Origin of the sequence: Rhizobium sp. LjRoot98 (genome assembly GCF_964252935.1) — a bacterium.
Lineage (GTDB): Bacteria > Pseudomonadota > Alphaproteobacteria > Rhizobiales > Rhizobiaceae > Pararhizobium.
In genome coordinates, this window is the sequence record NZ_CAXUPW020000002.1 from 229,671 (window position 1) to 285,691 (window position 56,021).

Annotated in this window: 54 protein-coding genes and 1 other RNA gene (2 of these 55 cut by a window edge); 34 read left to right on the forward strand and 21 right to left on the reverse strand. The window is 59.6% G+C overall.

The genetic code is table 11. From position 1 onward, the window contains the following. The 3 genes from ACSQ3J_RS09675 to ACSQ3J_RS09685 all read left to right on the forward strand — a co-directional run. On the forward strand, positions 1-128 hold the final stretch of the coding sequence (locus ACSQ3J_RS09675) for a diguanylate cyclase (protein ID WP_060506804.1). 1,675 nt of this gene lie to the left of the window's left edge; 128 of the gene's 1,803 nt are visible here — the last part of the coding sequence; the start codon falls outside the window, past its left edge; the stop codon is at positions 126-128. Between the two features lie 200 nt (positions 129-328). Next, on the forward strand, positions 329-1,825 hold the full coding sequence (locus ACSQ3J_RS09680) for a nucleobase:cation symporter-2 family protein (protein WP_244482382.1): 1,497 nt from the start codon (positions 329-331) through the stop codon (positions 1,823-1,825). Between the two features lie 114 nt (positions 1,826-1,939). After that, entirely contained in the window at positions 1,940-2,224 is a 285-nt protein-coding gene (locus ACSQ3J_RS09685) for a GIY-YIG nuclease family protein (RefSeq protein WP_060506806.1), read from the forward strand. Between the two features lie 203 nt (positions 2,225-2,427). On the opposite strand, the gene ACSQ3J_RS09690 is transcribed toward ACSQ3J_RS09685, so the two are convergent. Together ACSQ3J_RS09690 and ACSQ3J_RS09695 are read right to left on the reverse strand one after the other, a co-directional pair. Further along, positions 2,428-4,899, reverse strand: a complete 2,472-nt coding sequence (locus ACSQ3J_RS09690) for an ATP-dependent helicase (protein ID WP_060506807.1) — start codon at positions 4,897-4,899, stop codon at positions 2,428-2,430. Between the two features lie 103 nt (positions 4,900-5,002). Beyond that, the gene (locus tag ACSQ3J_RS09695) at positions 5,003-5,413 is read right to left on the reverse strand and encodes a carboxymuconolactone decarboxylase family protein (protein ID WP_060506774.1); all 411 of its coding nucleotides are present in this window, start codon (positions 5,411-5,413) and stop codon (positions 5,003-5,005) included. A gap of 209 nt (positions 5,414-5,622) precedes the next feature. Here ACSQ3J_RS09695 and ACSQ3J_RS09700 point away from each other — a divergent pair, with 209 nt between their 5' ends. The 4 genes from ACSQ3J_RS09700 to ACSQ3J_RS09715 all read left to right on the forward strand — a co-directional run bounded on the left by ACSQ3J_RS09700 (position 5,623) and on the right by ACSQ3J_RS09715 (position 15,454). Continuing rightward, a complete protein-coding gene (locus ACSQ3J_RS09700) occupies positions 5,623-6,840 on the forward strand; it encodes an efflux RND transporter periplasmic adaptor subunit (protein WP_060506775.1) in 1,218 nt (405 codons plus the stop codon). After that, entirely contained in the window at positions 6,837-9,977 is a 3,141-nt protein-coding gene (locus ACSQ3J_RS09705) for an efflux RND transporter permease subunit (RefSeq protein ID WP_060506776.1), read from the forward strand. The genes ACSQ3J_RS09700 and ACSQ3J_RS09705 overlap by 4 nt, the downstream gene beginning before the upstream one ends. A 225-nt stretch (positions 9,978-10,202) precedes the next feature. Next, a complete protein-coding gene (locus ACSQ3J_RS09710; RefSeq protein WP_060506777.1) occupies positions 10,203-11,612 on the forward strand; it encodes an FAD-binding oxidoreductase in 1,410 nt (469 codons plus the stop codon). Between the two features lie 83 nt (positions 11,613-11,695). Further along, complete coding sequence (locus ACSQ3J_RS09715) at positions 11,696-15,454, forward strand: AsmA family protein (protein WP_082512323.1); 3,759 nt, start codon at positions 11,696-11,698, stop codon at positions 15,452-15,454. 43 nt (positions 15,455-15,497) lie between these two features. Here the strand turns inward: ACSQ3J_RS09715 and ACSQ3J_RS09720 are convergent, their stop codons facing one another. From ACSQ3J_RS09720 to ssrA, 4 genes are all read right to left on the reverse strand, one after another. Then, complete coding sequence (locus tag ACSQ3J_RS09720) at positions 15,498-15,713, reverse strand: ribbon-helix-helix domain-containing protein (RefSeq protein ID WP_112834590.1); 216 nt, start codon at positions 15,711-15,713, stop codon at positions 15,498-15,500. A gap of 105 nt (positions 15,714-15,818) precedes the next feature. Beyond that, the gene (locus ACSQ3J_RS09725) at positions 15,819-16,022 is read right to left on the reverse strand and encodes a DUF4169 family protein (protein ID WP_060506778.1); all 204 of its coding nucleotides are present in this window, start codon (positions 16,020-16,022) and stop codon (positions 15,819-15,821) included. Between the two features lie 25 nt (positions 16,023-16,047). Next, positions 16,048-16,578: an SspB family protein gene (locus tag ACSQ3J_RS09730; protein WP_060506779.1), complete on the reverse strand. Its 531-nt coding sequence runs from the start codon at positions 16,576-16,578 to the stop codon at positions 16,048-16,050. A gap of 163 nt (positions 16,579-16,741) precedes the next feature. After that, positions 16,742-17,121, reverse strand: a transfer-messenger RNA (tmRNA) gene (gene ssrA / locus ACSQ3J_RS09735). Positions 17,122-17,263: 142 nt separating this feature from the next. Here ssrA and ACSQ3J_RS09740 point away from each other — a divergent pair. The 9 genes from ACSQ3J_RS09740 to ACSQ3J_RS09780 all read left to right on the forward strand — a co-directional run bounded on the left by ACSQ3J_RS09740 (position 17,264) and on the right by ACSQ3J_RS09780 (position 24,163). After that, positions 17,264-17,572 (forward strand): DUF2853 family protein, encoded by a 309-nt coding sequence (locus tag ACSQ3J_RS09740; protein ID WP_060506112.1) that lies wholly within the window; start codon positions 17,264-17,266, stop codon positions 17,570-17,572. Positions 17,573-17,680: 108 nt separating this feature from the next. Then, positions 17,681-18,475, forward strand: coding sequence for a thymidylate synthase (locus ACSQ3J_RS09745; protein ID WP_060506113.1), 795 nt, complete (start codon positions 17,681-17,683; stop codon positions 18,473-18,475). A 62-nt stretch (positions 18,476-18,537) separates the two neighbouring features. After that, positions 18,538-19,143 (forward strand): glutathione S-transferase family protein, encoded by a 606-nt coding sequence (locus ACSQ3J_RS09750; RefSeq protein ID WP_060506114.1) that lies wholly within the window; start codon positions 18,538-18,540, stop codon positions 19,141-19,143. Further along, a complete protein-coding gene (locus ACSQ3J_RS09755; RefSeq protein ID WP_060506308.1) occupies positions 19,136-19,651 on the forward strand; it encodes a dihydrofolate reductase in 516 nt (171 codons plus the stop codon). The genes ACSQ3J_RS09750 and ACSQ3J_RS09755 overlap by 8 nt, the downstream gene beginning before the upstream one ends. A 149-nt stretch (positions 19,652-19,800) precedes the next feature. Then, positions 19,801-20,922 carry an FtsH protease activity modulator HflK gene (gene hflK / locus ACSQ3J_RS09760; RefSeq protein ID WP_060506115.1) on the forward strand — a complete coding sequence of 374 codons (1,122 nt, stop codon included), beginning with the start codon at positions 19,801-19,803 and terminating at the stop codon, positions 20,920-20,922. After that, positions 20,922-21,839 (forward strand): protease modulator HflC, encoded by a 918-nt coding sequence (gene hflC, locus ACSQ3J_RS09765; RefSeq protein ID WP_060506116.1) that lies wholly within the window; start codon positions 20,922-20,924, stop codon positions 21,837-21,839. The genes hflK and hflC overlap by 1 nt, the downstream gene beginning before the upstream one ends. A gap of 8 nt (positions 21,840-21,847) precedes the next feature. Further along, on the forward strand, positions 21,848-22,033 hold the full coding sequence (locus ACSQ3J_RS09770; protein ID WP_037096230.1) for a DUF2065 domain-containing protein: 186 nt from the start codon (positions 21,848-21,850) through the stop codon (positions 22,031-22,033). Between the two features lie 3 nt (positions 22,034-22,036). Then, positions 22,037-22,423 carry an ACT domain-containing protein gene (locus ACSQ3J_RS09775; protein WP_060506117.1) on the forward strand — a complete coding sequence of 129 codons (387 nt, stop codon included), beginning with the start codon at positions 22,037-22,039 and terminating at the stop codon, positions 22,421-22,423. Between the two features lie 210 nt (positions 22,424-22,633). Beyond that, entirely contained in the window at positions 22,634-24,163 is a 1,530-nt protein-coding gene (locus ACSQ3J_RS09780; RefSeq protein ID WP_060506309.1) for a DegQ family serine endoprotease, read from the forward strand. A 52-nt stretch (positions 24,164-24,215) separates the two neighbouring features. Here the strand turns inward: ACSQ3J_RS09780 and ACSQ3J_RS09785 are convergent, their stop codons facing one another. Together ACSQ3J_RS09785 and serB are read right to left on the reverse strand one after the other, a co-directional pair. Then, on the reverse strand, positions 24,216-24,773 hold the full coding sequence (locus tag ACSQ3J_RS09785) for a GNAT family N-acetyltransferase (protein WP_436039041.1): 558 nt from the start codon (positions 24,771-24,773) through the stop codon (positions 24,216-24,218). Then, positions 24,770-25,657, reverse strand: a complete 888-nt coding sequence (gene serB / locus ACSQ3J_RS09790) for a phosphoserine phosphatase SerB (protein WP_436039042.1) — start codon at positions 25,655-25,657, stop codon at positions 24,770-24,772. The genes ACSQ3J_RS09785 and serB overlap by 4 nt, the downstream gene beginning before the upstream one ends. On the opposite strand from serB, the gene miaA reads away from it, so the two are divergent. Further along, entirely contained in the window at positions 25,656-26,561 is a 906-nt protein-coding gene (gene miaA / locus ACSQ3J_RS09795; protein WP_060506120.1) for a tRNA (adenosine(37)-N6)-dimethylallyltransferase MiaA, read from the forward strand. The genes serB and miaA overlap by 2 nt on opposite strands. 19 nt (positions 26,562-26,580) lie before the next feature. On the opposite strand, the gene ACSQ3J_RS09800 is transcribed toward miaA, so the two are convergent. Further along, the gene (locus ACSQ3J_RS09800; protein ID WP_060506121.1) at positions 26,581-28,626 is read right to left on the reverse strand and encodes an ATP-binding protein; all 2,046 of its coding nucleotides are present in this window, start codon (positions 28,624-28,626) and stop codon (positions 26,581-26,583) included. A gap of 325 nt (positions 28,627-28,951) precedes the next feature. Between ACSQ3J_RS09800 and ACSQ3J_RS09805 the strand changes: the two genes are divergently transcribed. Together ACSQ3J_RS09805 and ilvN are read left to right on the forward strand one after the other, a co-directional pair. Then, positions 28,952-30,745, forward strand: coding sequence for an acetolactate synthase 3 large subunit (locus tag ACSQ3J_RS09805; protein WP_060506122.1), 1,794 nt, complete (start codon positions 28,952-28,954; stop codon positions 30,743-30,745). A 23-nt stretch (positions 30,746-30,768) separates the two neighbouring features. Then, positions 30,769-31,341 (forward strand): acetolactate synthase small subunit, encoded by a 573-nt coding sequence (ilvN, locus tag ACSQ3J_RS09810; protein WP_037096209.1) that lies wholly within the window; start codon positions 30,769-30,771, stop codon positions 31,339-31,341. Between the two features lie 66 nt (positions 31,342-31,407). Here ilvN and ACSQ3J_RS09815 read toward each other — a convergent pair whose 3' ends face one another. Continuing rightward, a complete protein-coding gene (locus ACSQ3J_RS09815; protein WP_060506123.1) occupies positions 31,408-32,253 on the reverse strand; it encodes an aldo/keto reductase in 846 nt (281 codons plus the stop codon). A gap of 192 nt (positions 32,254-32,445) precedes the next feature. On the opposite strand from ACSQ3J_RS09815, the gene ACSQ3J_RS09820 reads away from it, so the two are divergent. From ACSQ3J_RS09820 to ACSQ3J_RS09840, 5 genes are read left to right on the forward strand one after another with little or no spacing between them, the layout of a single operon-like run. Beyond that, entirely contained in the window at positions 32,446-33,039 is a 594-nt protein-coding gene (locus tag ACSQ3J_RS09820) for a LysE family translocator (RefSeq protein ID WP_060506124.1), read from the forward strand. A 44-nt stretch (positions 33,040-33,083) separates the two neighbouring features. After that, positions 33,084-33,896 carry a DUF4239 domain-containing protein gene (locus ACSQ3J_RS09825; protein WP_060506125.1) on the forward strand — a complete coding sequence of 271 codons (813 nt, stop codon included), beginning with the start codon at positions 33,084-33,086 and terminating at the stop codon, positions 33,894-33,896. Continuing rightward, positions 33,893-34,534, forward strand: coding sequence for a nitrile hydratase subunit alpha (gene nthA, locus ACSQ3J_RS09830; protein WP_060506126.1), 642 nt, complete (start codon positions 33,893-33,895; stop codon positions 34,532-34,534). Before ACSQ3J_RS09825 ends, nthA begins: the two co-directional genes overlap by 4 nt. Further along, positions 34,531-35,190: a nitrile hydratase subunit beta gene (gene nthB, locus ACSQ3J_RS09835; RefSeq protein WP_060506127.1), complete on the forward strand. Its 660-nt coding sequence runs from the start codon at positions 34,531-34,533 to the stop codon at positions 35,188-35,190. Before nthA ends, nthB begins: the two co-directional genes overlap by 4 nt. Beyond that, the gene (locus ACSQ3J_RS09840; RefSeq protein ID WP_436039043.1) at positions 35,177-35,542 is read left to right on the forward strand and encodes a nitrile hydratase accessory protein; all 366 of its coding nucleotides are present in this window, start codon (positions 35,177-35,179) and stop codon (positions 35,540-35,542) included. The genes nthB and ACSQ3J_RS09840 overlap by 14 nt, the downstream gene beginning before the upstream one ends. A gap of 66 nt (positions 35,543-35,608) precedes the next feature. On the opposite strand, the gene ACSQ3J_RS09845 is transcribed toward ACSQ3J_RS09840, so the two are convergent. The 4 genes from ACSQ3J_RS09845 to ACSQ3J_RS09860 all read right to left on the reverse strand — a co-directional run bounded on the left by ACSQ3J_RS09845 (position 35,609) and on the right by ACSQ3J_RS09860 (position 38,520). Continuing rightward, a complete protein-coding gene (locus tag ACSQ3J_RS09845; RefSeq protein WP_060506128.1) occupies positions 35,609-36,409 on the reverse strand; it encodes an anti-sigma factor family protein in 801 nt (266 codons plus the stop codon). Beyond that, on the reverse strand, positions 36,406-36,960 hold the full coding sequence (locus ACSQ3J_RS09850) for an RNA polymerase sigma factor (protein ID WP_060506129.1): 555 nt from the start codon (positions 36,958-36,960) through the stop codon (positions 36,406-36,408). The genes ACSQ3J_RS09845 and ACSQ3J_RS09850 overlap by 4 nt, the downstream gene beginning before the upstream one ends. Continuing rightward, positions 36,944-37,318 (reverse strand): COG4315 family predicted lipoprotein, encoded by a 375-nt coding sequence (locus ACSQ3J_RS09855; RefSeq protein WP_060506130.1) that lies wholly within the window; start codon positions 37,316-37,318, stop codon positions 36,944-36,946. The genes ACSQ3J_RS09850 and ACSQ3J_RS09855 overlap by 17 nt, the downstream gene beginning before the upstream one ends. A gap of 101 nt (positions 37,319-37,419) precedes the next feature. Further along, positions 37,420-38,520, reverse strand: coding sequence for an AbrB family transcriptional regulator (locus ACSQ3J_RS09860; protein WP_060506311.1), 1,101 nt, complete (start codon positions 38,518-38,520; stop codon positions 37,420-37,422). 221 nt (positions 38,521-38,741) lie between these two features. Here ACSQ3J_RS09860 and ACSQ3J_RS09865 point away from each other — a divergent pair, with 221 nt between their 5' ends. Continuing rightward, entirely contained in the window at positions 38,742-39,872 is a 1,131-nt protein-coding gene (locus tag ACSQ3J_RS09865) for an ATP-dependent DNA helicase (protein WP_060506131.1), read from the forward strand. A 3-nt stretch (positions 39,873-39,875) separates the two neighbouring features. Here ACSQ3J_RS09865 and ACSQ3J_RS09870 read toward each other — a convergent pair whose 3' ends face one another. Both ACSQ3J_RS09870 and ACSQ3J_RS09875 read right to left on the reverse strand, forming a co-directional pair. Then, positions 39,876-40,556 carry a MerR family transcriptional regulator gene (locus tag ACSQ3J_RS09870; RefSeq protein WP_436039044.1) on the reverse strand — a complete coding sequence of 227 codons (681 nt, stop codon included), beginning with the start codon at positions 40,554-40,556 and terminating at the stop codon, positions 39,876-39,878. A gap of 348 nt (positions 40,557-40,904) precedes the next feature. After that, positions 40,905-42,023 carry a hypothetical protein gene (locus ACSQ3J_RS09875; protein WP_436039045.1) on the reverse strand — a complete coding sequence of 373 codons (1,119 nt, stop codon included), beginning with the start codon at positions 42,021-42,023 and terminating at the stop codon, positions 40,905-40,907. Between the two features lie 370 nt (positions 42,024-42,393). On the opposite strand from ACSQ3J_RS09875, the gene ACSQ3J_RS09880 reads away from it, so the two are divergent. Next, on the forward strand, positions 42,394-43,146 hold the full coding sequence (locus ACSQ3J_RS09880; protein WP_436039046.1) for a pyridoxine 5'-phosphate synthase: 753 nt from the start codon (positions 42,394-42,396) through the stop codon (positions 43,144-43,146). A gap of 51 nt (positions 43,147-43,197) precedes the next feature. Here ACSQ3J_RS09880 and ACSQ3J_RS09885 read toward each other — a convergent pair whose 3' ends face one another. Continuing rightward, on the reverse strand, positions 43,198-44,085 hold the full coding sequence (locus ACSQ3J_RS09885; RefSeq protein ID WP_436039047.1) for an SDR family oxidoreductase: 888 nt from the start codon (positions 44,083-44,085) through the stop codon (positions 43,198-43,200). A gap of 158 nt (positions 44,086-44,243) precedes the next feature. Here ACSQ3J_RS09885 and ACSQ3J_RS09890 point away from each other — a divergent pair, with 158 nt between their 5' ends. After that, complete coding sequence (locus tag ACSQ3J_RS09890) at positions 44,244-44,648, forward strand: winged helix-turn-helix transcriptional regulator (protein WP_060506136.1); 405 nt, start codon at positions 44,244-44,246, stop codon at positions 44,646-44,648. 83 nt (positions 44,649-44,731) lie between these two features. Continuing rightward, positions 44,732-46,021, forward strand: coding sequence for an FAD-dependent oxidoreductase (locus tag ACSQ3J_RS09895; protein ID WP_436039048.1), 1,290 nt, complete (start codon positions 44,732-44,734; stop codon positions 46,019-46,021). Here ACSQ3J_RS09895 and ACSQ3J_RS09900 read toward each other — a convergent pair. Together ACSQ3J_RS09900 and ACSQ3J_RS09905 are read right to left on the reverse strand one after the other, a co-directional pair. Next, positions 45,964-46,950, reverse strand: a complete 987-nt coding sequence (locus tag ACSQ3J_RS09900; RefSeq protein ID WP_436039049.1) for a bifunctional helix-turn-helix transcriptional regulator/GNAT family N-acetyltransferase — start codon at positions 46,948-46,950, stop codon at positions 45,964-45,966. The two genes, ACSQ3J_RS09895 and ACSQ3J_RS09900, sit on opposite strands and share 58 nt — an antisense overlap. A 65-nt stretch (positions 46,951-47,015) precedes the next feature. Next, a complete protein-coding gene (locus ACSQ3J_RS09905; RefSeq protein WP_436039050.1) occupies positions 47,016-47,735 on the reverse strand; it encodes an aspartate/glutamate racemase family protein in 720 nt (239 codons plus the stop codon). A gap of 166 nt (positions 47,736-47,901) precedes the next feature. Between ACSQ3J_RS09905 and ACSQ3J_RS09910 the strand changes: the two genes are divergently transcribed. Both ACSQ3J_RS09910 and ACSQ3J_RS09915 read left to right on the forward strand, forming a co-directional pair. Next, on the forward strand, positions 47,902-48,366 hold the full coding sequence (locus tag ACSQ3J_RS09910) for an Lrp/AsnC family transcriptional regulator (RefSeq protein WP_436039052.1): 465 nt from the start codon (positions 47,902-47,904) through the stop codon (positions 48,364-48,366). A gap of 109 nt (positions 48,367-48,475) precedes the next feature. Next, the gene (locus tag ACSQ3J_RS09915; protein ID WP_436039053.1) at positions 48,476-49,771 is read left to right on the forward strand and encodes an NAD(P)/FAD-dependent oxidoreductase; all 1,296 of its coding nucleotides are present in this window, start codon (positions 48,476-48,478) and stop codon (positions 49,769-49,771) included. Positions 49,772-49,840: 69 nt separating this feature from the next. Here ACSQ3J_RS09915 and ACSQ3J_RS09920 read toward each other — a convergent pair whose 3' ends face one another. Continuing rightward, positions 49,841-50,896 (reverse strand): SDR family oxidoreductase, encoded by a 1,056-nt coding sequence (locus ACSQ3J_RS09920; RefSeq protein WP_436039054.1) that lies wholly within the window; start codon positions 50,894-50,896, stop codon positions 49,841-49,843. Between the two features lie 96 nt (positions 50,897-50,992). Here ACSQ3J_RS09920 and ACSQ3J_RS09925 point away from each other — a divergent pair, with 96 nt between their 5' ends. After that, the gene (locus ACSQ3J_RS09925) at positions 50,993-51,898 is read left to right on the forward strand and encodes a LysR family transcriptional regulator (protein WP_436039055.1); all 906 of its coding nucleotides are present in this window, start codon (positions 50,993-50,995) and stop codon (positions 51,896-51,898) included. Between the two features lie 107 nt (positions 51,899-52,005). Here the strand turns inward: ACSQ3J_RS09925 and ACSQ3J_RS09930 are convergent, their stop codons facing one another. Next, entirely contained in the window at positions 52,006-52,455 is a 450-nt protein-coding gene (locus tag ACSQ3J_RS09930; protein WP_436039056.1) for a hypothetical protein, read from the reverse strand. 272 nt (positions 52,456-52,727) lie between these two features. Between ACSQ3J_RS09930 and ACSQ3J_RS09935 the strand changes: the two genes are divergently transcribed. The 3 genes from ACSQ3J_RS09935 to ACSQ3J_RS09945 form a co-directional block, all read left to right on the forward strand. After that, entirely contained in the window at positions 52,728-53,372 is a 645-nt protein-coding gene (locus ACSQ3J_RS09935; protein WP_436039057.1) for a TetR/AcrR family transcriptional regulator, read from the forward strand. A gap of 54 nt (positions 53,373-53,426) precedes the next feature. After that, positions 53,427-54,446 (forward strand): ketol-acid reductoisomerase, encoded by a 1,020-nt coding sequence (gene ilvC / locus ACSQ3J_RS09940; RefSeq protein WP_060506145.1) that lies wholly within the window; start codon positions 53,427-53,429, stop codon positions 54,444-54,446. Between the two features lie 525 nt (positions 54,447-54,971). After that, positions 54,972-56,021, forward strand: the 5' portion of a protein-coding gene (locus ACSQ3J_RS09945; protein ID WP_060506146.1) for a PLP-dependent aminotransferase family protein. Its footprint extends 180 nt past the window's final position; the window shows 1,050 of its 1,230 coding nt (coding positions 1-1,050); its start codon is at positions 54,972-54,974; its stop codon lies beyond the right edge, outside the window.

Here is a 56,021-nt window from a genome sequence, read left to right on the forward strand (position 1 = left end):
CAGGCGGAACGGTGCCGACATTGCTGACGCGGGCAGATGCAGCGCTCCTGAATGCCAAGGCGAGCGGGCGCAACATGACGGTATCGGCCGGAAAATTGATCCTGGGCGACATGCAGGATTCCGCGTAGAAGCAGCTTATCTGTCACAGGCTTTCTTCACGCCGTTAGGCGGCCTGCAAAACGCCTGCCAGGCGTGGCGTTCACCTCTAAACGCAAAAACACTTTCAAAAAAAACGCATACAGTCAAAAATCGTTGGCCCGCTATGGTTTCACAACGTGCATTCGGGAGAAATGCATGGAAGCACGAACGTATTCTGGGAGGAGTGGTTTTGCTGCAGAGAAATGTTGAAACTGCACCCTTGGTGAGGCCCGAAGACGAACGGCTGGGGGCTGGCGCGACTGTGGTCTATGGACTGCAGCATGTGTTGACCATGTATGGCGGTATTGTCGCCGTGCCGTTGATCGTCGGGCAGGCCGCCGGTCTTTCACCAGCTGAAATCGGCCTTTTGATCACCGCATCGCTGTTCGCCGGTGGTCTTGCAACGCTGCTCCAGACGATCGGCCTGCCGTTCTTCGGCTGCCAGTTACCGCTGGTGCAGGGCGTTTCCTTTGCCAGTGTCGCGACCATCGTCGCGATCCTCAGCGGTGGCGGCGAGGCGGGCGGGCTGCCGGCGGTGCTCGGTGCCGTCATGGTCGCATCGTTTGTAGGTTTGCTGATCACGCCAGTGCTGTCGCGGATTACGAAGTTCTTTCCGCCACTGGTCAATGGCATTGTCATCACCACGATCGGGCTGACGCTGATGCCGGTGGCGGCCAATTGGGCGATGGGCGGAAACCGCAATGCGCCCGATTTTGGCAGTATGTCCAATATCGGCCTTGCGGCGCTGACGCTGTTGGTCGTGCTGTTGCTGAGCAAGCTTGGCAGTGCCTCGATTTCGAGATTGTCCATCCTGCTTGCGATGATCATCGGGACGATCGCCGCCGTGTTTTTCGGCATGGCTGATTTCTCCAAGGTTGGAGACGGGCCGATTGTTGCCCTGCCGTCGCTGTTTCACTTCGGCCTGCCGGTGTTTCATCTGGCTGCTGTGATTTCGATGTTGATCGTCGTGATGGTCATTCTGGTGGAGACTTCAGCCGATATTCTCGCTGTCGGTGAAATTATCGAGACGAAAGTGGATTCAAAACGGCTTGGCAACGGGTTGCGCGCCGACATGCTGTCGAGCCTGATCGCGCCGGTGTTCGGTTCGTTCACACAGAGCGCCTTTGCCCAGAATGTCGGACTGGTGGCCGTGACGGGCGTGAAAAGCCGTTATGTCGTCGCGGCTGGAGGTCTCATCCTGGTGACGCTCGGTCTCTTGCCGGTGATGGGACGGGTGATCGCCGCCATTCCGCCGTCCGTTCTCGGCGGCGCAGGTATCGTGTTGTTCGGCACGGTGGCGGCAAGCGGCATCCGGTCGCTCTCCAAGGTCGATTATAACAACAACATGAACCTGATCATCGTTGCCACCTCGCTCGGTTTCGGCATGATCCCGATCGCCGCACCGCATTTCTACCATCAGTTCCCCGGCTGGTTCGAGACGATCTTCCATTCCGGCATCTCGTCCTCGGCGATCATGGCGATTTCGCTCAACCTGTTGTTCAATCATTTCCGGACGGGAAATTCGGACCAGCAGTCCGTCTTCGTGGCGGGAACGGAACGCAGCCTGCGGTACCAGGATATTTCGGAGCTGCACGACGGCGACTATTTTCAAGGTGGCAAGCTTTACGATGCCAAGGGCAACGAAGTGCCGGTTATGGCGCAGCCGGGAGGGGCGCACGGGCATTAGGCCAGCCGGTCAGGTTTTTGAGCGGCCTTGCTTCAAGAAAGAAGCGGGCCGCGCTCTGCCGATATGGATCCTCGGGCTTGACCCGAGGATCCATTCCGAATCATGATTGCAACCATGGCGGGCTATGTCTACATCGTCACCAATCACAGGCGAGGAACGCTTTACATCAGTGTGACTTCCGATCTCGAACGCCGTATTTTCCAGCATCGAGAAGCGATGACACCTGGGTTCACCGCCAAATATGGCTGCAATCAACTCGTCTGGTACGAAGAACATTTATCCATCGGCACTGCGATCCAGCGCGAGAAATCGCTCAAGCGCTGGTACCGGCAGCGGAAGATAGAATTGATCGAGGCGATGAATCCGGACTGGCGGGATTTGTATCACGAGCTTTGGTAGGTTTGGGCGTGGATCCTCGGGGCTAGCCCGAGGATGACGGACTTGGTGTAGTCTGCGAAGATACTCAGTGTAGCCGCGGAGTTGATGAACTTGGTTGAGCCAGCGGATAGTGGACTGGTCGGTCCGGGTGCCGTTCAAGCTACCGCATCCCCAAAGCAGTCATCCTCGGGCTAGACCCGAGGATCCACCCCCACGCCTATCGGTCACACCTTCTCTACAAACCCGTCGAGCACCCGCTTCTGTCCGGCCCGATCAAAGTCAATCGTCAGCTTGTTGCCTTCGATCGCCGCAATATTCCCATTGCCGAATTTGATGTGAAACACCCGGTCGCCGACGGAGAATTTCGAGGGTTCATCGACCTTCGACTTGGCGATCAGTTCGCCGTCGATGGTACGGGCTTTGGGGCCACTTTCGCCGTAACCGATACGCTCGATGGACACGCCGGAGCGGTTGCCCCAGTTGTCGCGGGTGGCGTCGGTCTTGTTGGCCTGGGCGCGTTTCCAGCCGGGGGTGGAATAGGTGTTGGCGAACGGCTCCTGCTTGTCGAAGCGCGACTGGCCGTAGCCGCCGCGATTGTAGCCGCCGTAGGACTGTTCGGCTTCAGAGACTTCGACATGGGCCGTCGGCAGTTCGTCGAGGAAGCGTGAGGGCAGCGTCGATTGCCACAGGCCATGGATGCGGCGGTTGGAGACGAACCAGATATGGCAGCGGCGTTTTGCCCGGGTCAGGCCGACATAGGCAAGGCGGCGTTCTTCCTCGAGACCGGAACGGCCACCTTCGTCGAGCGCACGCTGGTGTGGAAACAGGCCTTCCTCCCAGCCGGGCAGGAAGACAGTCTCGAATTCCAGTCCCTTGGCTGAATGCAGCGTCATGATCGAGACCGCGTCGAGTTCGGCATTCTGCTCGACATCCATCACCAGCGCGATGTGCTCGAGGAAGCCGCGCATGCTCTCGAACGCTTCCATCGAGCGGACGAGTTCCTTCAGGTTTTCCAGTCGGCCCGGCGCTTCGGCGGATTTGTCGTTCTTCCACATATCCGTATAGCCGGACTCTTCGAGAATGGTTTCGGCGAGCTCGGTATGCGGTGTGTTTTCAAGCAACCCCTGCCAGCGCTGGAACATCGAGACGACGTCGAACAGCGACTTTCGGGGCTTGGGCTTCATTTCATCGGTTTCGATGATATCAGCCGCGGCCGCCAGCATCGGGATATCGCGCTTGCGGGCATAATCGTGCAGGGCGCGCACCGTCGTGTCGCCAAGGCCGCGCTTGGGCGTGTTGACGATACGCTCGAAGGCAAGATCGTCGGCCGGTTGGCAGACGAGACGGAAGTAAGCGAGCGCATCGCGGATTTCGAGGCGTTCATAGAAGCGCGGGCCGCCGATGACGCGGTAATTCAGGCCGAGCGTGACGAACCGGTCTTCGAACTCGCGCATCTGGAAAGAGGCGCGCACCAAGATCGCCATGTTGTTGAGCGGATGCTTGGTGCGCTGGAGTTGTTCGATCTCCTCGCCGACGGCGCGGGCTTCCTCTTCGGAATCCCAGGCGGCGTGGACCTGCACCTTGTCGTCGTTGGGATCGACGCGGTCAGTGAACAGCGTCTTGCCGAGGCGGCCTTCATTGTGGGCGATCAAATGGCCGGCGGCACCGAGAATATGTTCGGTGGAGCGATAATTGCGCTCGAGCTTGATCACCTTGGCGCCCGGAAAATCCTTCTCGAAACGCAGGATGTTGTCGACCTCGGCACCGCGCCAGCCATAGATCGACTGGTCGTCGTCACCAACGCAGCAGACGTTCTGCGGCACGCCCTTCGGCCGTTGGGCGAGCAGTCTCAGCCACATATACTGAGCGGTGTTGGTATCCTGGTATTCGTCGACGAGGATATAGCGGAATTTGTCGTGGTATTCGCGCAGGATATCCGGATTGGTGCGGAACATGCGGATCGGATGCAGCAAAAGATCGCCGAAGTCGCAGGCGTTCAGCGTCATCAGCCGGGCCTGATAGGCCGCATAGAGTTCGCGGCCCTTGCCATTGGCAAACGAGCGGGCGTCGCCTTCGGGGATTTCGGCAGGGCCAAGGCCCTTGTTCTTCCAGCCATCGATCATCTGGGCGAACTGTTTGGCAGGCCAGCGCTTGTCATCAATGCCATCGGCCTGGATCAACTGCTTGACCAGCCGCACGACATCATCGGTATCGAGGATGGTGAAGGAGGATTTCAGGCCGACCAGTTCGGCATGGCGGCGCAGGAGCTTGACGCCGATTGAGTGGAATGTGCCCATCCACGGCATGCCTTCGACGGCGCCACCGACGAGAACGCCGACACGCTCCTTCATCTCGCGGGCGGCCTTGTTGGTGAAGGTCACGGCGAGGATCTGAGAGGGGAAAGCGCGGCCGGAGGCGAGGATATGGGCGATGCGGGTGGTGAGCACGCGGGTCTTGCCGGTGCCCGCACCAGCCAGCACCAGAACCGGGCCGTCCAGCGTTTCCACGGCTTCGCGCTGTTCCGGGTTGAGGCCGGAAAGATAATCGGGCGCACGGTGCTGGTCCCGGGCGGCCATGGCACGCGCAGCGATGCCGCTAGCAGGGGCAGGCGGGGCCGGTTGCGGGCTCAGGCCACGCTGTGGACGCGGCGCCGGTTCCTCATCAAAGAAGGGAATATCGTCAAAACCATTGCTCATGCGGCTCAATGTAGTGATTCGGAGCCGAAAGGCCAGAATTCCGTTCTGCTTTTATTCCAGAATGTCCAGCTTGCCTGTGGAGACAACCGCTTTTTGGCCGCGATCAGGGTCGATGATCGGCATCGAAGGTTGGATCGACGGGGAGCTGCAGAGCGGTCGCGAGCTGGTTGGTCTTGGCGGCCAGGGCGATGACACGCAGCAGATCGGCGTGCTGTTCGGCCGTCATGCCCTTGGCTTTGGCGGCTGCCGTATGCGAATGTGCACAGTAGCCGCAGCCATTGGTGACGGAGACGGCGATGTAGAGCATCTCTTTCACGAGCGGATCGAGCGCCGACGGCGTTGCCATCACGGCTTTGACCTCGGCCCAGGTGGTTTCGAGCAGATCGGCATCGAAGGCGAGATAGTGCCACATATTGTTGATGAAATCGGATTTGCGGGTCGCGCGGATGTCGTCGAAGACGGCTTTGACGCGAGGATTGGATTCCGAATCGTGGTGTTTTGCGATGGTGCTCATGAGGCCCTCCGATCAGCCAAGGTTAGAGCCGCGAGGACGTGCTGTCGAGCGCCGGGAAGGGCGCGAGGGACCGAAAAGGGCTTTTGTTACAATTGCGTAATGAAGGCATTCTAGCATTGCCTGCAATGCAGCAAAAAGGGATAGTTGCCGCAGGAACGGGGTTCGCGCGCCAGTGTGGCCGAAACCCGCTTAATCAATTGGAGTTTTGCATGCGGCTTTGGAAGCAGCTTTTGATCTGCCTGGTCATTCTTGCCGTCGGCCTTGGCGTCTGGGTTCGCTTCGTGCCGGGTGCCACTGCAATGCTGGCCAAGGTGGGCGTGCCCGAGCAATTGCTGGCTTATGTCGCGAAACCGGCGGACGGTGCCAAGCAGGGTGAAGCACAAGGGCAGGCTGGCCGGAGCCAGGGGCGCGGTCAGGGCGGTGGTGCGCCGCTTGTCGTCACCCAGCCAGCCGATACGGCTGTTGTCAACGATCGGCTGAATGCCATCGGCACCGGCGAGGCCATCCTGTCGGTCAGCGTCACACCGCTTGCGACCGGTAATCTGACGGAAATTCTGGTGAAATCCGGCGACCGCATCGAAAAGGGGCAGGTCATCGCCAAGCTTGACAGCGACGAGCAGAAGATCGCTGCCGCGCAAGCCAAGGTCGCCCTTGATAGCGCCCGTGAAAAGGTCGAGCGCAACCGCAAGCTTGGCAATGCCGTCTCGGTTGCCATCCTGCGTGAAGCCGAATTTGCCATGCAGGCGGCTGAGCTTGCGCTGCAGACGGCGGAACTCGACCTGAAGCGCCGCGACATCGTTGCACCTTCCGGCGGTATCGTCGGTATCATCACTGCCCATCCCGGGGACTATGTCACCACCTCGACGCCGATCGCCGTGGTTGATGACCGTTCGCAGATTCTCGTCGATTTCTGGGTGCCGGAGCGGTTTTCGACCAAGGTCTCGGTTGGCCAGGATATTTCGGCTACTGCCATCGCGCTGCCGACCTCGGAGCTTTCGGGCGTCATCGACGCGATCGACAACCGTGTCGATCAGGCGAGCCGGACGCTGCGGGTCCGGGCGCGGATCGACAATCCCGATGATACGCTGCGGGCCGGCATGTCATTTTCGGTGTCGGTTCGGTTTCCCGGCGATCACTATCCGACGGTCAATCCGCTGGCGATCCAGTGGAGCGCCGACGGATCCTTCGTCTGGCGTGTCGAAGATGAGAAATCGCACCGTGTTCCGGTCAAGATCATCCAGCGCAATTCCGACAAGGTTTTGGTCGATGCAAAACTGACCAAGGGCGATGATGTTGTGGTCGAGGGCGTGCAGCGGTTGCGTGATGGCGGCACCGTTCGCCTTGCCGGAGAGCCGCGCCAACAAAAGCAGAAACCACAGCAGAGTGATCAGGAACAGAAGATCTCCGAGGCGGAGACTGCGAAATGAGTGGCGGTTCGCAGCATAAGGGTGCGGGTAGTACAGCTGGCTTCACGGCACTTTTTATTCGTCGGCCGATTTTTGCGCTTGTCGTTAATACCTTGATCATCGTCGCGGGTCTTGCCGCGTTGAACGGTATTGAAATCCGCGAATTGCCACAGGTGGACCAGCCGGTGGTCTCGGTCAGTACCCACTTCGACGGTGCCTCACCGGAAACGGTGGACCGCGAGCTGACGTCGGTGATCGAAGGCGCGGTTTCGCGCGTGCAGGGCATCAAGGATATTTCCTCGACGTCGCAATATGCGCAAAGCCGCGTGACGTTGCAGTTTTCCGACACGACGGATATCGGCCAGGCTTCCAACGATATCCGCGATGCACTTGGCCGGGTCAGCAACCAGTTGCCGGAGGATGCCGACGAGCCGCGCATCGTCAAGGCCGATGCCGACAGTCAACCGATCATGCGCCTGGCGCTGACGTCTGACACGCTGTCGATGGAAGATCTGACGCTTCTGGCCGAAAACGAGATTACCGACCGGCTTGCCGCCGTCGAGGGAGTCGCCGATGTGCAGATCAACGGCGATCAGGAAAAGATTTTCCGCATCGACATCAATCAGTCGAAGCTTGCCAGCCGTGGCCTGACGGTTGCCAATTTGCGCTCAGGCCTTGCCAGCGCGTCGCTTGACGTGCCGGCGGGGTCTTTGACCAGCGCCAATCAAGACATTTCGGTGCGCGCCACCGCCGACCTGCAAACGCCGGAACAGTTCGAAAACCTCATCCTCGGCGACAATGTCCGTCTCGGCGATATCGCCACGGTGACGCTCGGCCCGGACATAGGCACGTCGTCATTGCGCTCGGACGGTCGTCAGGGCATCGGCCTTGGTATCATCCGGCAAGCGCAGTCGAATACGCTCGATATTTCCGAGGGCGTGAAGCGGACCGTGACGACCATTGCCGAAATCCTGCCGGCAGGCACGCAGCTCAAGGTCACCAGCGATGATGCGGTGTTCATCGAAGGGGCGATCCACGAAGTCGAAATCGCACTGGTTGCATCGGTGATCATCGTGACGCTGGTCATCTACATGTTCCTGCTCGACTGGCGGGCGACGCTCATCCCGACGCTGACCATGCCGATCGCACTGATCGGCACCTGTGCGGCGATCTACCTGGCCGGCTTCTCGATCAATATCCTCACGCTTCTCGCCATCGTTCTGGCAACGGGACTGGTGGTGGACGATGCGATCGTGGTCCTGGAAAACATCGTGCGGCGGCGGGGCGAGGGCATGGGGCCGCGGGCTGCCGCCGTGCTTGGAACGCTCGAAGTGTTCTTTGCCGTTATCGCCACCACGGCGACGCTTGCGGCCGTGTTCGTGCCACTGTCATTCCTGCCGGGACAGACCGGCGGGTTGTTCCGCGAATTTGGCTTCGTGCTGGCTTTTGCCATCCTCCTATCAGCCTTCGTGTCGCTGACGCTCTGCCCGATGCTGGCATCGCGTATGCTGAAACCGCATGCCGAGAACCGTGGCCATACCGGTTTCATGGGCCGGATCGGTGCGCTCGCGGCAGCCTTCTACAAGCGCACGCTTCGCGCCTGTCTCAATTCGCCGCTGATCGTCTTCATGGTCGCGATCATGGTGACGGCGGCCGGTGGTGGCGCCTTTACGCTGTTGAAATCCGAGCTGACGCCGACCGAGGACCGGTCGCGCATCATGGTGCGGATCCAGGCGCCACAGGGCGTATCGCTGGAGTATACCCAGGCCCAGATGCGCCGGGTCGAAGATGGCCTAAAGCCGTTGGTCGATAATGGCGAGATTGCCAATGTCTTCTCCGTGTCCGGCCAAGGTGGCTCGGTCAATACCGGCTTCATGGTGCTGACGCTGGCGCCCTGGGGCGACCGCGACCGCACGCAACAGCAGATTTCCGCCGATATTACCAAGATAACCGCAAATATTCCGTCGATCCGCGCCTTCCCGATTCAGCCGAACAGCCTTGGTATTCGCGGTGCAGGCAATGGCCTGCAGGTGGCGTTGGTTGGTAACGATTACGCGAAGCTGGGTGACGCGGCGTCCAAGCTGGTGCGGCAGATGGAAGACAGCGGCCGCTTCGAAAACGTCCGGCTGAACTACGAGGCCAACCAGGCGCAGCTGTCGGTAACGATCGACCGCGAAAGGGCATCCGATCTCGGTATCGATATTGTCGGCCTGTCGGCGGCGCTGCAGGCCATGCTCGATGGCAATAGCGTGCTCGACGTCTATGTCGATGGCGAAGCCTACCCGGTCAAGCTGTTGTCGACGACCAATCCGGTCAATGACCCGACCGACCTGCAAAACATCTTCCTGAAGACCGGTGACGGCAAGATCGTGCCGATGTCGACCATTGCTACCGTCGAGGAAAAAGCCGTTGCGCCGCAATTGTCGCGCGAACAGCAGCTTCGTTCCGTGTCGCTGTCGGCCGGGCTCACCTCCGGCATTGCGCTCGGCGATGCGTTGACGATGGTCGAACAGATGGCTGAGCCGTTGCTGCCGCCGGGATCGCGCGTTGTACCGCTCGCCGAAGCCGCGACCCTGGACGAAAATGCCAACGGCATGTTTGTGACCTTCGGGTTTGCGCTTGTCATCATCTTCCTGGTGCTGGCCGCGCAGTTCGAAAGCCTGATCAGCGGTCTGATCATCATGTCGACCGTGCCGCTCGGGCTCGCCTGCGCCGTATTCGCCATGTTGCTGACCGGCAATACGCTCAATATCTACAGCCAGATCGGGCTTGTGCTGCTGGTCGGTATCATGGCGAAGAATGGCATCCTGATCGTCGAATTTGCCAATCAGTTGCGCGACCGGGGCGAGGATCTGCGCTCCGCAATCGAGAACGCGGCCAATATCCGGCTGCGCCCGGTGATGATGACAATGATCGCCACTATCGTCGGTGCCGTGCCGCTGGTGCTGGCAAGCGGAGCCGGTGCCGAGGCCCGCGTGGCGCTGGGCTGGGTTCTGGTCGGTGGTCTCGGGCTTGCAACCGTCGTGACGCTCTATCTGACACCGGTCGCCTACCTGGTCATCGCCCGGTTTACCAAGCCGCATGTCGATGAAGAGCGGCGACTGCAGAGCGAGATGCAGCATGCCGAGACGTTGCAACTGGCGGAAGCTGCGGAATAGGTGTTCGGCGGTGGCCAGCACGGTCACCGCCAACTTCCCCATCTTGCGCCCAAGGACGGCTAGGCTATTTTTCCCCTGTGTCCGGACTGTCTCACTTTGTCGCAATTCTTTGCTAAACCCGCTACGTAGCGGATGAGGTTCTGGACAAAGTGATTCCGATTTGCACAGTAGAGCGTTGAAATCTAAGAATTTCCACGATGCTGAGCGGTCGTTCGGGGAAGAGATATGGCGCTGAAAGCGATCAGGGCGGGCAGCCGCAACGAAACCGGTATTCATGCAGCATTGCCGCTGATGGCTGCGCGGTTCGGTGATCGATTCCAGACTGGGCAAGCCATTCGTGCCCAGCATGCCCATACAACCACCTATATTCCAGCGCAGTTGCCTGACGCCGTCGTTTTTCCGGAGAGTTCGGAAGAGGTCGAAGCGATTGTCGCCATTGCCGTTGAGCATGGCGTTCCGTTGATCGCCTTCGGTACCGGTTCGTCGCTGGAGGGCCATATCAACGCGCCACATGGCGGCATCAGCGTCGATATGAGCCGCATGGACAAGGTGCTGGAGGTCAATGCCAGCGACTTCGATTGTACCGTCCAGCCGGGTATCACACGGGAGGCGTTGAACGTCTATCTGCGCGATACCGGCCTGTTTTTTCCGATCGACCCCGGTGCCAACGCCTCGATCGGTGGCATGGCATCGACGCGCGCTTCGGGCACCAATGCGGTGCGGTACGGCACGATGAAGGACAATGTGCTGGCAGTGACTGCGGTCACGGCCGGCGCCAAGGAAATCCGCACCGCACACCGCGCCAAGAAGTCGTCGGCAGGTTACGATCTCACCCGCCTGTTCGTCGGCTCTGAGGGCACACTTGGCATCCTGACCTCGGTCACGCTGAAACTGCAGGGTATTCCCGAACTGATCGCCGGTGGGGTGTGTTCGTTTCCGTCGGTTGGTGACGCCTGCAACACGGTGATCCTGACGATCCAGTCGGGTATTCCGGTAGCGCGCATCGAACTGCTCGACGCCTTGCAGATGAAAGCCAGCAATGCCTATTCGGGGCTGTCCTTTCCCGAAGCGCCGACATTGTTTGTCGAATTTCATGGAAACGCGGAAAGTGTCGCACTGCAATCGAAGCAGTTTGCCGAGATTGCCGCTGAATTCGGCAGTTCCGAATTCCAGTGGACCGCCAATACCGAGGAGCGCAATGCGCTGTGGAAAGCGCGGCACAACGCCTATTGGGCACAGAAGAGCCTGGCGCCGGGGCTGGCTATCCTGTCCACCGATGTCTGTGTGCCGATTTCCCGGCTTGCCGATTGTGTCGAGGCGACCCACGAAGACATTGCCGCGCATGGCCTCATCGCCCCGATCGTCGGCCATGCGGGCGATGGTAATTTCCATGTCGGGCTGCTGTTTGATGACAAGGATGATGCCGATATTGCCAAGGCGGAGGCTTTTGTCGCGCGCCTGAATGCGCGGGCTCTGGCCATGGATGGCACCTGCACAGGTGAACACGGCATTGGCCAGGGCAAGATGCCGTTTCTCGAAGCCGAACTTGGAGATGCGCTGGATTTGATGCGGCAGGTGAAGCGCGCGCTCGATCCCGGCAATATCTTCAATCCCGGCAAGATTTTTGCCATGTGAAAACGGCGGGTGGGTGTTAAGGAGTGGTAGGTGCCAAGAACGGCGCTAGCTTCCTCGGTCGAATGGGATAGGATTTTCAACTGGTGCTTTCGCGAATTCTGGTCTTTGTCGGTGGTCTTCTGGTCGTGGCGCTGTTTGCCGCGCTGATTGCGCCTCTGTTCGTGGACTGGACCGACTTCCGCAAGGATTTTGAACGCGAGGCAAGCCGGATCATGGGTAAGCCTGTTGTCGTTCACGGCAGCGTCGATGCCCGCCTTATTCCGTTTCCCTCGGTGACGCTCAACGACGTCCGTGTCGGCCAATCTGAAACCGGCGAGCCACTGATCCAGGTCGCGCATTTCTCGATGGATGCGGAACTTGCGCCCTTTCTTTCCGGCGAAGCGCTGATCTTCGACATGCGGCTGGAGCAGCCCAAGGCGAAGATCAGGTTGCTGCCCGATGGTACGCTCGATTGGGCGCGGGGGCGCAAGGCGTCCATTCCCGCCAAGACCGTGATCCTTGAAAACGTCGCCATCACCGGTGGCCAGATCGATTTTATCGACGAACAGACCGGCCGTACCCGGCATGTCACCGGGCTGGAGGCTGATCTCTCGGCCCGTTCGCTGGCCGGTCCGTGGAAAATGGAGGGCCGTGCTGCGCTTGATGGCGAAGCCGGCAGTTTTGCGTTTTCCAGTAGCGCAGCCGATGAAACCGGCACGCTTGGCCTTCGCTCGCGGCTGACGCCGGATAAGCGGCCTTTCGGTGTGGAACTCGACGGCGACCTGAAGATCGTCGATTTCAAGCCGGTCTATCAGGGCAAGTTCACCCTGACGGAAAACAAACCGGCGGAAGCGCAGAAGCCGCAGGACCAATCGGCAGCGCTACGGGTGACGGGCGGGTTCGAACTCACCAATGAACGCATCCGTGTTCCGGACTACCGGCTGGAAATCGGACCCAAGGACGATCCCTATCTGGTCACCGGCGAGGCAACGCTCGATACCGGCAAGGAGCAGGAATTCCTGCTTCTGGCCGACGGTCAGCAGATCGATGTCAGCCGCATCGGCAATGCGGGTGCCGCCGGAAAGACTGGCCGGGACCCGGCAATTTCGGTGCGCCAGCGGCTTGCGGCGATCATGGCGATCGCAGCCGATATTCCGATCCCGCAGGTGCCGGGAAGGGCGAGTTTGAAGCTGCCGGCAATCGTTGTCGGCGATACGACCGTACGCGATGTGCGCCTTGACCTGCGGCCTGACGGGGCAGGCTGGATGGTGGACAATGCCGTTGGTCAACTGCCCGGCCGCACGCAATTTGAGGCAAAGGGACGGCTGCAGCTGACAGGGGTGCGTGCCTTTCGCGGTGAGATGCTTGTCGCGTCCAATCAACCCTCCGGCCTTGCATCCTGGCTTGCAGGCTCTGTCGATCCAGCCATCCGCAAACTGAAGACTGCCGGTTTTTCGGCGACGGTGAACCTGACCGACATATTGCAGCAGTTCGAACGGCTGGAAGTTGCAGCCGGTCCCGCCGTGCTGCGCGGCCGTATCGAGCGGCAGGCGCTGGAGGGCGTGCCGCCAAACCTGTCATTGCAACTCGCAGGCAACAGTATCGATCTGGAAGCACTGCAGGCGCTGGCTGGCCTCGTGGCAGGAGACGCGTCCACCGCGACCCTTCTGTCGCACACGATCGCGGCAGACCTTTCGGCGGAGAAGTTCTCGGCGTTCGGCGAGGATGCCAGCGACGTGCAGCTGGTGGCGACGCTGAAGAATGGCCAGCTGCAGGCCGAACGCGTATCGATCGGCAATATCGCCGGCACGCAGCTTGCCCTGTCCGGACGGATGAGCGGCGAGATGACCGCGCCGGTGATTTCGGCCAAGATGAAGCTGGCATCGCCGGACCTTACACCGTTTCTGAAGATGATCGAGCGGCATGCCGAAGCGCACCCGGCATTGGAACGGCTGGTGAAGAGCGGTCCCTATTACAGCAATGCGGCACTGGACCTGACGCTGTCGGCGGGCAGCCAGGACGGCAAGGCACCGGTGACGTTCGGTATTGTCGGCTCAGCCAACGGCACCAAGATCGCCGCCAATTACCAGGCGCCCGATATCGCTCAGGCGCTTGCCGGGCAGGGCATCCTCTTGGAGGCGACGATGGAAAATCCGTCGGCGCCGGTTCTTCTCGGGCAGGCGGGTTTTGATCCGCTGCCGTTCGATGCCGATGAGAATGCCATTCTGTCGGTAAAGCTGCAGGGCACTGACGGCCAGAAAGCCAATGCCGGTCTGACCTTCACGACGGCGCGCACGGCACTTTCGGCGAACGGCGATATTGATCTTTCGCGCGACAATTTCCTGTCGGGTCAATCGAAGATCTCGCTGGAAAGCCAGGATTTCGAGCCATTCCTGCTGCTGCAGGGAATTGGCCTGCCACAAATGGGAACCGGCTTGCCGCTGGCACTGAAGGCAGATGTCGCCACGACGGCCGATGCGGTGACCTTTTCGGCAATCGAGGGCAAGGCGGATGGCAACGCATTTTCCGGCACGTTTGCTGTCGACCGGAAAACGCCGGGCAAGGCGACGGGACAGATTGCACTCGACACGCTGGATATGGCCTGGGTCGGCGAAGGTATCCTTGGCGCCGTGCAGGATGGCGCCAGCGGGGATTTGTCTGAACTGCCTGTGGTCCAGCCGGCCTGGAGCGGGTTTGATGTCGCAGTCGATATCTCCGCCAAGCGCTTCTGGCCTGGCGTCTATGGGGCTGTCTCCGACATGTCGGGCAAGCTTGCCTGGAAGGGCGACCAGATTTCGATCGACACGATTGCCGGCAACTGGCTGGGCGGAAAGATCGAAGGCCGTCTGCTGCTCGGAAATGGCGATGGCTCCGGCTTCTTCCAGACGCGGCTCAACCTCAAAGATGGCGACCTCGCGGCTGCTGTCTGGAAAACCGGCGGCGCAGCCGTTGCCGAGGGGAAGTTTGACCTGACGCTTGCGCTCGAGGCATCCGGCAAGACGGCGAAAGCCATGGCTGAATCTGCCAGCGGTTCGGGGACGGCGACGTTACGCGACACTGTCGTGCACGGCCTGAACAGCGCAGTGCTGCCCGATATTATGGCGGCCGCGGACAGGATCGAGGGCGATATCACGCCGGCATCGGTGAAGCCACTGGCCGAGAAGCTCGTGCTTTCCGGGCAGACGGCCCTGGGTGCGGTGCCGGTGCCGTTCAGCATCGCCGGCGGCACGTTGCGGGCTCAGAACGTGACTGCGGGCGATGCCGCTGCCAATCTGTCTGGAAATCTGGAAATCAGTTTTCCCGATGAGCGGATGACTGGCGGTGTCACGGTCGATTTCCGCCCGGGCGAGGAAGCGTTGACGGGCGCAGAAGCACAGGTGAGCCTTGATTATGCCGGGCTCCTGCATTCGCCTGGCCTGACCTTCGACGCAACCGACCTGTCCAACTTCCTGTCGCTCAGAGCGTTCGAGCGCGAGCGCCGCCGTGTCGAGACGCTGCAGGCAAACGTGCTTGAAAAGCAGCGGCTGCGCCGGGAAGTGGCGCTCTACAAGGCCAATGCCGCCGAGCGTGAGGCGGCACGCCTGCGGGCGGTTGAGGAGCAACGCCGGCGCGCGTTGGCCGCGAAGGAGGCCGCGCGGCAAAAAGCGGAAGCTGACAAGAAGGCGGCCGAGGAGGCTGCGCGAAAAGCCGAAGAACAGAAAAGCCAGAACCTGCCGCCGTTCGATCCGACAGGCGGCGTGATCCGGGGCGAGGAACTCAGCGCGCCGCAGGATGGCACGACGCCCGCCGAACAGCCTCCGGTCATCCAGACACCGCAGCAAGGGCTTAATTTCGAAGTATTGCCGGGTGTGCGGCCACAGTAAATTTGCAATGGCACTGACAGGCGAGGCGGCGCCGATGCCTGGCTCACCGCCTGCTGGCTTTGATCCAGGTCAGGACATAAACCCTGAGCGCCGAGGAAAGATTGCTCTCGGCTGCGCGTCCATCATCGATCTCGGCAATCAACTGCGCAAGCGGGATTTGGCGGTCTTCGGCGATCGTCTTCAGTTCCTGCCAGAATGGTTCCTCCAGCGAGAAGCTGGTGCGGTGGCCATGCAGTGTCGCCGAATGCTTGCGGATCACAATGCGCCTCAGAAGTTGAATCACATCCGTCTGAAAGTGATTCCGGAAAATGGGCTTATCTGTTGATTTTCAAACGGATTGTGGGTTTTCGTGCGGGCGAGGCGGTTACTTCCCGTTGTCCGGTTCCGCCGGTGTCTCGCGCTTTCCCTGGTCGAGCGCTTTATTGGCCTTGTCGTTGAGCGCCTTGGTCAGTTGCTTTTCGGCTTTCGTCCGCCCAAAGGAAATCCGGTTCTGATCCGCCGACTTGTCCTTCTCCGTCCGCGCCTTTTGCTTGCGGAACTGACGGAGATTAACGACGTCGCCGGTCATGATGAGCCTGTCCGAAGTTGGGTTTTCAGTTCTTCTTGCGGAAGGAATCCAGTGAAACCACCGATCCGCCTTCCTTCTTGCCGTCATCGCCGGTCTTGCCAGCGTCTCCAGCATTGGCTTCGGTATCCTGCTCGCCGGATTTTTCTGCGGCTGCGACAGGGTAGGCGGTGATTTCAGCGGTCTCTTCTTCGTCGAAGGCCGCGACATCGAATTCAAGCTCGAAGTTGACGGACGGATCGTAGAAGCCGCGGATCGCGTTGAACGGGATCACCAGCTTTTCCGGCGTGTCCGAGAACGACAGGCCGATTTCGAACAGCGTTTCGGTGACCTTCAGGTCCCAGAACTGATGCTGCACGACGATTGTCATCTGCTCGGCATACTTGGCCTTCAGATGCTGGGAAATGCGCACGCCGGGCGCGCCGGTGAGGAAGGTGATGAAGAAATGATGGTCGCCGGGAAGGGCACCGGTGGCTGCGACTTCGATCAGGACCTTGCGAATGACGCTGCGAAGCGCATCCTGCGCCAGAATGTCGTAGCGGATATGGTCTTGGCCCATAAGATCCCCGTCTTTCTTGTAACTCAACTCTGTCACACTTATGCCATTTGCTCTGTACGCAGGAAAGTCCTGATATACGAGTCATTTGCATCATTTATAGATCATTTCAAGGCAGCCGAGAAGGCGGCGTCGAGCGGGAGAGGAATGGTGTCAAGGTGGGAGAAGTGGAGGTTTCTGTTGCCAGGTACCTCCGAACCCCGCCTTACGGTGCGAACCGGAAGGGCTTGATTTGAAGTGTCACACTGCGATTAAGCAGCGAGACGAGCTTCCGCATAGTTGTCGTTTGCAACTACAATTTTAGCCCGATAACGGTGGTACAATGCCGAGCAAAAAGTCGATCTTTACACCCTTGTCGATCCTATTTCGCCCCCATCAAAAGCCGGTCTGTCGTCTGTGGCACTGAAGCCGTTTCGACCGGTTTTTGGTGGAGGCGCCGGGTACCGCCCCCGGGTCCAATAGGTTTATTTCATCGCCTGTTTATCGCCATAGCCGCCCGAAGACGGCAACTGTCATATAGGTCTTAAACTGCGCCAAGAAAAGGGCCTTTTCGAAAATACAATCGGCCTTTGCACGCATCGGGGCCAGATGATCCTTGACATGCTCGCCAAGCGTGAAAAAACTCGTGTAGCGTCCCTTTAATCAAGAAAAGGACGCGGCCTGAAGCCAAACCGTGTGAGGAGACACCATGACGGATTATCTCGCAGATGTGAAAAAATACGACAGCGCCGCCGACGAAGCCGCCGTGAACAAGATCGTCAAGCATCTGGGTATCGCATTGCGCAACAAGGATTCCTCGCTTGTTTCTGCTTCCGATCCGACTGAACTCGACCGGGTCAAGGAAAAATGGTGCGGCAAGAAACTTGGCGTTACCGGTCCGGACGCCGACGCAGCTGTTGATGCCGTGGCCAAGACGATGGCCGGGGATCGTTCGAAGTCGCGTGTGACCTTCTACTACCTGGTGGCAAAACACCTCGGCAAGCTCGCGACGCTTTGATCGTTCGCGCTTTTTGATGAGCCGTGCCTGGGGAAACCCGGGATTTACCGATTGGTTCGCCGCCGCCTTGCGCCTATTTTACCGCAAAACGAATCGGCGGCGGACCCTATGAAACAGTATCTCGACCTCTTGCGTCACGTGATGGAGACCGGCTCGGACCGCGGCGACCGCACGGGCACAGGCACGCGCTCCATCTTTGGCCATCAGATGCGTTTCAATCTGGCTGACGGTTTTCCAGTCCTGACGACCAAGAAGCTGCATCTCAAGTCGATTATCCATGAGCTGCTGTGGTTCCTGAAGGGCGATACCAATATCGCCTATCTCAAGCAAAACGGCGTCCACATCTGGGATGAATGGGCCGATGCGAACGGCGATCTCGGACCGGTCTACGGTTACCAGTGGCGCTCCTGGCCAACCCATGACGGCCGGCATCTCGATCAGATCGTTGCCCTCGTCGAAGGCCTGAAGAAAAACCCGAATTCGCGCCGCCATATCGTCTCGGCCTGGAACCCGGCGCTGATCGAAGAAATGGCGCTGCCGCCGTGCCATTGCCTGTTCCAGTTCTATGTGTCCGACGGCAAGCTGTCCTGCCAGCTCTACCAGCGCTCGGGCGACGTGTTCCTCGGTGTACCCTTCAATATCGCTTCCTATGCGCTTCTGACCTTGATGGTGGCGCAGGTCTGCGATCTCCAGCCGGGCGATTTCGTCCATACGTTCGGCGACACGCATATCTATCACAACCATTTCGACCAGGTTCGCGAACAGCTGTCGCGGACGCCGAAGGCATTGCCGAAGATGGTCATCAATCCGGATGTGAAGGACCTGTTTTCCTTTCGTTTTGAAGACTTTGAGCTGGTCGGCTACGAACCGGATTCACATATCAAGGCACCGGTTGCGGTGTAACCGCAATGATGACACTGTCACGGCACAGGATGACTTGAGGTTGAACGGTCGAGGAGGACCCCATGCTGACGTTGATCCATGCGCCCCGGTCGCGTTCATCGCGCATCATCTGGCTGCTTGAGGAACTGGGGGCGGACTACGAGATCCGCTATGTCTCCATTCGCCGCTGGGATGGTTCGGGCGGGCCGGACGAGAACAATCCGCATCCGCACAAACAGGTTCCGGCGCTTCTTTATAACGGCGCGCTGATCACCGAATCGACGGCGGTCGTCCAGTATCTGACTGAACTCTACCCGCAGTCGGAACTCGGCCGCGCGCCCGGCCATCCGGAGCGCGGTGCCTATCTGTCCTGGCTTGCCTATTATGCGGGCGTGATAGAGCCGTCGGGCAGCGCGTTTCTCTCCGGTGTTGCCGCCGGTCATCCGCCGCTTTTGAAGGTTTACGAGGGCATGTGCCTGCATGTCATCGAGACACTGACGAAGCAGCCTTTTCTACTGGGCAACAACGCGAGCGCCGTTGATCTGTTGCTGGTCAGCGCGCTGACCTGGATGCGCAAGTTACTGCCGGACAGTGCGGTGGTCGATCAATATATTCAGTCGATGGTAGGACGGCCGGCGCTTGCGCGCGCCCGTGCCGTTGACGTCAAGCCGGATGGATTTCATGACTGAGCCGAAAGTTAGCATTGTTGTCGCAGTGTCCGCCAATGGCGTGATCGGCAGGGACGGTGGGTTGCCGTGGCATCTGCCCAGCGACCTCAAGCGTTTCAAGGCTCTGACACTTGGAAAGCCGGTGATCATGGGGCGAAAGACGTGGGCCTCGATCGGACGGCCGCTTCCTGGGCGCCCCAATATCGTCATCAGCCGGGACGCGCATTTCGCGGCCGCGGGGGCTGTCGTCGTTCAATCGCTTGAGGCGGCGCTTGGTGAAGCGCGCCGGCTGGCAGTCGATCTTGGCATCGATGAGGTCTGCGTGATCGGCGGCGGGGAGATTTACCGTCAAGCGATTGATCGCGCCGATCTCCTGCATGTGACCACGGTCGCCGCCGAGGTCGAGGGCGATACCCGGTTTCCCGCGATCGACCCCTCTGTTTTCGAAAAGATCGTCGATGAACCCTTGCCGCAGGGCGAGAAGGATAGCCACGCCATGCATTTCTCCACCTGGCGGCGGAAAAGCTGAGCATTGCTAACTATTTTGCCGGATTTACGGTGAAGTTGGATGCGTTGCGTTGAAAGCCGTTCTGGACATACCTATAACGGATTTACGTCATGGCCCGCGGCATGTCCGCGGGGCATTGATCTCGGAATTTTTCTATAGAAGAGGTATGAATGCCCTGGAGCAATCAGAACGGCGGCGGCGGTGGTCCTTGGGGCGGCGGCAGCGGCGGCGGTGGAAACAAGGGCCCTTGGGGCCAGGGGCCGAACCGGCCGCGTGGCGGCGGCGGTGGCCGTGGCAATGGTGGCCCTCCGGATCTCGAGGAAATTTTTCGCCGGGGACAGGACCAGCTGAAGGGCGTGGTTCCGGGTGGTTTTAACGGCGGTGTCGTCGCTATCATCGGCCTGCTGATCGTCGGCTTCGTGCTGATGAATTCGATCTATACGGTCCAGCCGGACGAGCGTGGCGTCGAAATGCGGTTCGGCAAGCCCAAGGAAGAGATTTCCATGCCGGGCCTGCACTATCATTTCTGGCCGCTTGAAACGGTCGAAATGGTCAAGATCACCGAGCAGCAGCAGAATATCGGCAGCCGTTCAGGTGCTGGCGACCAGTCAGGTTCGGGCCTGATGCTGACCGGCGACCAGAATATCGTCAACGTTCAGTTCTCCGTCCTGTTTTCCGTGACCGATCCGAAGGCCTATCTTTTCAACGTCGAGGATCCGTCCGATACGTTGCAGCAGGTTGCCGAAAGCGCCATGCGCGAGGTCGTCGGCCGCCGTCCGGCACAGGACATTTTCCGCGATAACCGTCAGGCAATCGCAGCCGACGTCAAGACGACGATCCAGGCGACGATGGACACCTACGGCGCTGGCGTTTCCGTCAACACGGTCGCCATCGAAGACGCAGCACCGCCGCGCGAAGTGGCCGATGCGTTCGACGAAGTGCAGCGCGCCGAACAGGACGAAGACCGGTTCGTCGAAGAAGCCAACCAGTATGCTAACCAGGTGCTCGGTAAGGCCCGCGGTCAGGCAGCCCAGTTGCGTGAAGAAGCGGCAGCCTACAAGGACCGTGTCGTCAAGGAAGCACAGGGTGAGGCGCAGCGCTTCATCTCGGTCTACGACGCCTATGCCAAGGCTCCCGATGTAACGCGCAAGCGGCTCTATCTCGAAACAATGCAGAGCGTTCTCGGCAAGTCCAAGAAGGTCATTCTCGACGAGAAGAACGGCCAGGGCGTGTTGCCCTATCTGCCGCTCAATGAAATCGTCAAGCCCGCGCAGTCGGGAGGGGCTCAGTAATGACCAATCGTCTTCCTTATATCCTCATTGGCTTGGCACTCGTGCTGATGGCCGTCTATTCGTCCGTGTTCATCGTCAACCAGCGTCAGCAGGCAATCGTCGTGCGTTTCGGTCAGATCAAGGACGTCAAGACCGAACCCGGTCTTTACTTCAAGCTGCCGTTCGCCTTCATGGATGCCGACCGCGTTCAGTATGTCGAAAAGCAGGCCCTGCGCTTCGACCTCGACAACATCCGCGTTCAGGTCTCCGGCGGCAAGTTCTATGAAGTCGATGCCTTCGTGATCTACAAGATCGCCGATGCCCGCCGCTTCCGCGAAACCGTGTCCGGTGATCGTGCATCGGCCGAATCGCGCCTTCGCACCCGTCTCGACGCTTCGTTGCGCCGGGTCTACGGTCTGCGTGGCTTTGAATCGGCACTTTCCGAAGAGCGTGCATCGATGATGCGTGAAGTTCGGGCCGATCTGAAGAGTGATGCCGAATCGCTCGGCCTCAATATCGAGGATGTTCGCATCCAGCGCACGGATCTGACGCAGGAAGTCTCGCAGCAGACCTTCGAGCGGATGAAGGCGGAACGTCTGGCGGAAGCCGAACTGATCCGCGCCCGTGGTAACGAAAAGGGCCAGACCCGTCGCGCCGTTGCTGACCGTCAGGTTGTCGAGTTCGTTGCCGAAGCGCAGCGTGATTCGGAAATCCTGCGCGGTGAAGGCGAAGCCGAACGGACCTCGGTGTTTGCCGATGCCTTCGCCCGTGATCCGAAGTTCTTCGAGTTCTATCGGTCGATGACGGCTTACGATCAGGCAATTGGCAGCCCTGATACGACGCTGGTTCTGTCCCCGGACTCGGAATTCTTCCGTTATTTCAATAGTTCAGATGGTGCATCCGCTCCATCTGCCACTCAGCCCGCTGCAGGAAACTGATCTGCGAAATGAGTGACTTTCTGACGGGAATTGCTTTTTTCCTGATCATCGAGGGGCTAGTGTACGCACTGGCCCCTTTGGTTTTGGTGGAAATGGCAAAGCGTTTGCCCCATATACCAGAGCAACAGTTGCGGCTGTTCGGGCTCGTATCCGTCGTTATCGGCGTCGCACTTGTCTGGATGGTGCGAGGATAAGACATGACACAGAAATTGCTCATTCGATTGGTGGACGCAGAGTATGCGATCACAAGGCTTAACATCGGAACGCCGCTGCCGGATTGGCTGCCGGGAGCCGGTTTCTGGGCCGTCTCAAGTTCACGTGAGGAGATGACGCTTGTTTGCCGGGCAGCGCGCATTCCTTCCAATGTTCAGTCATCCGGCGGCTGGCGCTGCTTCCGCATCGAACAACACTTCACCTTCGATGTCCCGGGCATTCTTGCTTCCGTGCTGAACCCGCTTTCAGAAGCCGGCGTTGGCATCTTCGCCAATTCCACCTTCAGCACCGATTACATTTTCATCATCGGTTCCGATCTCGACAAGGCTGTCGCAGCGTTGAAGGCACATGGTCACGAACTGATGAATTGACGGCTTGGGGCTTAGCATTGAAACGCTAACGAAAAGATGACTGGACGCGTCCCAAATCCGCCTTATCTTCGAACAGATTCTGCGCCAACTTGCACGGCATAGAGGTTGACGAAAAGCCAACCTCGCAGCGGTGACCGTCCGCATGACGAACATTTTTTGACGGCCGTTTTGCAGCGGCTCGCCTTCCCAAATCGAGAGGACCCCATGGGCTTGTCCATCCGCGCTTCCTTCTTCCGGTCCGTGACGCTCGCTGCAAGCGCTGCTCTGCTGATGAATTCCGTACCGGTCCTGTCCGTGGCGCATGCTCAGACCAAGGCGCCGGCAGCGACGCAGCAGGGCCCGGAATCCGTTGCCGATCTTGCAGCGGGCCTGCTTGATGCGGTCGTCAATATCTCGACTTCGCAGAAGGTGAAGAACGATGACGAGGCGCCGATGCCGCAGGTGCCGGAAGGGTCTCCATTCCAGGATTTCTTCGACGAGTTCTTCAAGGGGCAGAGCGGCGAGGGCGGTGGCCGGCAGCGCACCGTCGATTCTCTTGGTTCCGGCTTCGTCATCGACCCATCGGGCATCATCGTCACCAACAATCACGTGATCGAGGGCGCCGACGATATCGAAATCAATTTCGCCAATGGCTCCAAACTCAAGGCCAAGCTGATCGGAACCGATACCAAGACCGACCTTGCTGTCTTGAAGGTCGAGCCGAAGAAGCCTCTGACGGCCGTGCCGATCGGTGATTCCCGGCAAATGCGGATTGGCGACTGGGTGATGGCGATCGGTAATCCGTTCGGTCTTGGCGGTACAGTGACGGTCGGCATCATTTCGGCGCGCGGCCGCAACATCAATGCCGGCCCTTACGACAATTTCATCCAGACAGATGCGGCGATCAACAAGGGGAATTCCGGCGGTCCGCTCTTCAACATGAAGGGTGAGGTCATCGGCATCAATACAGCGATCATTTCGCCCACCGGCGGCTCGATCGGCATCGGCTTCTCGGTTCCGACGGAACTTGCCAGCAACGTCATTTCCCAACTCAGGGAGTTTGGCGAGACCCATCGCGGGTGGCTTGGTGTGCGCATTCAGCCGGTGACAGGCGATATCGCCGAAAGCCTGAAGATGGACACGCCAAAGGGTGCACTCGTCGCCGGGATCATCAAGGGCGGCCCGGTCGATGGTGGTGCGATCAAGACGGGCGACGTGATCCTGAAGTTCGATGGCCGCGATGTCGTCGAGATGCGTGATCTGCCGCGTGTCGTCGCCGAAAGCCCGGTCGGCAAGGCTGTCGATGTGGTGATCGTGCGCGATGGCAAGGAGATGACGGTCAAGGTGACGCTCGGCCGCCTGGAAGACGGCGAGAACCTGGCCGAAGCCGAAGCGGCCAAACCTTCGGAGACCGGGGAAAGCACGGATCAGAGCGAACCGCCTGCGGCCGAACTTCCCGCGTCGGACGTGGTTCTCGGCATGAAACTTGCCGTACTCGATGCCGATAGCCGCAAGACCTACGGAATTTCCGAGGACGTCGAAGGCGTCGTCATCGCCGAGGTTCAGCCGCAATCGGCCGCCGCCGAACGGCGCATCGCATCCGGTGACGTGATCGTCGAGATCGGCCAGGAAGCGATGAAGACACCGGAGGATGTATCGTCAAGGGTCGAGGAACTGAAGGCGGATGGCCGGCGCAATGCCCTGCTGATGATCGCCAACAAGACCGGTGAACTGCGGTTTGTCACGGTGCGGATGGAGTAGGCCGTCCCCCGCAAGGGATGATGAATTTGGAGGCGGGCCGAAAGGTCCGCCTTTATTGTGTCAGCCACTGCTCACGGCTCAGCGCGTAGACCACGTGCTGTTTGAGATGCGGTGCGGTATCGGGCACGCGCGGATGCTCGAAATCGCGGGCGGGATCGCGGTGCAGGCCGATGCGTGTCATCACCGCCGTCGAGCGCGCATTGTTCTTCACCGCAAAGGAGACGATTTCGGCAAGGCCGTGTTCATCGAAGCCATGCCGGAGTATCGCTTTTCCGGCTTCGGTGACAAAGCCCTGGCGCCAGAAACGCACGGCCAGCCGCCAGCCGATCTCGACCGTGCCCTGTGGCAGGAAGGGGGTGAGGTCAGTGCGGGCCAAACCGAGAAAGCCGATCGGCTCATCGGTGTCCTTCAGTGCCAGTGCGAAAAAGCCCAGTCCGGTCTCGCTGATCCGCTGCCGCGCTTCGTCCATCAGAGCATCGGATTCTTCCCGCGGGCGCTGGCGTGGAAAGAATTCCATCACCTTCGGGTCGGCATTGATTTCGGCAAACAGGGGACGGTCGCTTTCCAGCCAGTTGCGGATGCGTAGGCGATCTGTTTCCAGGATAATCATCGAATGAAATCCGTCTTGCGATAACCCTGGATATAGAGGAGGGCTGTCAGATCGCTGTGGTCGATGCGGATCTTGACCTGGGAAGAAACGACCGGCTTGGCATGCAGGGCAACGCCCGCGCCAGCCAGATGCAGCATGCCGAGATCGTTGGCGCCATCACCGACGGCAAGAGCGTCAGCTGTGGAAATGCCGAGCTTAGCGGTGATGTCGACCAGCGCATCCACCTTGGCCTGCTTGCCGAGGATCGGCTCTGCGACGGCACCGGTAAGGTGTCCGTCTTTTTCCATCAGGATGTTGGCGCGATTTTCGTTAAAGCCAAGCGTTGCGGCAATCGGGCCGGTAAAGACAGTAAAGCCGCCGGAGACCAGGGCGGTGTAGTAGCCCTTGGCTTTCATGGTCGCCACCAGTTCAAGACCGCCGGGGGTCAGTGTGATGCGCTTTTCAATGACATCGCCGACGACGGTGAGCGGCAGGCCCTTGAGCAGGGCGACGCGCTCGATCAGAGCAGGCTTGAAGGCAATCTCGCCGTTCATCGCCCGAGCGGTGATCGCTGCGACCTTGTCCTTCAGGCCGGCCTCTGCTCCAAGTTCGTCTATGCATTCCTGGCCGATCATGGTGGAATCCATGTCGGCGATCAGCAATTTCTTGCGGCGCGTCTCGGCGTTCTGGACGATGACATCAATGGGAGCGTCGCCGACCACGCCACGCAGCAGCGCTTCCTGCCAGTCCGGATTGGCGCCGTCCTTCAGTGCGATATCGCAGGCAACGCCATCGGCCAGCCAGTAGAGGCCGGATGCATCAACGGCGGCTGCGGCCTCTTCGGCGAGCGCTGTGGTCAGAACGGGATTTGACGGATTGGCAACAAGCGTGGCAACGAAGGCCATGATGAAAAACCTTGAGATTGGACAGGATGCAATCCTGATAACCGGGCCGACTGCCAGCGGCAAGTCCGCTCTCGCCGTTGCGCTGGCGAAACAGCATAATGGTGTGGTTGTGAATGCCGACAGCATGCAGGTCTACGACACCTTGCACGTGCTCACCGCACGTCCGTTCGAAACCGACATGCAAGGCGTTGTGCATCATCTCTATGGGCATGTTCCGGTATCGCAGCACTATTCGACCGGTGAATGGTTTCGCGATGCCGTGGAGGTGTTGCAAGCTGTTCGTAGCGCGGGGAAAATTCCTGTTTTCGTCGGCGGAACCGGGCTTTATTTCAAGGCGCTCACCGGTGGACTGTCAGATATGCCGCCGGTACCTGAAACGATACGCGACGATGTGCGCCGCCGCCTGCTGACAGAGGGGCCGGAGGCTCTCCATGCGATATTAACGGAGAGGGATCCGGAAACCGCTGCAATTCTGCGACCGGGCGATGGGCAGCGCATCGCACGTGCGCTGGAAATATTCGAGGCGACCAGCCAGTCCATCCGGGTTTTCCAAGCGCGCCAGGGGCCTGTGGCCATTGATCTCGAACGCGCCATGAAAATTGTCGTGCTGCCGGAGCGGGCATTGCTGCGGCAGCGGATCGACCGGCGCTTCGCTGGCATGCTGAAGAGTGGTGCGGTCGAGGAAGTCGAGGCTCTTCTGTCGCTCGACCTGAAGCCGGAAATGCCGGCGATGAAGGCCATCGGCGTGCCGCAGATTGCCGCATTTTTGTCTGGCACGATGAGCAAGGCGGAGGTGATCGAAACATCATCGGCCGCAACACGGCAATATGCCAAACGGCAAATGACTTGGTTTCGCAATCAGCTGGACGAGAGCTGGCAACGCTGGGACCCGGCGGGCGCCTGAGCCCCGCAGGGTATTGGTGTTACTTGCGGATGATGCTGCTCAGCGGTTTTTTCAGCAGGCTCTCGCGCAGCGATGGACGTGGTGTGTCCGGGTGCGGTTGCGCGAAGCTCGGGGCAGGGCGGGGTGGCGCTCGATAGGGATCAGAACGTGGCGGCGTTGCCGGTTCCTCCGACAGGAGTTGGCTGCGGATCTGGTTGAACCGTTCAAGTTGCGGATTGGGTGGTTCATTGCGCGGCAGCATGGCAGGGTTGTAAGGTTGCGACGCCGCCGCTTCCTGGTCTGCTGCAAGGTCAGCGTCAAAGGCACGGATGTCGCGAAGATCGTCATCCACCGGGGCAGCATCCTGTTCCTGTCCGGCGAGGCTTGCCGTATAGGCGTTCTGGAAGCTCGAAATATCCGGCCCATTCATGGCGCGCATGCGTGAGACGACGTTGCGCAGGTCGACGGTGTCGGGGGTTTCGTCCGTAACCTTGACGGCGACACCGTTGGTTTTCGGCAGGCTCTTTTCATCGACGCGGGTAAAGCGCATGCGCATCGGCACGGCGACGGCCTCACCGAAGGCGATCGCTTCGCCATTGCCGATCGAAGAGATGAAGCTGGTGGTCGAAATTGACGAATTGGGGATCGCCGAACGGATGATTTCCTGGTCGCGGTCGTTGGAAAGCCGCATGGCAAAGACCGTCGAACACTGCGACAAGATGGTTGGGTCAAGCTCGCCCGGACGCTGGGTGATGATCCCCAGAGAGACGCCGTATTTCCGGCCCTCCTTGGCAATGCGGGCGATGGCCTGACGGGTTGGAACGAAACCCAGGCTGGCATCGGCCGGGACATAGCGGTGCGCTTCTTCGCAGACGACCAGCATATGAACGCCGCCATTGCTCCAGAGCGCGATTTCAAACGCCATGCGGCAGAGCACGGAGGCGACCGAGTTGACGACCTCCGACGGTATGCCTGCGAGCTGAAATGTCGTGACCGGCCGTCCTTCGCCTGGAATCCGGAATATCTTGGCGATCGTTTCAAGGATCGTGTCGGTGATCGTGTTCGAGGAAAACATGAAATTGTAGCGCGGATCATTGATCGCGCCGATCACTTTCACTTTCAACGACCGCAGATACGGCTTGTCGTTGCGGCCTTCGAGGCGTCCGATACGCTCGTCGATCATCGCCAGCAGATCGGCCATGCGGTAGGGAACCGGCGTATCGGCAGTGATCGAGCTTTTTTCGCTGGTGCGGCGCGCCAGACCGGAATCCGTCGAACCTTTGAAGGCTCTTTTGGCTTCCGGAATGACATCGCGCAGGATATCGAGTTCTTCGGGAACGGGCGGACGTCCGCGAAAAATCACCTCGGCGACTTCTTCGAGCTTCATCAGCCAGAAGGGCAGGTCGAGATTGTCGGTATCGATGACCACGGCAATATCGGGAAAGGCAGCGGCGAATTCGTTGTGCGGATCGAGGATCAGCACGCGCAACTTTGGATCCGACGCTATGGCCTTGTGCAACAGCAGGCTGACGGCCGTGGATTTGCCGACGCCGGTCGTCCCGACAATGGCAAAGTGCTTCGACAGCATCGAAGGAACATGGATGGAGGCGTCGAGACTTTCGTCCTGAGTCAGCTTGCCGATGACGCAGGTATCATTCTTGCCGGTGTCATAGATACGGGCAAGGTCGGCCGAGCGGATGCGGTGGGCAATAGCGCCGAGATAGGGGTATTGGGTGATGCCGGCGGAGAACTCTTCGCGGCCGTTTGCACTGAGATGGACTTCGCCCATCAGTTCCACTTCGATGCGGAACGTATTGTCGAGTTCTTCGCCCCATTCGTTGGTGGCTGTCTGCATTGAATAGACGAGAGCGACCACGCGGTTTTCGCCGACCGTGATGGAGATCAGCCGGCCGACGGACCATAATTCGGTGAGTGAAGTTTCGCCGTTTTCGGCAATGGCTGAAATCGTCGCCCGCGAGCCGCTGCACGCAACAACGCGGCCGAGGAAACGGTTGCCCCGTTTCAAGGCATCGCGTCGATCCTGCTCTCCGGCGCTAATCGAAGATTGAAGCTCAATGTTTCGCAATAGGAAACCTCTGGTGACGAGTGTGCCATATTATAGGAAGGGATTTAACAAGTTGTTTCTTGGGTTTGTGCGTGTTTTCGTCGGTGTTGGCACGTCATGGTTGTTTTCGGGAAAGACGTTGACGGAGCAGATATTTCTGTTTATTTATCCCGCCCATGATCAATATCGCAGTTATTCTTGTGGTGGGACGGCGCATGGGCAGGATGGTGTAACCATCCGGCGATAGCCACCCATGCGCAAAACACGAGGCCCTCAAGGGGCCTTTTTTTATGCCTTCAAACACGATACTCACAGCCAAAACGCGAACATGGACGGAAACAGGCCAATGAGCGGTACAGACAACCAGACGCAAGCGAACCAGATGACAGGGGCGGAAATTGTTCTTCAGGCACTGAAGGACAATGGTGTGGAGCATATTTTCGGTTATCCGGGCGGTGCTGTCCTGCCGATCTATGACGAAATCTTCCAGCAGGACGATATTCAGCACATCCTCGTTCGCCACGAGCAGGGCGCCGGCCACATGGCCGAAGGTTATGCCCGCTCGACAGGCAAGGTTGGCGTTTTGCTGGTCACCTCCGGCCCCGGCGCCACCAATGCTGTTACGCCGCTGCAAGATGCGCTGATGGACTCGATCCCGCTGGTCTGCCTGACCGGCCAGGTTCCGACATCGCTGATCGGCTCCGACGCTTTCCAGGAATGCGACACTGTCGGCATCACGCGGCCGTGCACCAAGCACAACTGGCTGGTCAAGGACGTCAACGAATTGGCCAGTATCATCCATGAAGCGTTCCGCATCGCCCAGTCCGGCCGTCCCGGCCCGGTCGTTGTCGATATTCCGAAGGATGTTCAGTTCGCTACCGGCACCTACACGCCGCCGTCGGCGTCGAAGGTCCAGAAAAGCTACCAGCCGAAGCTTCAGGGCGACATGCGCCAGATCGAGCAGGCAATCGAGATGATGAAGGGCGCGCGCCGCCCGGTCATCTATTCCGGCGGCGGCGTCATCAATTCCGGCCCGGAAGCTTCGAAACTGCTGCGCGAACTGGTCGAACTGACCAACTTCCCGATCACCTCGACACTGATGGGATTGGGCGCCTATCCGGCTTCCGGCAAGAACTGGCTGGGCATGCTCGGCATGCATGGGACGTTCGAAGCCAATATGGCGATGCACGATTGTGACGTCATGGTCTGCATCGGTGCCCGTTTCGACGACCGTATCACCGGCCGTCTCAATGCCTTTTCGCCGAACTCCAAGAAGATCCATATCGATATCGATCCGTCGTCGATCAACAAGACGGTGCGCGTCGACGTTCCAATCATCGGCGATGTCGGCAATGTTCTGGAAGACATGGTTCGCGTCTGGCGGGCTTCGGCCAAGGATGCCGACAAGGCGCGTCTGACCGAATGGTGGGAAGGCATTGTCCGCTGGCGTGGCCGCAACTCGCTCGCCTATAAGATGAACGACGACGTCATCATGCCGCAATATGCCATTCAGCGTCTGTACGAGCTGACCAAGCATCGCGACACCTATATCACAACGGAAGTTGGCCAGCACCAGATGTGGGCGGCGCAGTTCTTCGGCTTCGAGCACCCGAACCGCTGGATGACCTCGGGCGGCCTCGGCACCATGGGCTACGGCTTCCCGGCGGCGATCGGCGTCCAGGTCGCCCATCCCGATGCGCTCGTCATTGACATTGCCGGCGATGCCTCGATCCAGATGTGCATCCAGGAAATGTCTTGCGCCGTACAGCATAACCTGCCGGTGAAGATCTTCATTCTCAACAATCAATACATGGGCATGGTCCGCCAGTGGCAGCAATTGCTGCACGGTAACCGCCTGTCCAATTCCTATACCGAAGCCATGCCCGATTTCGTCAAGCTCGCCGAAGCTTATGGCGGCGTCGGCATCCGTTGCGACAAGCCGGCTGATCTCGATGCTGCCATTCAGCAGATGATCGACAGTCCGGCGCCGGTGATCTTCGATTGCCGCGTTGCCAATCTTGCCAACTGCTTCCCGATGATCCCGTCGGGCAAGGCGCATAACGAGATGTTGCTGCCGGACGAAGCCACGGACGAAGCGGTCGCCAATGCGATCGACGCCAAGGGCCGCGCTCTGGTTTGATGGAATAGGAAAAGGATACGATCATGAACGCACATCTTCAGCCGACCGGCTCCGCCTATTTCATCGCCAAGGAAACAGAGAAGGCGGAAAACCATACGCTTTCGGTCCTCGTCGACAACGAACCGGGCGTCCTTGCCCGCGTCATCGGGCTGTTTTCCGGCCGTGGCTACAATATCGAAAGCCTGACGGTTTCCGAGACCGAGCACCAGTCGCACCTGTCGCGCATCACCATCGTGACGCGCGGCACGCCGCACGTTCTGGAGCAGATCAAGGCGCAGCTGGAGCGCATCGTTCCGGTCCACCGCGTCGTCGATCTGACGGTTCGCGCCGCCGAACTCGGCCATGACCGGCCGATCGAGCGCGAAGTGGCTTTGGTCAAGGTTTCGGGCGAGGGTGAGACCCGGGCGGAAACGCTGCGCCTTGCCGACGCCTTCCACGCCAAGGTGATCGACGCGACGCTCGAGCACTTCATCCTCGAAATCACCGGCAAATCCTCCAAGATCGACCAGTTCGTGGCGATCCTGAAGCCGCTCGGCGTGCTTGAAGTCTGCCGCACCGGTATCGCGGCGATGAACCGCGGTCCGCAAGGCATGTAACGGGCTACGAATATGATTGAAAAAGGGCGCCGCGAGCGCCCTTTTTCAATTCAGCCAACCAGCCACTCAGATCATTTCCAGCGGTATTTTTTTGCCTGGTGGCGGGAACGCTTTGTCGAGGATAGCAAGATCCTCAGCAGTCAGTTGAACTTCAACGGTTGCGCGGTTTTCGCGCACCCGTTCCGGCATTGCGGTCTTGGGAATGACAATCACCCCGGGGTTGCGGATCAGGAAGGCAAGTGCGACCTGTGCTACGGTTGCCTGATGCGCCTTGGCAATGTGGATGAGATCGGGATGGCGTATCAGCCGGCCTTCGTCGAGCGGCGAATAGGCCATGACCGGCACCCCTCGGGCCTGATTGTCCCGCAGGAGATCGTATTCGATGCCGCGGCGGGCCAGATTATAGAGAACCTGATTGGCCGCGACATTGCCGCCATCGGGTACACCGAGAAGCTCCTCCATATCGTCGGCATCGAAATTGGAGACCCCCCAGGCGCCGATCTTGCCGGATTGGCGCAAGGTCTCGAAAGCTTCGACAGTTTCCGCCAGGCGGTAGCGGCCGCGCCAATGGAGGAGGTAGAGATCGATATGGTCGGTACCGAGCCGTTTGAGGCTGGCTTCGCAGGCCTTGATCGTGCCGTCGCGGCTGGCATTGGTGGGCAGCACCTTGCTGACGATGAAGGCATCGCTGCGGCGGCCCTTGACCGCTTCCCCGACAATCCGTTCGGCGCCGCCATCGGCATACATTTCGGCGGTATCGATCAGCGTCATGCCGAGATCAAGGCCATGGCGCAGGCATTTCGCTTCCTCGGCGGCGCTCGCCTTGCGTTCGCCGATATGCCAGGTGCCCTGACCGATCACAGGGACGGCCTTGCCGGAGGGGAAAGATGTGGTCGGTATTGCGTCTTGCATGACATTCCTCGTTCGGCAGTGCTTTCTTGCCATTGTTAGGAAGGCTCAATGTCTCATTTATGGCGCGTACCGGAATGGCAAAGGCCTTGGGGGAAAAGAAAGAATGAGGGTCTGCTTCTTGTCACCGTGACAAGTTTCAGATGGTGTTTGCTAATAGGTCAATTAACCTGACCTAAATATCGGGAGGACTTCATGCAGGCCGACACGCTGCTGGCGCTGTTTCTTTTTGCGTTCACGACATCAATCACGCCAGGCCCGAACAACATGATGCTGTTTGCGTCAGGCGTCAATTTCGGGTTCTCCCGTACCATTCCGCATATGCTGGGCATCGGCGCCGGCTTCCTGTCACTGTTGATCGCGGTCGGTCTGGGGCTCGGCGCTTTGCTGCATTCCGTCCCGATGCTCTATACAGGGTTGAAGTTTGCCGGCGGCGCGTATCTGGTCTGGATCGCCTGGAAGATCGGCACGTCGCGGACGCTGTCGGAAGGCAAGGCGGGGGCGGCGCCGATGACCTTCCTGCAGGCAGCGGCGTTCCAGTGGATCAATCCAAAGGCCTGGGTGATGGCCGTGACTGCGATGGCGACCTACACGAGCGAGCAGGCTTATCTGGCGAGCGTCCTGATCGTCGGCGTCATCTTCGCGATCGTCAATGTTCCCAGCGTTTCGACTTGGGCCGGTTTCGGTTCGGCGCTTCGGCAATGGCTGTCCGAACCGGCCCGGTTGAAATGGTTCAATATCACTATGGCGGTCTTGCTCGTTCTCAGTCTTTGGCCGATGCTGCGATAGCGGGTGAAGCATGGCCTATTTCCAGGCCGGATGAGGATGCGGGCATGTCGGATGTTGTTGCCTCGATCACTATCGGCACCGCCTTCATTGCCGGCGCACTTGCTATCGTCTTCGGTTGTTATTTCGCGGCGCGCAACTTGCTCAATCCCGGCCTGGAAGGGGATAGGACCCACGATGCGGCAGCGACCGTCGCGGTGCGCATCGCTGCCTTGCACGGTCTCATCCTTGCCCTAGTCTACGCGCAGGAACTCGACGACTACAAAGGTATCCGTAACAATCTGATGGAAGAGGCTGTGGCGATATCGGATGTATACAACGACGCAGGGCGATATGGCGGGCCGGTGGTCGCACCCATTCAACGCGGTCTATCCAGCTATGTGGCGACTGTTGTCGGCGAAGAGTGGGATATGCTCGGGCATCGTCAAGGGCTATCTCCCAAGGCGTGGATCGAATGGAATGGTGTTTATGACCGGCTGCTCGACCTGGTGCCGGAAACGGACCGCCAGCGCTATCTGGTCAACCGGATGCGTGACCGCGCCACGTCGATTGCGCGCTTCCGCCAAATTCGCGAAGAGACGGCGGCGGGCGGATTTGGCGGGATGTTCTGGGCGCCCGCGTTGATCGGCCTTTGCCTGCTGTCCATCCCCTTCTACGTCTACCGTCCGACCCGAACACATGTATTTCTGCTGTCGATTTTTGGCGCCTATTCCGGTGTCGTCCTCTTCTTCATTTTTGCCTTTTCGAATCCGTTCGAGCAGCCTGGAAAGTTGGACCCCGTGGCATTTGAAAACCTGTTGCGCGGTGACGTTGGAAAGAGCCTGCCGCCCGCTGCACTGACCGGAGAACTCACGCCATGACACCTGAGAACGACATGCACGACCATGATCATGATCATGACCACGACAATCATTTCTCCGAAATGCAGGCCCGGGTGAAGGCGCTTGAAACCGTGCTGACGCAGAAGGGGCTGATCGATCCGGCGGCGATCGATGCGATCGTTGAGACCTATGAGACGAAGATCGGCCCGCGCAACGGCGCCCGCGTCGTGGCAAAGGCCTGGAGCGAGCCGGATTTTGCCGACTGGCTGCGCAGGGACGCGACAGCCGCGATTGCCAGCCTCGGCTATACCGGGCGCCAGGGCGAGCATATGCGCGCGGTGTTCAACACGCCGGAAACCCATAACCTTGTCGTCTGCACCCTGTGTTCCTGCTACCCGTGGTCGGTGCTCGGCCTGCCACCGGTCTGGTACAAAGCGCCGCCCTACCGCTCGCGGGCAGTGATCGATCCACGTGGTGTGCTGGATGAATTCGGCGTGGCGCTGCCCGAAGGGCAGAAAATCCGGGTTTGGGATTCGACGGCTGAGCTTCGCTACATCGTCATCCCGCAACGTCCGGCCGGTACCGAAGGTCTCGATCAGGATGCGCTCGCCGATCTCGTCACGCGCGATTCAATGATCGGCACTGGCTTGGCCAAACCGGCTGGAGAGGCGCTATGAACGGCGCACAGGACCTTGGCGGGCAGCATGGTATGGGGCCGGTGGCGTCGGAGAAGGACGAGCCGTATTTCCATGCCGAATGGGAAAAGCGGGCACTCGGCCTGACACTGTCTTGCGGTGCCTTTGGCGCCTGGAATATCGATGAGAGCCGGCATGCCCGGGAAAGTCTGCCACCAGCCACCTATCTTTCGGCCAGCTATTACGAAATCTGGACCCGTGGCCTGGAAACCCTGTTGAAACGGCACGGGTTCGTTTCCGCCGCCGAACTGGCTGCCGGGCAGATGCTGGAAAAGGGCAGGGAACCGAAGCGAATTCTGACGGCAGACATGGTGCCTGGCGTGCTTGCCAAAGGCGGACCGTGTGATCGCCCGGTGCCGGACGGCCCGCGATTTGCCGCCGGAGACCGGGTGCGGACGAAAAACTTCAATCCCGAGACCCATACAAGGCTGCCGCGCTATGCCCGCGCCAAACATGGCATTGTCGAGGTGGTGCAGGGCTCGTTCGTTTTTCCGGACGACAACGCCCATGGCAAGGGCGAGAACCCGCAATGGGTCTATACCGTGGTTTTCGACGGGGAGGAAATCTGGGGCGAGGGTGCAGACCCGGAGCTGACAGTATCGATCGATGCCTGGGAGAGCTATCTTGAACGCGTTTGAACTGACCCTCAGCGGATCCCCGGAGCTCCCGAAATCGAACGAAGGCGATCCGGTTTTTTCGGAGCCCTGGCAGGCGGAAGCTTTTGCCATGACGGTGCGTCTGCATGAGAAGGGCGTATTTTCCTGGAGCGAATGGGCCGAGGCCTTGTCGCATGAGCTCTACAAGCCGGGCCGGCGGGCGGATGCGAGCGATTATTTCGATTGCTGGGTCGCGGCTCTGTCACGCCTCGTCACCGAACTGTCGATCACCTCAAGGGAACAGCTCGATGACCTGACGGAAAGCTGGCATAGGGCCGCGGAGGCAACGCCGCACGGCAAACCTATTCTTCTGGAAAACGATCCGAAGCGCTGAGTAGGGACTTCAACGGCTTGATCAGGGCAGGTTGTTTTCACATCCTGCCCTGTTTCGAGAGCGCCGTCAGGTCTCGAACTGCCGGTAACATTCCTCGGCGATTTGTTGCAGCTTGCTGCGGTTGACTTCGCCGGTGACGGCGTATCCGATACTGCCGTCGATCCAGTAGAAGGTTTCCAGAGAGCCTGCGGATTCGAAACGGAAGCTGGTTTCGGCATTTTCCGGGTTTTTGCCGAGTAGAACCGTCAGCCGCTGGCCGGCAGTGTCCTGATACATCAGCATCGCGCCTGCCTTGCCGTTGACCGGCAATAGCCTGCCGCCGACAAGGGAAAATCCGAGTCCCTTGAGGTCCGGGGCAACCAGCTTGTAATCCAGGCGCTTGCCGAGCCAGGTAACCAGATGATCCTCCTGATCGGCTCCGACTTCGACGGGGTGGCGTTTTTCGCTGGCATAGACAAGGAACGCCGTCTTGGATTGATCAGGCAGGCTGTCGATCGCAGCAGCAGTTTCGACCGTCACTGCCGTCCCCAGCAATTTCTCGCCATAGACACCCGCCGCGGCGCCCGACAGGAAGAGCGTCAACGAAGCGGCAACGAGGGCGGCCCTGCGCCACAAAGACGGCGATGATGTTGCAACAACCGCTGTTGGGGTGTTCAGCAGCGTGCGATCGCTTTCCGTCACTTGGGCATAGCCTGAGAATGCGGCCTTTAATTCGGCCGCCTGTGTCTGCCATTGGCGGACCTCGGCTTCGTCTTCCGGATGACGGTTCAGCCAGAGTTCAATCTCGCGCCGGCGCCCTTCGTCGAGAAGGCCGTCGACATAGGCGTGCAGATCAGCTTCGGTGACCGGTTTGTGATCGTCTGTCATTTCGGTCTCCGGAGTGTCACGATGTTGTTCTCGGCCAGATGCGCGGCCATCTGACGGCGTGCACGCGACAGGCGGGACATGACGGTGCCGATCGGGATCGCCAGCATGTCGGCGACGTCCTGATAGCCGTAGCCCTCGACGACCACGAGCATCAACACTGAACGATGGTCAGGGCTCAGCGCATTCAGTGCCTTCTGCAAGCGGGTCTTTTCCAGGGGATCGCCCGAAACGTCGTCGGCCGTCAGTCCCAGCGTTTCGTCAAACTCGACCGACGGATGCTGGCTGACGTGGCGGTGCCGGTCGCGGTAGAGATTGGTCATGATGGTAAATGCCCATGCACGAAGGTTGACGCCGCGCCATTGGCCGCGGCGGACCAGCACCTTTTCAACGCAATCCTGCAGGAGGTCCTCGCCGTCGCTGTCGGATTTGGCCAGACTGCGGGAATAGCGCCGCAGCGACGGCACCAGCGACAGGATCTGGTTTTCGAAAGTCTCTGTGGAAGGGGGATTTACCCCCTTCGCACGGGCGTCCTGATCAGGGGCGTGCGGCATCCCAGACCTTTCCTACGCCGTCACCGGTGGCGTCGCCCTTTTTCGCGTCCTTGACCCAGAAGTAGAGCGGCATGCCCTTGAGAGCCCATTGTTTCTTGCCATCCTTGCGCTCGACCAGCGTATAGTCGCCATCGGCTGCAGCGGAACCTTCCGCCAGGTACGGCGGCCAGTTGGTGGCGCATTTATCATAGCAGTAGGATTCGCCCTTTTCATCCTTCTTGTAGGTGTAGAGCGTCATGCCGTTTTCAGCTGCAACGACCTTGCCCTTGTCGGTCTCGACGGTCTGGACCGGTGGGGCGGCAAAGGCTGAGGCGGCGGACATCAGGCAAAACGCGGTTGCAAGCGGCAAAAATCTCATTGGATGTGTCCTCTCTGGAGTTCCCGTTCGAACCGCCGTTCAGCCGGTTCGAACATAAGACACATGAGGGCCACTTCTTATTCCCGCTTCAGGCGCAAAAATTATCGCGGCCGTATTGCTTTTGAAGCGACGAAGCGGGCAAGCGAGGGGCCAATTGCCATGATCATCAGCAACCGGGCTGTCTGCAGTGCCATGACGAAAGGCACGTCGACATTGCTGGAGGCGGCGATGATGGCGATCGAGTCCATGCCGCCGGGACTGCTGGCAAGATAGGCCGTCAGCGGATCAATGCCTGCAGCGTGCACGAGAATATAGGCCAACAGGCCGGAAAACCCGATCAGGACGAGGATTGAGATGACCGTCGGTACCAGCGCGCGGCGGGCATGGGCAAGGATCGGACGGGTAAAGCCGAGCCCGATGTTCCAGCCGAGCATGGCATAGCTCAATGCCAGCAGCCATTCGGGGATTTCGATCACCAGCAAACCGCTGACGCTAAGCGCCGAGCCGAGCAGAAACGGCACCAGAAACACACCGGCGGGGATGCGCAGCCATTTACCGAGACAGCCACCCACAAGCGCAAGCGCCAGGGTCTCAAGAAACGGTACGAGGTGGATCGGCCCGAACCAGACGATTTCGGGTCCCGGGCCATCTATCCCAGCCCAGTAGCGCGCCACGATCGAGGCTGCAGCGGCCACGAAAACGACGCGCAGATATTGCATGAAGGCGACCAGCCGGACATCGGCGCCATAGGCGTCGGCCATGACCAGCATCGAGGTGGCAGCGCCCGCCGACGAACCCCAGATTGCCGTGGTGCCGGGCAGGATGTTGAGCTTGCTGATGACGAAGCCGCTGAGCGTACTCATGGCAATGACCGAGAGAACAACGGCGAGGAAGAGCGGCCAGTTTGAAAAGAAGGTCGCCAGAATGCCGGGACGGATGGTTTCGGCGATCATCGTGCCGATCAGCGCCTGCGCGCAGAGAAAGGCCGGGCGCGGCAGCCTTATGGTGCCGCCATTCATGCCGACGATGGCACCCGCTACCATCGGTCCCATCAACAGGGCTGCCGGAATGCCGGTCAGTTCGAGCGCGGCTGCGAGGATTGCGGAGAGAAGAAGCAGAAAGCCCCATTGCATCGGGGTCGTCCATCGGCCGATGCCCGCGGCCACGGAAGCGGACGGGTCTTCGGAAGGTTCAGGCGTCACGTTGGGCACTTTCGAATTGCAGAGGAGGCAGCGCGCCGGGGAGAGGCGGGCGGAGCAACTATTATCACGGGTTATCGCGCCGCGATATGCGTAGGGTGTGGCATTTTCTTGCGGTATCCTGCACTTCAAAGGGAAATTTTGATCCGGGTGGCGGCAAGCTGAACCGCCGATCAACGCGGCGGGGCGCGACAGGCGGCCCCGAATCGGGCAATAGAACAAACATGGAATTCGCACCGCAACAGGATGAGGCCCTCAAGGCCGTTTCACGCTGGTTGAAGGAAGGGCGCTCGCCGCTGTTCCGGCTTTTTGGCTATGCCGGAACCGGAAAGACGACGCTTGCCCGGCATTTCGCCGAGCATGTCGATGGTGATGTTCTCTTCGCGGCCTTTACCGGCAAGGCGGCGCAGGTGCTGCGCTCCAAGGGCGCAAAGAACGCCAAGACCATCCATTCGCTGATCTACCGTCCGCGCGGCGAGGAGGAAGTGTCGGACGAAGAGACCGGCAAGACCTCGATCGCGCCGATGTTCTCGATCAACCGGCAGTCTCCTGTCGCCAAGGCGGCGCTGATCATCATCGATGAATGCTCAATGGTCGATGAGGCGCTCGGCCGCGACCTGATGAGTTTTGGCACGCCTATCCTGGTGCTTGGCGATCCCGGCCAGCTGCCACCGGTTTCGGGTGGCGGTTACTTCACCAATGAGGAACCGGATTATCTGCTGACCGACATTCACCGGCAGGCGCGTGACAACCCGATCATCCAGCTTGCCATGCATGTGCGCGAAGGCAAGGAGATCATGCACGGCGACTACGGCTCGACGGCCAGGATCATCTCCAAGAACGAGGTGACGCAGGAGCTGGTGCTTGGCGCCGATCAGGTCTTGGTGGGGACCAACAAGACCCGCCGCCGCTACAATACACGGCTGCGTGAATTGAAGGGCTTTACCACCGAATATCCGCAATCGGGTGACAAACTCGTCTGCCTGCGCAACGACCCCGCCAAGGGCCTGCTCAACGGCTCGCTGTGGCAGGTGATGACCTCGTCCAAGGAAACAGTGAAGCCCGGCATCAACCTGATGATCCGCCCGGAAGACGACGACATGGATCGGGGGGCGGCCAAGATCAAGCTCTTGAAAACCGCCTTTGAGGATATCGAAGGGGAGATTCCGTGGTCGACGCGCAAGCGTTACGACGAGTTCGATTATGGCTATGCGCTGACGGTGCACAAGGCACAGGGCTCACAGTGGAACAATGTGGTCCTGTTCGATGAAAGCTGGGCTTTTCGCGACACCCGCGAGCGCTGGCTCTACACCGCGATCACGCGCGCGGCCGAGACACTGACAATTGTCCGCTGACACCTATTCGGCGGAAACAAATCCCATCAACACAGCCTTGGCGACGGCCTGAAAGCGGTTATGACCGTTGAATTTGCGGATGATATCCGATTCAAGCGTCAGGACGGCGGTCAGGTCCATATCCATCATCGTGGCGATCCGGTTTGCCGGATAACCTTCAGCCATGAACACAAGGCACTTTGTCTCGATTGGTGAAAGATGGATGGGGGGCAGGGCGGTGCGCTCTGGATTGTCGCCGTCGGCGGCTGATTCCAGAAGTTCGCTGATCCGCTGCATCTGGCGTCGAAGGATAGACTGCTGAGCAGCGAGTTCCCGTTTTCGCGCGTGCAATGCGTCCTCAAAAATCCGAGCCGCATCCTGCTGACTGGCTGCGGCATTGAGGGCTGCCATCAAATCCTGGATGGTTGCGATCGGCATGTCTATTTCGCGGCAGGCATTGATCACGGTCATGCGCCGGATGTCGTCCAGCCCGTAGACACGCATCGGCCCCATTCTATCCGCCGATAGCAGGCCCTTTTCCTCATAGAAATGCAGAGTCCGGTGGGTGACGCCGAAGGCATCCGCCATGTCAGCGATACCGACATGGCTATCCGCTATGGTTCCCGGCAACGGAAGGTGGGGAAGGAAACCGGACGGCTGCCGGCTACCGGATGGAGAAGGATGTGTCTTTCCCTGTTCTCGCATGCTTTGACATAACCCCGCTGGTTAACCTGCGGGAGACATCTCCTGAAGACGGCACTTCGCCTGTGGCGCATCACGATACGCCGCGTGTCCCCTCGGCTGCTCCTCGATGTCATGCACGCCATCCCGGCGGGAAGGATACTCGCAACCATCGTGCTTGTCTGATGAGCGACCAGGCTTTCTCCCACTTGCACAGATAGAATACACGTGCGGCGCGAAGATGAACAGCTAGTAACTTTAGGGATGGAATCTAATATTTCTCAACGGCCTCTGGCGTTTCGCATTGAGGAATACTGTTTTTCGGCGCAATTCGTGACGGTTTTTGTTCAGGCGACTACAGGCGCGCCCAAATTACCGGATAAGAGTCAGGGGCAGGGCGCCGGCGTTGATCACGAACTTCAGCTTGCGCTGATGATTGATCGACAGTTTTTCCTGGCAGGACTTGGCTTCCTGGAAAGCCTCGCGGGTCTGCTGGTGGCGGTACGCGTCAGTCAGCGCCATGCATTGCATCAGCGGGCTGTCGATTTGCGCTGCACTGGCATAGCGGAAAATATTGCCGTCCGAGGCCAGAACCTTGGCCGCGAGCGCAAGGCTTTCATAAAGAATATCGGCTTCACTGCTCAACCGCGCGCCGTCGATGACCTGGTCGTAGAGAATGTCCGAAGACGCGTCGTTCTTGATCAGGACACGAAGTCCTGCCGGTGATTTCTGCGGTAGAATGGATACGGTGAAAGCGAGCGGATCGGAAACCGGACGCTTCGGCCGCTGCCACAGCACGGCACCTGGCACGGCTGCGATCGTGCGATAATGCGAGGCGGCATTGCGAAACGCATCGGCAAAGCGGCCGGCCGTTCCACTGCGCGGCCATTGTGAGCGAACCGTTATCTTCGGCAGATCATCGGCGAACTTGCGTTCAAGCACCGCGCCGTGCAGGCTCGATTGCGCCGGGATGTTGACGCTCATGGCCGGTGATGACAACGGCACGAAAATCAGAAGTGGCAGTACCGACAAGACGGCCAGTGGCGAGGACAAGGGGGCTGGCAGCCAGGAGAAGCGTCTGTTCGCCGCCCGGCGTGGCGGCGTTGCGGTGCGCCCGGAATCTGACGGCTGGGTCTCTGACGTCCGCTGGCGCCTGTATTCGGGGACATAGGTCCCCTTCGGAATATCGATGCGCCAAGGATCCTGAGTGCCTTCACCGGTATAATAGGCTGATAGCAATTTTCGCAGCTTGCCGGCATGGACACGCACCAGAGGGTCGCTATCGGCATTGAAGGCCTGCGGCCGATCGAAGACGTCAATACCGATCGTGTAGCCCTTCAACTGATGGCCCGTACCTTCCATCTCCTTGTCGACGACATATTTGAGAAAGGCACGCAGACGCTCGGAGCGGGAAAAAAGAACGCTCGAAAGCACGCCGTCAAGGGCTTGTCGGATTGCCTGATCGTCCGGTCTCGCGTGCTGCGTCATCATCGTGTTCTCCCCGAAAATACCATCGAGAGCAGCGCTTTCCTATCAGGAGCGAGTGGCGATTGGATTATGTCGAGGCAAAAACGAGGGTTCATTGGTTCCGGCTTGGATGATTCTATGGGTTTTCAGTACTGCCGCTCACCATTCGGGAGTATGGCCTGTACTGTGAGTCTCTATTAGATCGAAGTTTTATCAGTTTGTCAGGTACTGCACTCATTTAACGTGAGTTTTGTCTGAAATAAAGGCGTTGAACAGTCTCCAGACGAATATTGTAACGGAGACGCTTTCTCTGGTGCAGATTTGTTGCGGGGGGGCGGATGAACCGCTAGAAAAGGGCGCCGTAACGACGACGGTATCCTTGGAAGGTGCTGAAATGGCTGCGAAACTCTCCGTGAACCTGAATGCGATCGCGATGCTGCGAAACCGCCGCGATCTTCCGTGGCCGTCCGTTACCGGACTTGGGCAGATTGCGCTAGAGGCGGGTGCAAGTGGTCTGACGGTGCATCCGCGGCCCGACCAGCGGCATATCCGTTTTTCCGATCTGGCGCCTATCCGCGCGCTGATCGACGATCTCTATCCTCAGACCGAATTCAACATGGAAGGTTTTCCGAACGAGGAGTTTTTGCAGCTCGTCGAGCGTCATCAACCGGAGCAGGTAACGCTGGTACCCGACGATCCGGCGCAGGCGACGTCGGACCATGGTTGGGATTTCGGCAAGAACCACAATCTGCTCGGCAATGTCGTCGGACGTTTGAAGAAGGGCGGTTTTCGCGTCTCGCTGTTTGCCGATGGTGATCCGGACCTTGAAGCGCTGACGATCGCCCGGGAAACCGGCGCCGACCGGATCGAGCTTTACACCGGACCTTATGGCGGGTGCTACGACGATCCCGAGCGTGGTGCGGTTCTTTTGGAGGAACTGGGCAACACCGCCGACCTCGCTGCGACCTTAGGCCTCGGGGTCAACGCCGGCCATGACCTGACGGTAGCCAACCTGCCGGCGCTGGCGGCACGGATTTCCAATCTGGCCGAAGTTTCGATCGGCCATGGCCTGACCGCAGATGCGCTGGAATACGGCATGGCGGAAACCGTCCGCCGCTTCTGCCGCGCCTGTGGCCAGGACGTTTGATCGCCATTTGAAGCGGCAAAAAGGGCTCCGAAAGGCGGAGCCCTCTGTTCTTTAACCGAGCAATGCCGCTTTGCTGGCGGTCAGGAAATCTTCGAGCGTGGTCAGTTTCTGGCTCGAGAGCTTGCCTGCATCGTCTGTCACCATGGCGATGTGACCTTCGCGCGTGTTGGTGTCGAACGACACGACGACGGGGATGATGAAGCCCGGAAGGCCTGCTGCTTTGAGGCCGCCCGCCAGCTGGTCGTCGGTCACATGGATGACTTCCAGCGGCGTGCCGGTGACTTTCGAGACGAGGGCGGCGATTTCATCAACCGTATGCTTCGTTTCACCGGTCAACGTATAGGTCTTGCTTTCGGTCGAGCCTGACGCGAGCGCGTTTGCCGTCGCCTTGGCGATGTCGGCGCGGGCGATATGGGCGAGCTTTCCCTTGCCGGATGCGCTGTACCATTTGCCTTCGGAAAGTGCATGCGGCAGAGCCATGAACAGGTTCTCCATGTACCAGCCATTGCGCAGGATCGTGTAGGCTATACCGGTCGCCTTGATCGCATTCTCCGTGCCGAGATGGTCCGGCGCGAAGGGGATGACCGAGGCTTCCGGATTTGGCATCGAGGTATAGAGGATATGCTTGACCCCGGCGCGCTTGGCGGCGGCGACGGCTGCGAGGTGCTGGCGCAGGCGCTTGCCCGGCTCGTCAAGGGCATCGGTGGAAATGATCAGGATGCGGTCGGCGCCCTTGAAGGCTGCATCCAGCGAGGCTGCATCATCGAAGTTTGCGGCACGGGCCTGAACACCTTTTGCTGCATAGTCCGCGAGTTTTCCGGTATCGCGGCTGGTGGCGATGATATCGGTTGGCGCGACCTTGCCGGAGGCGAGCAAATCGTCGAGCACGAGGCGGCCGAGATTGCCGGTCGCGCCGGTGACGAGAAGAGTTTCGGACATGATGATTCCTTTGCTTGTCAAATGACGTCGGTTTGTTGCCGAAGCATCCCGTTTGAGATATGGTTCCTAAATGAGACCTTCTCTTAATTCGTCATCTGCAGATCGATGTAAAGGAGGCAGTTTTTTATGCGGTGGTTACAAAAAGGATACCGGGTTCCATGAACAAGATGACCGGCAAGACTGAGGGCGAGCGCGTCATCGTCGTGATGGGCATGGCGTTTTCACAAGCCGACTGTCCGGTGCGTGATGTCATCGACAACATCGGTGGCAAATGGAATACGCTGATGATTCAGGCGTTGGGCGAGGGGCCGATGCGGTTTTCCGCATTGCGCCGGACCATTCCGGATATTTCGCAGCGCATGCTGACCCAGACGCTGCGGGATTTGCAGCGCGACGGTTATATCAGCCGGGAAGTGTTTCCGACCCAGCCACCCAGCGTCGAATACAGTCTGACCCCGCTTGGTCAGTCGTTTCTGGTGCTGGTCAAGGGGTTGGTCGATTGGTCGATGCAGCATCATCAGGCGATCCGGGCCGCCCGCGCCGAATATGACGCGGTGGCATAACGGCGCAGCAGCTTTATCCGCTGGACTGTCCGTTGCGCCCGCTGGTAGAGATGCCGTCTGAGACGATACCCGGATAGGCATTGATGAAACAGCTCGATATTGGCGTGGTCGGGGCCGGGCCGGCAGGATTGGCCGCGGCGTTGTTTCTTTCGCGGGCCGGTCATCGGGTTGAAATTCTCGAACGCTTTGAGACCGCTGCCCCCGTCGGTTCCGGCCTTTTGATGCAGCCGACAGGGCTGACTGTTCTCGCCACTCTTGGCCTGTTTGATACCATCCAGTCACTCGGTAACCGGATCGACCGGCTGCACGGCGCCGACGCGATCAGCGGGCGGACGGTTCTGGACGTGCGCTATGATGCGACACCGGGAGGGCGCTATGGCCTTGCGGTGCAGCGGACGGCTCTGTTCAATACGTTGCATGATGCGGTGGTGACCAATGGCATCATCACGCGCACGGCAACCCATATCACTGCGACCGAACAGCGTGCCGATCGCGTGATATTGCAGGATGCGGCGCGACGGGCGGCGGGCGATTACGATCTGGTCATCGATGCCAGCGGCGCGCGTTCGATGCTGGCTGCCGGTTCGACCTCGGCGCCAGCCATTCGCGACCTCACCTATGGCGCCTTCTGGGCGACGCTGGATGGAGCGGGCGCGGTCTATGACCGCACCGCGCTGTCGCAACGTTACGACCAGGCCAGGGTGATGATCGGCCTATTGCCGGCAGGCCGCGCGACGGTCGGTGATCCGGATAAGGTGGCGTTCTTCTGGAGCCTGAAGATCGCCGATGTCGAGGCGGTCAAGGCCGGCGGGCTCAATCGTTGGAAGACGGTAATTCGCGACTATTGGCCGGAATGCCAGCCGTTTCTCGACCAGATCCATGATTGGGACCAGCTGACGCTGGCACGGTATGCTCATCGGACCGCACTGCCGCCCTATAGCGGCAATGTCGTCTTCATTGGTGACAGTGCTCATTCGACCAGCCCGCAACTGGGACAGGGCGCAAACATGGCTCTGCTTGATGCTGCAGCGCTCAGCCACGCGCTGGCCAGTTCCGTCGATATTCCCTCTGCGTTGACGGCCTATGCGCGTGCCCGGCGTAATCATGTGCGGCTGTTCCAGATGCTCTCGTTGGCCTTCACGCCCTTTTACCAGTCGGATTCAGCCGCGATTGCCTGGGTGCGCGACCGGCTCGTCTCGACCATTGCCAAGCTGCCGCCGATGCCCGGGCTTTTGGCCGCGATCGTTGCGGGCACCGTGATCGATCCGTTCAAATCCGCCGGTTTAACGGAATACGACTGGCTTTCCCTGCCGTATCACGCTGGCGGTGTCACGCCGGCAGTTGCCGCCGTCAGATCCAGCGCCCAGGTCTGACCGTTCAAATCCTTGCCGAACGAATGGTGCGCCTCTTCCTTCTCCAGTGTGAACCCGGCAGCGACATAGATGCGACGCGCAGCGCTCAGGATATCGTTGGTCCAGAGTTCCAGACGCCGGTAGCCACAGTCTCTAGCAAAACCGATGCATTCGTTGACCAGCTTTGAACCGAGACCATGTCCACGCGCTGCCGAATCGACGTGCAGAAGGCGAAGCTTAGCCGTGTCTTCGGTGCTGCCTTTGACCAGAAAAATGCTGCCCAGGAACGTACCGTTGCGTTCGGCGATCCAGCAACGTTCGCGGGCGGGGTCGAAATTGCGGATGAAGGCGGCGCAGATTTCCGCGACCAGCGCCTCATACTCACCGTTCCACCCATAGGTTTCGGCATAGGCCTTTGCCTGGCTGGAGATCACCATGCCCATGTCGCCGATCTGATGCGGCCGAATGGTGACGGGGGCAGGAGTGTCGCCGGAAAGCAGGGTCTGTACAGATGCCATGGCCGCGCCCAGGTCCCGGCGGCCATTTTCGGTAATCGGTTCCAGAAGGGCGACGATGCGCTGGCGCGAGCGCTGTGCCAGATCGGTGGCAACACCCCGACCGCGCAGGGTCAATTGCAGCAGGCGGCCGCGGCCGTCCGAGGGGTCCCTGGTGATTTCGAGCAAGCCGGCATCGCTGAAGGATTTCAGCATGCGGCTCAGATAGGCCGGATCGAGCAAAAGCTCCTCCGTCAGCCGGGATGCAGATGTGGTGCCGTGCGCTGCCAGTTCGTAGATGACGCGTGCTTCAGTCAGCGTATAGGGCGTCTCCATGAAGGCGCGGTCGAGAACGCCGATTCGGTTGGTATAAAACCGGTTGAAGGCGCGAATCTGCTCGATCTCGTCATCGCCGATGTCGGCAAAGGCTGGGTGTGATGGTGCGGGGTGTGACATGGCATTCTCCTTGGGATGCCATGATCGCAATTTAATTGACTGAGTCAAGTATTTTCGAGTGGACCTCAGGCGGCCCGTTTGCCGCTTTGCGAAACGCCTTCAAATGCGAATTCGACGGCCGCTTCCGCATGGATCGCAGTGGAATCGAAGCCCGGCAGTGGCAGGTTCTTCGGATCGAGGATCAGGCAGATTTCGGTACAACCAAGAATGATGGCATCGGCGCCATCGCTTTTTGCCCGTTCGATCACGGCCATCAGTGCCTGCCGCGAACTGTCGAGAACCGAGCCTGCGCACAGTTCGTTGAAGATGATGTCGTGGACGAGCGTCCGATCTTCGGCATTCGGAACCATGATATCCAGACCGTCTGCGGCCATACGGCTGGTATAGAAGCCGTGTTCCATCGTGTAGCGCGTGGCAAGCAGCAGCGGCCGTTTGATGCCGGCGGCCTTCATCGATGCAGCCGTTTCGTCGATGATGTTGATCAGCGGTACCGTAATCGACGCCTGAACCTGATCAGCGATCAGGTGCATGGTGTTGGTGCAGATCAGCACGCAAGACGCGCCCGCCGCTTCCAGGCCCTGAGCCACTTCTGAGAGATGTTTGGCAGCATCGTCCCAGCGGCCGTCCTTCTGCATGTCAACAATGGTCTGGAAATCGACCGAATGCAGCAGGACCTCGGCAGAATGCAGACCACCCAGCCGTTCGCGCACGACCTCGTTGATCATCCGGTAATAGACGGCCGAGCTTTCAAAGCTCATTCCACCGATGAGGCCGATCTTGCGCATGATGCCGTTCCCTGTGTTTGTTGATGCCGTGATTGTCGCCGATGCGGCGCCGAAAGAGTTCGCTTTGTTGAATGATATCCTGATGTTTTGCGCGTATTTTTTGCACGCGTTATATTCTTGACGCAAATATTTCTTGAGTGTGCCGTTGAGATGAGGAGAACAGGGCGTGCTGGACGAAAGGGACCGGAAGATTCTGTTTTTGCTGCAGGAGGATGCCAGCTTGTCGGTAAGTGATCTCGCTGACAAGGTCAGTCTGTCGATCTCCGCCTGTTCGCGCCGCATACAGCGGCTGGAAGAGACCGGTTACGTGGCGCGCCGCATCGCGGTTCTCGACCGCGATAAAATGGGCGTGCCGACCACCGTTTATGCCTTGATCAAGACGGCACATCATTCCGACGACTGGATCGACACCTTCCGCAGGGTGATCGCCGATATTCCCGAGATCGTCGAGGCGCACCGGCTGACGGGCAATTACGATTATATTCTCAAGGTCGTGCTGCCGCGTGTCGAGCACTATGACGTCATCTATAAGCAGATCGTCCGCAAGGTCGAACTGTTCGACGTCTCGGCGTCGATCTCGATGGAAATCCTCAAAAGCGGCATGCCCGTACCGGTGGACTATGCGCGGTAAATGAGGACTGTGAACGGGGGTTACCGTACGCAGGGGTGCCATGCCGAAAGCGCAGTTGTGTATCAGGTGCGGGAGCGTAGAAATTGTGCCCGAAACAGGAGATACGATCATGCCGCATGAAAACCTGCACCATGTCGTTGTCGTCGGCGGCGGGTTTGGCGGCCTGCAACTGGTCAAGGACCTGAGGGGCGCGTCCGTCAGGATCACCCTGATCGACCGGCGCAATCATCATCTCTTCCAGCCGCTGCTCTATCAAGTGGCGACGACCCTTCTGGCGACATCGGAAATTGCCTGGCCGATCCGGCGGGTGTTTCGCGACCGGCCGGAGGTCACCACGCTCCTGGCTGAGGTTGACGGTGTTGACCCGGCAGCGAAGACGCTGGCGCTACGGGGTGGTGAGACTATTTCCTATGATACGCTGGTCCTGGCGACGGGGGCGACGCATGCCTATTTCGGCCGGGACGAGTGGGAACCGGTCGCGCCGGGGCTGAAGACACTTGAAGATGCCACCACCATCCGCCGCCGCTTGCTGCTGGCCTTCGAACAGGCCGAGATGGAGACCGATCCTGACGCACAGGCCGCACTGTTGACCTTTACCATTGTCGGTGCCGGTCCCACCGGTGTCGAACTTGCGGGGATCATTGCCGAGTTGGCGCATGCCACCCTGCCCAAGGAATTTCGCAACATCGATACGCGCAAAACCCGTGTCATTCTGGTCGAGGCAGGGCCGCGGGTGCTAGCGGGCTTTGCCGAGGAACTGTCTGCCTATGCGCAGACTGCACTCGAAAAACTTGGTGTCGAGGTTCACATCGGCGAGCGCGTGACGGATTGCACGGCGCAAGGCGTGATGATCGGCGAACGTTTCATCGGTAGCCGGACAATCGTCTGGGCGGCTGGGGTTCAGGCCTCGCCGGCCGCTGAATGGCTTGGCATCGCCGCCGACAGGGCAGGCCGCGCCATTGTCGGCAAGGATTTGAGCGCGCCGGGCATTCCTGATGTCTTCGTCGTCGGCGATACCGCTTCCGTCATTCAGGATGATGGCAAGCCGGTGCCGGGCATCGCGCCTGCCGCGAAGCAGCAGGGTGCCTATGTGGCAAAGGTCATCAGGGCGCGGCTGGCGCAGAAACCGGTGCTGCCTCCGTTCCGATACCGCCATCAGGGTAGCCTTGCGACCATTGGGCGCCGGTCGGCGATCATCGATTTTGGCCGGTTCAAGCTGAAAGGGGCCTTGGCATGGTGGATCTGGGGGATCGCCCATATCTACTTCCTGATCGGCACGCGCAGCCGCTTCGTCGTCGCCTGGAGTTGGCTGTGGATCTATCTGAGCGGTCAGCACACGGCGCGGCTGATCACCCAAAAGGAAACGCTGCAGCCTGCTTCGCCGGATGGTGGCAAAGCCGGATAAACCTGATCCGGATATGTAACCGTGCTTCTTACGGCCATCCGGTGATGGACGGCCGCAAGCAATCGGCCATTACGGAATAATCCTTTGTGCCCGCATCTCGCGAAACACCGACAGGAACATCTCGTCGGTTTGCACATAGTCATGAAACCCCAGCCGCCGTGCCTTGGTGCCGTCGGCGAAGAAATCATAGTTCCAGCTGAACACCGCATCGCCGAACCCCCAGGAGGAGACGGCCTCGTAGGGATGATCGGCGAGCCCGTATTTCTCCTTCATTCTCGACCAGAGTTCTGCCTTGTCGGCCATCACGACATTGAGCGACATCGGCAGTGGCGCTGCCGTCTCCATCTCAAAGAACCGGGCGATCTTTGGCCACATCTCGTTCCAGCGGAACAGGTCGCCATTGGTGATGTTGAAGGCCTGGTTGGCGCATTGCTGATTGGTGGCGGCCCAGACCGTTGCCCTCGCCAGAAGGCCGGCGTCGGTCATTTCCAGCAGCGTATCGTATGCGCCGGGTTTGCCGGGAAAGCGCAAGGGAAGCCCGAGTTCCTTCGACATCGACGCATAGAGACCGATGACCATAGCGAGATTCATCGGATTACCGGTGGCAACGCCGATGACGACCGAAGGCCGCAACGCCGACCAGGTCCAGGATTTGCCCTGTTGTTGCTTCTGCAGAAAAGCCTGCTGGTCCATGTTGAATTCGGGCGGCATATGATTGTCTTCATCCTCGCGCGCTGGTGTCTTGAAGGGGCCGAGATGGGCGCCATAGACCTTGTAGCCCTGCATCAGGCTGACATGGGCAAGGTTTGGCGCCACCTTCTCGACGGCGGTGACGACGTTGACCAGCATGGCGAGATTAGGCCCCACCAGTTCTGCCCAGGTCGGGCGGTCCTGATAGGCGGCGTAGAAAATGTGAGTCACTTCTGAGAGATCGGCGAGTTTGTTGAAGCAATCTGCCGGGTCGAGCAGATCGACGGAAATATGCCGGATCTTGCCCGTCGAGGTGCCGCCGCGCCGGGAAAGGCCGACAACGGACCAGTCTTCCAATGTTTCCAGATGGCGGGCGAGATTGCAGCCGATGACGCCCTGGGCGCCGACGATAAGGGCGGTTTTGTGCTGGTTCATGGCAGTCTCCTGATGTGTATGTGCATCAGATATGGACGCATATCGATTTGAGAACTAGACAACGATAAGGCACAGGATTTGTGAGGTGAGGGCACAATGGCGCGGCTGGATATCAATCGCTCCGGCGAGATGGAAGTGTTTGTTCGGGTGGTCGATCTCGGCGGCTTTTCAGCTGCTGCACGCGATTTTGCCATGACGCCTTCGGCGGTGAGCAAGCTGGTGACCCGACTGGAAAACCGGCTGAACGCGCGGCTGGTCAACCGCTCGACCCGCAAGCTGCAACTGACGCCGGAAGGTTGCCGATACTACGAGCACGGGGTGCGGGTGCTGGCCGATCTCGATGAGGCAGAGCGCACTGTGGCGGCTGGTGACAGCCCGAGCGGCCGCATTCGCGTCAGCACCAATGTCCCGTTTGGCCGCCATCTGCTGTTGCCGGTCCTGCCTGATTTTTTGGCGCAGTTTCCGGATGTGTCATTCGACCTGGTGTTGACCGATCATGTCGTCGATCTCATGGAGGATCGCACCGATGTCGCCATCCGGGCGGGGCCGCTGAAGAGTTCGGCGCTAATGGCGCGAAAACTGGGTACGGTGAAATTGCACATCGCCGCCGCACCCGCTTATCTCGCGCGCAAGGGCATGCCAAGCCATCCGGATGATCTGGCGGTGCACGACGTGCTTGGCCCCAACTATGTCCGCGCCAGCGGCGGCTGGCCATTTTCCGTTGACGGTGCCGATCTGACGGTTAAGCCGGCCGGCAGCATCCAGGTAAGCGACGGTGAAGCGTTGCGGGAATTGGCGCTGGCCGGTGCAGGATTGGCGCGGCTCGCCGGTTTTCAGGTACGGGACGATTTCAGCCGCGGTGCGCTGGTTCCGGTGCTGGAGAGTTACACGTCCTCAGACAGCGAGGAGGTTCACGCGATTTTTCTCGGTCAGGGCGGTCATATGCCGGCGCGAGTGCGAGTGTTTCTCGATTTTCTCGCCGAGCGGTGCCGTGTGGGCTGAGTTTTAGGGAACGCTGTCGCTTGCAAGGCCGGTGCTACGGTCGAGACGGCAAGGGCGGCGGCCGTTGCGATGACGTCAAAGCGCATGGTGTCATCTTCTGCCGCCGATCAATTGTTGATGCTGATCACCGCCCAGTGAGATGAGCTGCAATCGCTGTTTTCACAGACATTGCTCATCCAGACTGCGCCATTCGCCAGCATGACGCCGTCGCTGTTGACGAAAAGCTGGCTGTAAGTCTGGCCTGCAACGGCGTCGCGCGTATCCTGTGTCACCAGCGCGTCGAAATTCTCGATGAAATCGTCGGCGTTCTGGATCTCGTAGCTTTCGCCATTCGCCGCCACTCGCAGCGGATACTCGGCAAGCCCGGCGATCGTTGCCGCATCGCTGTTGCCCATCGCTTCCACCAGGCTGAGCAACGGCTCGTTCAGATCTCCGGCATCGCCATGCAGGGATTCAATCCGGTTGTAGACGTCTTCATCGGACTGTGCGGCGGCAGTGATTGGGAAAAAGGCAAGGGCGGACGACAGGAGCAAGGCGGCAATATGCAGGCGGGGCATGAAAACTCCGGGATATAGGGTGTCTGAAGCCGCACACTAACCGACCATATGTTGAAACGGAACGGGATCGGATTGCGTGGAGGTGTCCATTTTTGGTGCTGGTGTCCGTTATTATCTCAACGTTTGACGGGGCATCGATATTCGCGAGGTGCAAGGTTTGTTTTCGGGTATCTCCGAGTGTCGAAATCTCTTTCCTGTGGGCTTGACCGGCTCCCGGCTTTGCGGCATAAGCGGCGAACCGTACCGTACGGTACTATTAATGGAGAGATTTCTTGCAGCTTGCCGCCCACCCACACCAGCCGGATTATTCTCCGCGCCAGAACGACGTTCTGGACAGCGCGTTGCGTCTGCTGGTCGATGGTGGCGAAAAGGCGCTGACGACGGCGGGAGTAGCACGCGCCGCCAACTGCTCGAAGGAAAGCCTCTACAAATGGTTTGGCGATCGCGATGGGCTTTTGTCGGCAATGATCGGCTTTCAGGCAAGCAAGGTCCGTACGTTCGATGACACCGCCGAAACACTGACGGCAGCGACGCTGCAGGAGCATCTGGTGCTGTTTGCCCGCGATCTACTGGAGGTTCTGGCTGGGGATGTGTCGCTGGCGCTGAATCGGCTGGCGATCGGGCAGGCGAGCCGCGATGGCTCCAAGCTCGGCTCCATGCTGCAGGAGCGCGGCCGCCGCCAGATCGGCAAACGGGCCGGCGCGCTGTTGGAAGCGGGGCGTGATGCCGGGCTTGTGGTGTTCGGCGACCGCGACGACGCCTATGATACGCTGTACGGCCTGATCGTCTCCGACCTGCATCTGCGCATGCTGCTCGGTGAAGACAGCGGCCGCATGGCCAAGGATTTCGGCCGCAGGGCAGAGAAGGCAGTGTCTGCCTTCCTTCGCCTCTACGGCAGTGAAAAGAGTTCGGCGTAGCCTCAAGGGCAGTCGGAAGAGTTTTAGAAGACAAGCAAAGGGAAGGAAATTACAATGCGCGTCTATTATGATCGTGATGCTGATCTCAACCTCATCAAGTCCAAGAACGTCGTTATCGTCGGTTACGGTAGCCAAGGCCGCGCTCACGCGCTGAACCTGAAGGATTCGGGCGCCAACAACGTCGTCATCGCACTGAAGGCCGGTTCGCCGACGATCAAGAAGGCCGAAGCCGATGGCTTCAAGGTCATGACCGTTGCCGAAGCCGCTAAGTGGGGCGACCTGTTGATGATGGCAACCCCGGACGAACTCCAGGCCGACATCTACAAGGCCGACATCGCCGGCAACATCCGTGACGGCGCTGCCATCGCGTTTGCTCACGGCCTCAACGTTCATTTCGGCCTGATCGAGCCGAAGGATACGCTCGACGTCGTCATGATCGCGCCGAAGGGCCCTGGCCACACGGTTCGCGGCGAATACCAGAAGGGCGGCGGCGTTCCTTGCCTGGTTGCCGTTGAGAAGAACGCATCCGGTAACGCGCTTGACCTCGCTCTCTCCTACGCCTGCGGCGTTGGCGGCGGCCGTTCGGGCATCATCGAGACCAACTTCAAGGAAGAGTGCGAAACCGACCTCTTCGGCGAACAGGTCGTTCTCTGCGGCGGTCTCGTCGAGCTGATCCGCGCCGGTTTCGAAACGCTGGTCGAAGGCGGCTATGCGCCGGAAATGGCTTACTTCGAGTGCCTGCACGAAGTGAAGCTGATCGTCGACCTGATTTATGAAGGCGGCATCGCCAACATGAACTACTCGATCTCCAACACGGCCGAGTGGGGCGAATACGTCTCGGGTCCGCGCATCATCACAGCTGAAACAAAGGCTGAAATGAAGCGCGTCCTCACCGACATCCAGACCGGCAAGTTCACCTCCGACTGGATGCAGGAATACCGTTCAGGTGCCGCCCGCTTCAAGGGTATCCGCCGCATGAACGACAACCACCAGATCGAAGAAGTCGGCGCCAAGCTGCGCGGCATGATGCCGTGGATCGGCAAGAACAAGCTGGTCGACAAGGCTAAGAACTAATATTTGCTGCGGAGCAAAATTAGCACATTGCACTTGCGTAATACTGACGAGGCCGGGACATTTCTCCCGGCCTTTTTCGTGTCCGCAAGTAATATTTGGAACATTGTCGCTTTTGGGGTATTCTATTCGCCAGGAGGATACTGCGATGACAACGTTCTTCTATCATTTCGCCATGTTCGATGTTTTCATCTTGGGTGCCATCGTGTTGCTCGTTGGGTTGAGCATGTTTGGACATCACGAAGCCTGACCGCTTCACTCGGACACGCTCTGGTCCGGATGGGCACATTGATAGCGGTAGAATCGATCGCGGCAACAAACGCGCCAGACGATCAGAGTGCGATGTGCTTTGGGTTGCGCCACTTGCAATGGGGGCATCCGCCGCATTTCTCCGGTTTTTCAACGTCTTTCCAAGACAGCGCTTTTGAGCAGAAAGTGCATCTTCTCATCAAAGTATAGGTCAGCATTATTGACTTAATAAGCTTGGCATGATGTGCTCCGTAAAAAGCATAATCTGAGGAAACTTCCATGCTCGATTGGGAAAATATCTTCGCGACGCGGTCTTCACGGATGCGCGCCTCGGAAATCCGCGAACTGTTGAAACTGCTGGACCGGCCGGACATCATCTCCTTTGCCGGTGGTATTCCGGATCCGGCGCTGTTTCCGGATGAAGAATTCAAGGCCGCCTATGCCGAAATCTTCGGCGGACCGACGGTCAGTGCAGCGTTGCAATATTCGGTCAGCGAAGGTTATCTGCCGCTGCGTCAATGGCTCGCGGGCCGCATGGCCGCCATCGGCATTCCCTGCGAGCCGGAAAACATCCTGATCACCTCGGGCTCACAGCAGGCGCTCGATTATCTCGGAAAGCTGTTCCTGTCGCCCAACGATACGGCGCTGGTTACCTGGCCGACCTATCTTGGCGCGTTGCAGGCATTCAATGCCTATGAGCCGTCCTACGACCAACTGTCGCCAGCCGGCAACCGTACGCCGCAGGCCTACCGCGATGTCGCCGCGCAAGCGGGTGGACGGGTAAAATTCGCCTATATGTCTGCCGAATTTGCCAATCCGACCGGAGAAACGCTCGATCTGGCTGCACGTGAAAAGGTTCTCGATCTCGCTGAGGAACTCGACATTGCCGTGATCGAGGACGCTGCCTATCAGTCGCTGCGTTACGATGGCGAAGCTGTTCCGCCGATGCTGGCGTTGGAAATCGCCCGCAAGGGTTCGATCAACGAGACCCGGACGATCTATTGCGGCAGCTTCTCCAAGACGTTGGCACCCGGCCTGCGCGTCGGTTTCGTGGTTGCGGCCATGCCGATCATCCGCAAGCTGGTGCTGATGAAGCAGGCTGCCGACCTGCATTCCTCGACCATCAACCAGATGGCCATCTGCCACGTTGCCGAACGCGGTTTCGATGCACAGGTCAACAAGATCCGTGCCGTTTACAGCAAGCGACGCGACGCGATGCTGGCAGCACTCGCAAAATACATGCCGAAGGGCGTCAGCTGGACGGTCCCGGAAGGCGGCATGTTCGTCTGGCTGACCTTGCCCACCGGCATGGATGGAGCCGATCTTCTG

Coding starts and splice junctions, on each gene's coding strand:
- ACSQ3J_RS09685 (WP_060506806.1), top strand. CDS start 1,940: ATGGCGGGCTATGTCTACATCGTCACCAATCACAGGCGAGGAACGCTT.
- ACSQ3J_RS09690 (WP_060506807.1), bottom strand. CDS start 4,899: ATGAGCAATGGTTTTGACGATATTCCCTTCTTTGATGAGGAACCGGCG.
- ACSQ3J_RS09695 (WP_060506774.1), bottom strand. CDS start 5,413: ATGAGCACCATCGCAAAACACCACGATTCGGAATCCAATCCTCGCGTC.
- ACSQ3J_RS09700 (WP_060506775.1), top strand. CDS start 5,623: ATGCGGCTTTGGAAGCAGCTTTTGATCTGCCTGGTCATTCTTGCCGTC.
- ACSQ3J_RS09705 (WP_060506776.1), top strand. CDS start 6,837: ATGAGTGGCGGTTCGCAGCATAAGGGTGCGGGTAGTACAGCTGGCTTC.
- ACSQ3J_RS09710 (WP_060506777.1), top strand. CDS start 10,203: ATGGCGCTGAAAGCGATCAGGGCGGGCAGCCGCAACGAAACCGGTATT.
- ACSQ3J_RS09725 (WP_060506778.1), bottom strand. CDS start 16,022: ATGACCGGCGACGTCGTTAATCTCCGTCAGTTCCGCAAGCAAAAGGCG.
- ACSQ3J_RS09730 (WP_060506779.1), bottom strand. CDS start 16,578: ATGGGCCAAGACCATATCCGCTACGACATTCTGGCGCAGGATGCGCTT.
- ACSQ3J_RS09740 (WP_060506112.1), top strand. CDS start 17,264: ATGACGGATTATCTCGCAGATGTGAAAAAATACGACAGCGCCGCCGAC.
- ACSQ3J_RS09745 (WP_060506113.1), top strand. CDS start 17,681: ATGAAACAGTATCTCGACCTCTTGCGTCACGTGATGGAGACCGGCTCG.
- ACSQ3J_RS09750 (WP_060506114.1), top strand. CDS start 18,538: ATGCTGACGTTGATCCATGCGCCCCGGTCGCGTTCATCGCGCATCATC.
- ACSQ3J_RS09755 (WP_060506308.1), top strand. CDS start 19,136: ATGACTGAGCCGAAAGTTAGCATTGTTGTCGCAGTGTCCGCCAATGGC.
- hflK (WP_060506115.1), top strand. CDS start 19,801: ATGCCCTGGAGCAATCAGAACGGCGGCGGCGGTGGTCCTTGGGGCGGC.
- hflC (WP_060506116.1), top strand. CDS start 20,922: ATGACCAATCGTCTTCCTTATATCCTCATTGGCTTGGCACTCGTGCTG.
- ACSQ3J_RS09770 (WP_037096230.1), top strand. CDS start 21,848: ATGAGTGACTTTCTGACGGGAATTGCTTTTTTCCTGATCATCGAGGGG.
- ACSQ3J_RS09775 (WP_060506117.1), top strand. CDS start 22,037: ATGACACAGAAATTGCTCATTCGATTGGTGGACGCAGAGTATGCGATC.
- ACSQ3J_RS09785 (WP_436039041.1), bottom strand. CDS start 24,773: ATGATTATCCTGGAAACAGATCGCCTACGCATCCGCAACTGGCTGGAA.
- miaA (WP_060506120.1), top strand. CDS start 25,656: ATGATGAAAAACCTTGAGATTGGACAGGATGCAATCCTGATAACCGGG.
- serB (WP_436039042.1), bottom strand. CDS start 25,657: ATGGCCTTCGTTGCCACGCTTGTTGCCAATCCGTCAAATCCCGTTCTG.
- ACSQ3J_RS09805 (WP_060506122.1), top strand. CDS start 28,952: ATGAGCGGTACAGACAACCAGACGCAAGCGAACCAGATGACAGGGGCG.
- ilvN (WP_037096209.1), top strand. CDS start 30,769: ATGAACGCACATCTTCAGCCGACCGGCTCCGCCTATTTCATCGCCAAG.
- ACSQ3J_RS09815 (WP_060506123.1), bottom strand. CDS start 32,253: ATGCAAGACGCAATACCGACCACATCTTTCCCCTCCGGCAAGGCCGTC.
- ACSQ3J_RS09820 (WP_060506124.1), top strand. CDS start 32,446: ATGCAGGCCGACACGCTGCTGGCGCTGTTTCTTTTTGCGTTCACGACA.
- ACSQ3J_RS09825 (WP_060506125.1), top strand. CDS start 33,084: ATGTCGGATGTTGTTGCCTCGATCACTATCGGCACCGCCTTCATTGCC.
- nthA (WP_060506126.1), top strand. CDS start 33,893: ATGACACCTGAGAACGACATGCACGACCATGATCATGATCATGACCAC.
- nthB (WP_060506127.1), top strand. CDS start 34,531: ATGAACGGCGCACAGGACCTTGGCGGGCAGCATGGTATGGGGCCGGTG.
- ACSQ3J_RS09845 (WP_060506128.1), bottom strand. CDS start 36,409: ATGACAGACGATCACAAACCGGTCACCGAAGCTGATCTGCACGCCTAT.
- ACSQ3J_RS09850 (WP_060506129.1), bottom strand. CDS start 36,960: ATGCCGCACGCCCCTGATCAGGACGCCCGTGCGAAGGGGGTAAATCCC.
- ACSQ3J_RS09855 (WP_060506130.1), bottom strand. CDS start 37,318: ATGAGATTTTTGCCGCTTGCAACCGCGTTTTGCCTGATGTCCGCCGCC.
- ACSQ3J_RS09865 (WP_060506131.1), top strand. CDS start 38,742: ATGGAATTCGCACCGCAACAGGATGAGGCCCTCAAGGCCGTTTCACGC.
- ACSQ3J_RS09870 (WP_436039044.1), bottom strand. CDS start 40,556: ATGCGAGAACAGGGAAAGACACATCCTTCTCCATCCGGTAGCCGGCAG.
- ACSQ3J_RS09875 (WP_436039045.1), bottom strand. CDS start 42,023: ATGATGACGCAGCACGCGAGACCGGACGATCAGGCAATCCGACAAGCC.
- ACSQ3J_RS09880 (WP_436039046.1), top strand. CDS start 42,394: ATGGCTGCGAAACTCTCCGTGAACCTGAATGCGATCGCGATGCTGCGA.
- ACSQ3J_RS09885 (WP_436039047.1), bottom strand. CDS start 44,085: ATGTCCGAAACTCTTCTCGTCACCGGCGCGACCGGCAATCTCGGCCGC.
- ACSQ3J_RS09890 (WP_060506136.1), top strand. CDS start 44,244: ATGAACAAGATGACCGGCAAGACTGAGGGCGAGCGCGTCATCGTCGTG.
- ACSQ3J_RS09895 (WP_436039048.1), top strand. CDS start 44,732: ATGAAACAGCTCGATATTGGCGTGGTCGGGGCCGGGCCGGCAGGATTG.
- ACSQ3J_RS09900 (WP_436039049.1), bottom strand. CDS start 46,950: ATGTCACACCCCGCACCATCACACCCAGCCTTTGCCGACATCGGCGAT.
- ACSQ3J_RS09905 (WP_436039050.1), bottom strand. CDS start 47,735: ATGCGCAAGATCGGCCTCATCGGTGGAATGAGCTTTGAAAGCTCGGCC.
- ACSQ3J_RS09915 (WP_436039053.1), top strand. CDS start 48,476: ATGCCGCATGAAAACCTGCACCATGTCGTTGTCGTCGGCGGCGGGTTT.
- ACSQ3J_RS09920 (WP_436039054.1), bottom strand. CDS start 50,896: ATGAACCAGCACAAAACCGCCCTTATCGTCGGCGCCCAGGGCGTCATC.
- ACSQ3J_RS09925 (WP_436039055.1), top strand. CDS start 50,993: ATGGCGCGGCTGGATATCAATCGCTCCGGCGAGATGGAAGTGTTTGTT.
- ACSQ3J_RS09930 (WP_436039056.1), bottom strand. CDS start 52,455: ATGCCCCGCCTGCATATTGCCGCCTTGCTCCTGTCGTCCGCCCTTGCC.
- ilvC (WP_060506145.1), top strand. CDS start 53,427: ATGCGCGTCTATTATGATCGTGATGCTGATCTCAACCTCATCAAGTCC.